Below are 57,671 nucleotides of genomic sequence, written 5' to 3'. Positions count from 1 at the left end.
ACGGCAACTACGGCGTGTTCCCGGCCAGCGGTACCCTGTTCGACAACGCCAACGGCAAGATCTCGACCAAGTTCTACGGCGGCGAGCCGGACGACTTCTTCAAGCGCGAGCAGGCCGCGGGTACCTTCATCTTCCGCCACGATTTCGGCAATGGCTGGGCCTTCCGCTCGTCTGGGCGCTACCAGTACGTGAAGACCCGTCTGGGTATCGTCTATACCTCGGGAACGCCGGTCGAAACGGACAGCACGGTCTACAACCGCGCGTCCTATGCGACGAACGAGCAGCTCAACAACTGGACTTACGACAACCAGCTTTCCGGAGAGTTCACCACGGGTTCGGTGCACCACTCGGTTCTGTTCGGTGTGGACCGCCAGGTTGCCCATTCGACCGAGCTGGCCAAGTTCGGCACCGCCACGACGATCGACGCCTACAATCCCGTTTACGGCACGATGGCGACGCCCGCGAACCCCTATGAGGTCCCCGGCGTCGACACCAACGGCGATTTCATCGACCCGACCACCACCGCCACCCGCCAGCGCCAGCAAGGCATCTACGCGCAGGACCGCATCTCGGTGGGTAATCTGGACGTGACGCTCGGCGGCCGGCAGGACTGGGCGCGTCTGGAGCAGAACGGCTCGGTGCAAACCAACCGCAAGTTCACCTGGCGTGCGGCGGCGCTCTACAAGACCGAACTCGGCCTGTCGCCTTACGTGACCTACTCCACCTCGTTCGAACCGCAGTCCTCGGTGCTGGAAAGCGGCGAACTGGCCAAGCCTTCGGTCGGCAAGCAGATCGAGGCGGGCGCCAAGTACCAGGTTCCCGGCACCGATATCCTGCTGACCGGCGCCTGGTTCCAGATCAACCAGACCAATGTGGTGGTTTCCGATCCCGTGACGTTCACCGCGTTCCAGTCGGGCGAAGTCCGCTCGCGCGGCGTCGAGGTGGAGGCCAGCGGCTCACTGCCCTACGACTTCAACTTCCGGGTTGCCTTCAGCACCCAGAACGTGAAGGTCCTTGAGGACGTCAATACGGACAACGTCGGCAAGGGCCTGGCGACTGTCGGCAAGGGCGGCATCTCGGCCAACCTGGCCTGGGCGCCGAAGTCCGGTTCGCTGGAAGGCTTCTCGATCGGCGGCGGGGTTCGCCATGTCGACAAGGTCTATGCCGGCAGCCTCGATGGCACGACCACGATCTACACCCCGTCCTACACCGTGTTCGACGGCCTGCTCCGCTACAATCTGGGCAAGCTGAATCCGGATCTCGGCGGCGTGACCATCGGCCTGAACGCCACCAATATCTTCGACAAGAAGTACCTGACGAGCTGCTTCGCGGCTTACAGCTGGTGCTGGTACGGCAACCGTCGCACCGTGCAGGGGACCATCGGCTTCACCTGGTAAGCCGGGCCGACGCGGTCACGAAAGGCCCCGCAGCGTACCGGACGCTGCGGGGCTTTCCTTTATCGGATCGGCGCGCCGAGCGGTTTGCCGTGACGGAAGACCCGGCGTTCCGAGGGCGGGGCGGCCACGGCCGCCGCCGCACTCACGGCCGGAAGCGCCACGAAGCTGGCCTCTGCGCCCACTTGCAGGCCCCGGCCTTCGAGGCCGAGCGAGACGGCGGCCTCGGTCGTCGCCATGGCCAGCGCCACGCCAAGATCCTCGTCCCGGTAGAAGCCCGAGCGATAGCCGATGAGCATCGCCCGCTGGAGCATGTCGCCATTGCCGTAGGGCCACCAGGCGTCGCGGATATTGTCGTTCCCGGCGAAGACCCGCACGCCATGTTCGCGCAGGCGCAGAATGGGCGGAAAGGCGCGATCTCCCGGCGCGTTGGTCATGATCGCCACCCCGGCGTCGGCCAGGGCACGGGCAATCGTGTCGAGCACGGGAAGTTCCACGTCGCCCAGGGCATAGGCATGGCTCACCGTCACCCGGCCGCCGAGGCCCAGCGCGCGGGTGCGCGCGGCAATGCGGTGCAATTGCTCAACGCCCGGCAGTCCGGCCTCGTGCAGGTGGATGTCGATCTTGGCACCGCGCCGCTCGGCAAGGCCGAAGACGATGCCGAGATGAGCTTCGGAATCGCCGTCCATTCCTTCGGGATCGATCCCGCCCACCACTTCCGCGCCTTCGCGGATGGCGGCGTCGAGAATGTCGGCCGTGCCGGGGCAAGTGACGATGCCTGCCTGCGGGAAGGCCACCAGTTCGATGTCCATCCGGCCGCGCCATTTCTCACGGGCGGCCATGACCGCGTGAAGATGCGAGAGCCCGGTCGTGGCATCGACATCCACATGGCTGCGCATCGCCACGGTGCCCAGGCTGGCGGCCTGACCGATCAGCACGTCGGCGCGGACCGCGGCAGGGCGCACGTCGGCGAGCATGGCTTTCTCCACCGCGAGCCGTTCGCGCAGGCTGGCGGCGGGGCGATGGGGTTGCCACGGTTCGCCGAAGAAGCTCTTGTCGAGGTGGATATGGCCGTCGACGAAGCCCGGCAGCACCAGATGTCCGCCCAGGTCCACGCGCCCGGCCGTATCGTCGGCGGCAAGGTCGGGGCCGATTGCCACGAAGCGGCCGCCCGAAACCGCCAGGTCGGCCAGGCTGCCGTCCGGGAGCAGGGCGCCGGTGAAGAGCTGCTCTATCATTGCGTGGCTCCGGCCTTGTCGGCGATGTTCCAGGCCGCGACCTTGTTCTTCGTATCCGTCAGCATCCCGTCCAGCGCCGTGCGGTCGTAGAGCTTGCCGTTCATGATGACGGCGCGGATCGCGCGGGTGGCGGCGATGTCCTTCAGCGGATCGCGGTCCAGCAGGACGAGATCGGCCGTCTTGCCCGGGGCGACGGCGCCATAGCGGTCTAGCAGGCCGAACCAGGCGGGACCGGCGCGGGTCGCGGCGGACAGGGCCTGCGCCGGGGTGAGGCCTTCCTTCACGAAGAGGCTCAGTTCGTCGTGCAGGCCGATGCCGGGATAGTTGAAGGAATTGAGGAAGCCCGCATCGGTGCCCGCGATCACGGTGACGCCCGCCTTTTCCAGCAGCGGCAGCACCGCCGCCATGCGCTGGAAGTGCGCATGGCGCGCCTCGACCGCGGCAGCATCGGCCTTTGCGGCGCGTTCGATGCGCCATTCGTAGGTCTTGCGCAGCTTCGGACCGATATAGGCAAGATAGGAATCGTGCGCGTGATCGTCGGCATCGAGCCAGGCGAGGATGCGGCTGCCGTTCAGCGTGGGTGTGACGAAGACGCCTTTCTGCGCGAAGTTGCGATAGGAGGCCATGGCCGTCGCCGTGTCGAACCCGCTGTCGAGCCGGCGATTGGCCTCGGCGCGGTCGATGCGGCCCGCGGCGAAATCGGCGGCGATCGCCGCTTCGTCCTTCACACCGGCCTTGTAGGCATAGTCGATGTGTTCGATCGAACTGATCCCGGCATCTACCGCCTGGCCGACGGTCAGCGCCATCGGGATATGGCCGGAGCTTCGCAGCCCGCGCGCCTTGGCCTGCGAGACGGCATAAAGGAACAGTTGCGGATCCAGCGTGCTGTCAGTGATCTTCACGAAGTCGACTTTGTCCCGGTCCTGCAGCCGGGCCAGCGCAGCATCGACATCGGCCTTGCTGCCGACTTCGATCGTGCCTTTCCAGACCGGCTTGATCCCCTCGATCTTGGCGCCGGACGTCAGCAGGCGGGGGCCGAACAGGGTGCCGCCGGCGATCTCGCCGCGCCAGGACAGGACCTGGTCGGGAAGGTCGCCCGAACAGTCGCGGATGGTGGTGATGCCGTGAGCGACGTAGAGCGGCAGCAGCGCCTTGTTCTCCTCGACGAGGTCCGGGCCGCCGCCGAAATGAACGTGCATGTCCCAGAGGCCGGGGATCAGGAAGCGCCCCTTGCCCTCGACCACCTTCTGCGCATGCCAGGCCCGGGCGATCTCGCCGTCCTTGCCGACCGCCACGACATCCTTGCCGCGCAGCACGACCGCCTGTTCGCCGATGGCGCGCGCGTGTTCGACGTCTATGACCGTGACGTGGCGGATCATCATGTCAGCGCCGTCGGTGACCGGTGCGCCGGCGGCGAGGGCGGAGGTCGTGGAGGCGAGGAGGGCGACGATCAGCGGGGCGACGAACTTCATGGCGGAAGGCTCCTTTTCCGCAAATCTACGCCGTCGCGTTATCATTCACAAATTAGATATTGGCATGTGCATCATTCGTTCTATGAATGAACTTATGCTCGATCCCCGTCTCCTGCGCAGTTTCGTCGCCATTGCCGATACCGGCCATTTCACGCGCGCGGCAGAGCGACTGGGCATGACGCAGTCGACGATAAGCCAGCAACTCGGGCGATTGGAAGACATGGCGGGCCATGCCCTGATCGATCGCGCCGCGCGGCCGGTGCGTCCGACGCCGATGGGCGAACGCCTGCTGGGCCACGCCCGCCGCATCCTGCAGCTCGATGAGGAAGCACAGAGCCTGCTGCGCGATCCGGCGGGCACGGCGGCGATCTCCATCGGCATGCCGGAAGATCTGGCGACGCTGGCCATGGCGCAGGGTCTGGCGCGTTTCGCGGCCCGCAACAGCCGGATCAGGCTGGACGTGGTCACCGGGCTGAGCCGCGATCTGGCCGTGCGGTACCGGCAGGGGGAATTCGACATCGTCGTCGTCAAGGAAGACCAGCCCGCCGCGGATTGCCGCGCCAGCTTCCCGGAGCCGCTGGGCTGGTTTGCCGGTCCCGGCCACGCGGTGGAGGCGCGCGATCCTCTGCCCTTGGTAACGTTTCCCAATGGCGGCCTCTACCGCGACACGATGTTCCGCGAACTGGAGGCCATCGGCCGCCGCTGGTACGTCGCCTTTTCCGGCAGCAGCCTGCAGAGCGTGCTTGCGGCGGTCTCTGCGGGCATGGGGATTTCGCTGCTGCCGATTTCGGTGACGCAGGGGCAGGGGCTTCGCCGGGTCGACGGCCTGGGCGAGGCTACGCCGATGGTCGTCTCGCTCTATGCGCGCGAGGACCAGGAGCCGATCGGCGATCTGGTGGCGCTGACCTCGAAAGTGTTGGAGAACCGGTGACCCTCCGCCCCGGCAATGGGGCAGAGGGTGGCTGCGCTTTCGGGCAAGCAAACGGCGTCCTCGCGCCGGGCGGCCGAGGTGAAGCGCAAGTTGGGCCGCGCGCGATCGGAACGCTCTAGTCTTCGAGGATGAGCCCGTGATGCCGCGTCTCGCGCATTCGCACATAGACCACCAGCGAGATGGCGATCATGACCGAGACGTAGATGTAGAAGGCCTGCTCCATGCCTGCCTGCTTGAACCACAGGGCTACGAATTCGGCCGTGCCGCCGAACATGGTGTTGGCCAGGGCATAGGGCAGGGCAACGCCCAGCGCGCGGATATGGGCGGGGAACAGCTCGGCCTTCACCACGGCATTGATCGAGGTATAGCCGGTGACGATCACCAGCCCGGCCATCACCAGCAGCCCGGCGACCAGGGGATTGCGGGTTTCCGCAAGCGTGGCGAAGATCGGGTATGTGCAGAGCACGCCGAATACTCCGAAGCCGATCATCAGCGGCTTGCGGCCCACCCGGTCGGACAGGGCGCCGGCCAGCGGCTGGAGCAGCATGAACACGAAGAGCGTCACGCCGTTGATCTCGGAAGCGGTCTCGCGGCTGAGGCCGCTGGTGTTGACCAGGAACTTCTGCATGTAGATCGAATAGGCGTAGAACGCGATCGTGCCGCCCGCCGTCAGCAACATGACCGTCAGGGTTTCTCGCGGGTGATGGCGGATCAGTTCGAGGAAGCCGGACTGCGGTGCCCCCTCGGCACGGGCTTTCTCGAAGCTGTGCGTCTCGGCCATGCCCCGGCGCAGGCGGAACACCAGAACCGCCAGGGCGCCGCCGATCACGAAGGGAATGCGCCAGCCCCAGGCATCGAGCTGGGCCTCGGTCAGCAGCGCCTGGAGCACCAGCAGGACGCAGATCGCAACGAGCTGCCCGGCAATCAGCGTGACGTACTGGAAGCTGGAAAAGAACCCGCGCCGGTCGCGTCCGGCCATCTCGGAGAGGTAGGTGGCGCTGGCGCCATATTCGCCCCCAACGGAAAGGCCCTGCATCAGCCGCGCCAGCACCAGCAGCAGCGGCGCGCCGATGCCGATGGACTGGTAGGACGGCGTCACCGCGATCAGCAGCGACCCCGCGCACATCAGCGCCACCGACAGCGTGAGCCCGCTCTTGCGGCCCTTGCGGTCGGCATAGACGCCCATCAACCAGGCGCCGACCGGGCGCATCAGAAACCCGACCGCGAAGATCGCCGCCGCGCTCAGAAGCTGGGCGGTCCGGTCCTCGTCCGGGAAGAAGTGCGGCGCGAAGTAGAGCGTGAAGGCCGAATAGGCGTACCAATCGTACCACTCGACCAGATTGCCGGTGGAGCCCGCGACAATGGCCTTCAGCCGCTGGCGGCGGTCGGGGGCGACGGGTGGCGGGGTTGTCGACATCGGGATGCGCCCTCTTGCTGGTCGTCCTGCCGCAGCACCGGGCGGAACGAGCGGACGGTTATGGGAATTGGCTGGCAAGGTCCTGAAAGCAGGTCGAAGGCTCCGGGAGGAAAACCCCGGCTCAGCCCCGGGCCTGCTCCAGCGCTTTCAGGGCTTCCGTCAGCTGCGCGAAAGTATAGGGCTTGTTCAGCATGAAGGCCGGCGGATGGGGCAGATCCCAATTGCCGCCGCCACTGGCGATGGCGAAGGGCACCGCGCGGGCACCCAGCTCGGCGATGATGGGATCGGCGCGCTCGCCGGCCAGGTTCATGTCGATGACGGCCACGTCGAACTCTTCGTCGCGCCCCGCTTCCAGTGCCGAGGCGAGGGTGGCGTAAGGACCGACCACGCGGCAGCCCAGGTCGTCGAGCATTTCCTCCAGCAGCATCGCCACCAGAATTTCGTCTTCGGCCACCAGAACGCGCAGCCCTTCCACTTCGGGGTTCCCCTCGATCATTTGCGTCAATCCTCGATGCTTTCGCGTATCCGCTTCGCCAGTGCATCCATGGCGAAGGGCTTTGTTATCATGGCCATGCCCGGTTCCAGAAATCCGGCGGCAAGCGCGGCGTTCTCGGCATAGCCGGTCATGAACAGCACTTTCAGGCCGGGCCGCGCGGAGCGGCCGCCATCGGCAACCTGGCGGCCATTCAGGCCGGGCAGGCCGATGTCGGTGATGAGCAGGTCGATGCGCTGGTCGGATTGCAGTATTTCCAGGCCGGAGGGCCCGTCCGCCGCCTCGATGGCCTTGTAGCCGAGTTCGTCCAGCACTTCTATGATGAGGCCGCGCACCACGGCCTCGTCCTCGACCACCAGCACGACTTCGCCTTCGACCGCTGCGGGCAGGTGGCCCGCATGTCCGGCATGCTCGTCCGCTTCTTCGACGCCGCGATGGCGTGGCAAGAAGAGCTTGACGCTGGTGCCCATGCCTTCCTCGGAATAGATCCGGGCATAGCCTTCGGACTGCCGTGCAAAGCCGTAGATCATCGAGAGGCCGAGCCCGGTTCCCTGTCCCATCGGCTTGGTGGTGAAGAACGGTTCGAAGGCCCGATCGCTTACTTCGCGCGTCATGCCCACGCCGGTATCGCTGATGGCGATGCAGACATATTGCCCGGGCCGCAGGTCGCGCTGCTGGACGACGGATTGGTCGTCGAAATGGGCGTTGCACGTCTCGATGGTCAGCTTGCCCCCGTCCGGCATGGCATCGCGGGCATTGATGACCAGGTTGAGGATCGCGCTTTCGAGCTGGTTGGGATCGCAGCGGGTCTGCCAGAGCCCTTCGGAAAGCCCGAACTCCAGCTTGATGTGCTCTCCCAGCGTCCGCCGCAGCATGTCCTCCATCGAGGCGATCAGCGGGTTCGCGCGGACCGGGCGCGGGTCCAACGGCTGGCGGCGCGAGAACGCCAGCAGGCGGTGCGTCAGCGAGGCGGCGCGCTCGGCGGAGGCCTTGGCGCCTTGCAGCCAGCGTTCGAGATCGCCGGTACGCCCTTGCGCCAGGCGGTTGTGCATCATGTCCAGGCTGCCGGTGATGCCCTGGAGCAGGTTGTTGAAATCATGGGCAATGCCCCCGGTCAACTGGCCGACCGCCTCCATCTTCTGGCTCTGGCGAAGCGCATCCTCCATGGCGCGCTGTTCGGTGACATCGCGGCCCACGGCGTGAATGCGGCCACCGTCCGGCACGGCGGTCCAGGCAATCAGGCGGTAGTCGCCGCCGCGCGTGCGATGACGGTTTTCGAAAGCGAGCATCCCGGCGGAGCCCCGGTCCGGCGCGCCAGCTTCGCCCGCGCCCGGTCCTCCCTGGTCCGCTTCCCCTTCCTCAGGGTCCGGATTGAACAGGCCCGAACTGCTCGCCAGCCGCGTCAGGGCCGAGGCGGTAACGGCGCGGTCGTCGGGATGGACGAAAGCGGCGATCCGGCGGCCCAGCATTTCGCCCTCATGCCAGCCCAGCAGCCTCTCGGCGGAAGGGTTGACCGCCGTGATCAGGCCGGCATGGTCGCAGACCAGCATGAGGTCGCGGCTGATCGACCAGAGCCGGTCGCGATCCTGCGCAAAGGCGGCCTCGGCCTGTTTCTGGGCCTCGATCTCGGTATTGGTGCCGATCCAGGCCGTGGTCTCGCCCTGGGCATCGACGAGCGGCAGCGCGCGGGAGAGGTGCCAGCGATAGCCTTCCTGCGCGTCGAGCAGCCGGAACTCGGTCTCGAAAACTTCGCCGGTCTTTACCGAGTGGGCCCATTTCGTCCGGGCATCCTCCCGGTCGTCAGGGTGAAGCACCGCGTTCCAGCCATCGTTGCCCAGGCTTTCGCGGGTACGTCCGGTATAGGCGTAGACACGCTCGTTGAACCAGTCGATCTGGCCGTCCGCCCGCGCGGTCCAGACCTGGTTGGGCATGTTCTGCGCCAGCGTGCTGAACTGCGCCTCGCTCTTTTCGAGCGCGCGCTGGATGCGGCGGCGGTCGGTGACGTCCTGCACCACGCCGATCATGCGGGCAGGGCGGCCCTCGCTGTCGAACTCGAACTCGGCCTTGCGGGCGATCACCCGCTCTTCGTCGGTGTCGGCGCGGTGGACCCGGTATTCCACGTCGAGCTGGGTCGCTCCCTGCTGGCGCCGGATCCAGGTGGATACGAGGTACCGGTCTTCCGGGACGACAAGGCCCTCGATCAGCTCGGTCGGCGGCGATCCGCCCGGCTGGGTGCCGGGATCGATACCGAAGATGCGCCAGAATTCCTCGGTGCCGTCGATCTTGTTGGCCGCGATGTCGATGGCGAAGAGACCCACCCCGCCCGCGCGCTGCGCGCGGCGGAGCCGTTCTTCGCTCTCCTCCAGTGCCTGGCGGGCCCGGTGTTCGGGTGTCCGGTCGCGCATGAGCTTGACGAAGCCGATCGCCTCGTCGGCGGGGCCGCGCAGCGGGGTCATTTCGCTGAGACCCCAGAACCGCTCTCCCGACTTACGCAAGTGCCAGCGCGCATCATGGGCGCGGCCGGTCTCCAGCGCTTCCTTGCGCTTCGCCGCGGGACGGCCGAGTGCGCGGTCCTCGGGGGTGAAGAACGTGGCCATCGGTTGGCCCAGCATTTCCTGCTCGCTCCAGCCGAGCATGGCGGCAGCGCCCGCGTTCCACAGAGTGATGCGGCCATCGGGATCGGTGGCGACGATGCCGTAGTCTATCGCGCTGTCCAGGATCTGGCGGTTGAACACTTCCCGTTCGCGCAGCTGCCCCTCCGCGCCCACGCGCTGGACGTGCGCCCACGACCTTTCGGTCACTTCGCGGATGACGCCGAGTTCGTAGTCGCTCCAGTCGTGCGGCTTGCGGTCGTGGATCGCCATCAGCGCGATCAGGTGGCCCTGTTTCACCAGCGGCATGCAGACCGTGGCGGCAATGCCGATATTCTCGAACGTCTCGGCTTCCTCGGGCGCGAGTTCGCGGCGGTTGTCGGCGATGATGAGCGGCCGCCCGGCATTGAGGTCCTGCACCGCGCGCACGCCGAAATCGGCAAGGCTGTAGTGGCCGACGATGGATGGCGAACCGGCTGCGTGCCAGTCGCCGCGAATGGTGAAGCCGTCGCCGTCGCGGTCCATGTCGGCATAGGCGCAGTTTGACAGCCCCAGATGCTGGGCGGTCATGCGTGTCGTGGTCGCCAGGATCTGGTCGGCATCGCGGCTGTCGCGCACGGCCCGGCCCAGATCGTCGAGGAAGCGCAAGCGGGTCTCGCTCTGCTGCAAGGCCTGGCGTGCGGCATGAGCCTCGGTCGTTTCCACCACGACCGCGATCACGCCCGCCGGGACGCCGTCGTCGCCGGGGACGGGGGAATAGTCGAGGTTGAGCCAGACCTCCTCCGGGCGCCCGTGGCGGTGCAGGGTCAGCACATGGTCGCGATAGCTGAGCGTGCCGCCGGAGAGGCCCACTTTCATGACGTTGTCGTTGAAGTCCGCCACTTCCTCCCAGCCGTCACGCACGTTCGAACCGAGCAGGCGGCTGTCCCGCGCGCCGGCGAAGTGGGAATAGGCATCGTTGTAGATCATGACGCCGCTCTCGCCCCAGAGCAGCACCAGCGGCACGGGGGAAGGCAGCATGAAGCCCACGGTCTGCTTCAGGCTGGCTTGCCAGCCGGCGATCGGGCCAAGCGCCGTCGCGCTCCAGTCATGCGCGGCGATACGGCGTGCGAGATCTCCGCCGTGGGACAGGAACCCTTCGGCCTCGTACTCGCCGTGTTTCATCGACCCCACCTCCTGTGCGCCCACCCGCCCGTGCCCCACCCATAGGCGCGCGACCCCGAGTGCGCCCGGCCCCGCCAAGGCTTTAGCCTATCCGCAGTCGGGACACGGCGAAATGCAGAACTCCCGGAAATGTTGCCGGTTCCCGCAAGGGGCGCAAGAGGCGACGTTTTTCGCCTTTTTAGCGTCTTACTCCGAAGCCTGATCGCCGGTGCGGCGTTGCAGGAACAGGATCGAGAGGTCGCGTTCCGGTCGCCAGTCCGTCTTCGTCATCTCGAAACGGGTCGCACCGATCTTGCGCACGCCTGCTCCGCAGAAGCTGACGAGATCCTCGGGGCGCTCCTTGTCGACCACCAGGCGAAAGCGGCCGATCGGTTTCTTCCAGTTCCCGGCCGTCACCAGGATGTAGTCCAGCCAGGCCTCCGAGTAGATGATTTTCGCCGCTTCCGCCCGGCGCAAGGTGGCGAGCAGCGCTGGCTCTATGCAATAGTTCCGCACGGCCTGCGGCTCGGGATCGCTGCCGAGCAAGGTGCCGACCGTACCGCCCACCGAGGGCTGGTAGCGATGCTCGACGACGACGGGCACGCCGGCGGGAAAGCGCTGCATCCAGTGGTAGGTCGTTTCCAGCGTCCAGCCGGGATAGCCGTCGGCATCGACAAGGCCAAGCCGCTCGGCTTCCGCGCGCGCGGAGGGGGCAAGGCGGTCCACTGCCCCCTGCGCGGGGCCAAGATGAGGCGCCAGCGGCACCGCATGGGCGCGCAGCCAGGCGGCGCGGTCGACCTTGCCGGCCATGGCCTTCTGTTCGATCTCCATGGTCACCGGCTTGCCGTCCACCTTTGTCCGGAAACCCAGGAAGTTGTCGGGCGAGTCCACCGGGATCGCGATGTCCACCTCGAAGAAGGCGCGGCCGCCCACGGCCGGCAGGGGGAAAGCCACGCGGCTGACCACGTCCTTGCCGCTGGTATTGACGAACGTGTAGCGCACCTTGACGGCCGACCGCGAGATTTCCAGGTCCTCGGTACGCATCTCGATGGCATCGCTTTTGGTCAGGACCAGCCCGCCGGCAGCAAGCTGCGCAGAGGAATCGTTGGCCAGCGCCGCGCCCGGAAGGACGGAAAAGAGGGCCGCGACGGCGGCATAGGAGGTTCTCCACATGAACCGGTCCTAGCCCGCCCAGCGCCCTGGTTTCAATCGCTTGCGATGCCGCTGCCATGCCAGGACCGTTCCGTGGGCGCGGCGGGCAGAGTTAACGCTTCATTCGCCAAGCCACGCTACACGCCGTTGCAGCGACCTTGTCGGGACGCGACTTTGCGGAGCTTGTTTCTTGGCGCGTTGGTCTGACCGGATAGTGGTGTTCGCCGCGGTGCTGCTGCTGGGCCTTGCGCTCGTCTGGACCTGCCTTGAACGCGGGCCGTGGTACGACGAGTTCTACACCCAGTTCGTGACCCGCCCCGGCCTGTCCTGGATCACCGCGCTGCGCGAGAGCTGGATGGCCGACAATCATCCGCCGCTTTACTACATCCTGGCCCGGGCGACATCGTGGCTGGGGTCGATTGCGCAGCACCGCCTGCTCAACGTCGCGCTCGGCGCGCTGGCTCTGGCAGGGGCAGCCGTCATCGTGCGCGATGTTCCTCGGCTCGCACCGGCCGCCACGGTGACCACGCTGGCGCTTGCCGCCAATCCCTGGGCATTGATCGCGGGCAGCGAGCTGCGCTCCTACTTCCTCTCGCTCTGCGCCGGGACCGTGTTCGCCCTGGGCCTCTGCGCGATCCGGTTGACCGGCGCGGCGGGGGGGAAGGGTCGCCAGACGGCATTCTGGGCCGCCGCGCTGCTGGCGTTCAACACCCATATCATCACCTCGCTGGCCTGCGCCGCGATCGCCGTGCCGTTCCTTTTCGCGGCCGCGCTGCGGCGCAAGGGGGCTGAAGTGCGCGCGGTCGGCGCGCCGGTCGTGGCGGGAGGGCTGGTCTTTGCGGCCGTGACAGCGCTCCAGCTGCCGGTCTGGCTTGCCAATACGGCGGTGTTCTGGATCGAGCCGGGGTTCGATTCCGCCCGCTGGTCGGTCGAATGGGCGTTGCTGCGGACATTGGAAGCGAACCCGTTGGTGCTGGTCGGCGCGCTTGCCGGGGCCGGATTGCTCGCCCGGGACGTGCTGGTCCTGAAGAGACCGCGCGGCGAGGCGGGTGCCCTGGCGCTTCTCGGGGCAGGCGTGGTTCTGGCCGCTGGCGGGCTGGTGGTCCTCCACCTCCTGCGGCCGATCCTGGTCGAGAAATATCTCATGGCGCTGGTTGCCGCCCTTTGCGTGGGCATGGGGCTGGCGGGCGGGAGGTTGCTGGAAGGGCTTGCGCCGCACTGGCGTTCGCTGGCGCTCGTCTCGGGACTGGCGGCGACGGTCTGGGCCCTGTTCCAGAACGTGCCGCTGGCGGTGGAGCGGATCAGCTGGCTGAATACCGGGCGGGCGATTGCGCGCGAGGTCGCGCTCTGCCCCGGCACCGTCGTGCATACCGACCCGTTCTGGAATGCCGAAGTCATGGCGATGAAGCCGCTCGACAATGCGCAAGTCGTGCCGTTCGCCTATCGCTATATAGCGCAGTCCTTCGGTTTCGCGCTGGCGCCCGCTGGATCGCGAACGATGGGGCAGGAATGCCCGACCGTGTTCTGGGGCGAGCATGACAGCAAGCGTCAGTTCGATGCGGGCGCGGTGGCGGCGCATTTGCGCCAGTCCGGCTTCGCGGTGGAAGGCATGGACTTCCGGCGGCTTGGCGATGGCTGGATCGCCGTCATCTCGCCGCGTAACCCGCGGTGACCGCATGACGGGTTCTCCTGCCTGCCAGGCGCCCCGCAAGCTCTGGAGCATCCAAGCGCTGCGCGGGTTGGCGGCCCTTGCGGTCGTGGCCTACCATGCCGCGCGCCATCTCGGTAAGGCCGTGGACGCGTCCGCGATCACGCGCCTGACCCAGCCGGGCCATGCCGGGGTGGACCTGTTCTTCGTGCTCTCGGGATTCATCATCCTCCAAGTCCACCGGGCGGACATCGGGCGTCCGCAGGCCCTGCGGCGCTATGTCTGGCAGCGCTTTGCCCGGCTCATGCCGATCTATTGGGTGGCGCTGGCGGCGACCATCGCGCTCATGCTTCCCCGTCATGCGGACGAAGTGACCGCGGCAGGCGTGGCGCTTTCGGCCAGTCTCCTGCCGACGGTTCAAGACCCCTTGCTGGGCGTCGCCTGGACGCTTCAGCACGAGATGCTGTTCTACGGCGCCTTCGCGTTGCTGATCCTCAATCGGCGGCTCGGCCTGTGCTTTCTGGCGCTCTGGCTGGGCTGGGGGATAAGTCAGTTCTGCGGGCTCGTTCCGAGCGGACTGGACGTTCCGCGCCTGACCAGCGTGTTCAATCTGCAGTTCCTGTTCGGCATGATGGCCGCTGCTGCTGTCGCCTCCGGCCGCCTCAACCATGGCCGCCGCCTCGCGGCGTTTTCGGCCCTGCTCCTGGTGGTGGTCGGGATGCTGGAAGCAACCGGGCGGATGGACGGCTATGGCAGTTTGGCCCGCCTAGCCTACGGCGTTCCCTCGGCCCTGCTGATTGCGGGTCTGGCGGGCTGGGAAGGGCAGGCAGCCAAGCCTGTACGCGTTCCGGGGGTGCTCACGGCGCTGGGCGACGCCTCCTACAGCCTTTACCTCTTCCACCTTCTGGGGATCGGGGTGGCCTGGCAGCTATGGCTTCGCGCCGGACTGGATCCCGCCGAGAATCTCGCGGCCTGCTACCTGTTCCTGCTGGCTGGAGCCACGGCGTGCGGTCTTGCATGCCATTACGGCATAGAGAAGCCCTTGCTGCAATATGTGCGGTCGCGGCGCTCAGCCGGGCTTGCGCGTCGCCAGCCGGGCGATACGCTTGATCCGGCGGTATCCGCTCCGCCGCCCGCGCGCTGAAGGCTCGGCTTCCGACCGGACCCTTTGCAGCAGCGCACGCAGCTCTGCAGGCGTGGGATCCCGTTCCTCGCTGATGCGGGCGACCAGCGCGGGATAGTGCCATTTCGCCTGACCGACGGGCCGCGTCTTCGCGCTTTCGGCGCGGGCAGTTCCGCTCGTGGCCCAGAACAGCAGACCCGCCACGGCGACACATCCGAAGGTCAGTGTGGTGGCCCAGAGGCTCCCTCTGCCCACGCCCAGTACCAGCACGGCGACCAGTAGCGCCGACAGGCCCAGTCCGGCCGCCATCGGGTGATGCATGCGCAGCGCGGCCTTGACGCAAAGGACCGTTGCCGCCGTCACGAGCAGGGCGCTGACGGTGATTTCCAGGATCGCTTGCCCAAGAATGGTCAGGATCGTCATGAAAGGCTCCTCTCCCAAGAATGCCTGATGCAACTATATCGTATCGCGACGGAAAAGCCAAGTCGCCGACCCGGACGATCAGAAGGCCACATCGATGCGGATCGTGTCGCTATAGGCTCCGGCAGGCGGCGTGACCTGGCCCGGCAGGAGGGCCGCGCGGTAGGTATAGCCTTGCGAGGTCAGCGAATCGTAAGTCCCGGCATTGCTGTCTGCCGAGGCGCTGCTGCGGCGAGCGGAGCCGGTCGCGCCCCAGCGGTCGGTGGAACTGGCGGTTTTGTAGATTTCGTACTGGAGGTAGTTGGCGGTGGTGCCCGCACGCATGCGGCGTAGGCCGCTGGCCGCGTTGCTGCCATCGTCCAGGCCGACCGTGTAGGCCGTGCCGGCACTGCAGCGGATCAGGATCGTCCGCGTGATGGGATTGAAGCTGCCCACCAGCGGCGCCGAGCCGAAAGCGGCAGTGGGCGCGGTGATGATGCAGTCGTTCTGCACGACCAGGGTGATGGAAATCCGCACGGCCGTGCCTGTCCCCCAATTCGTGGGCGTACCGAGAAGCGGCCGCACGAAACCGGGGCTGGAATCGTAGGCCAAGCAGACCGCCACCCCCAGAGTGCAGACCGAATAGAACCAGCGCACATCGAGGAACCCCGTGTAGGTTCCGGCCCTGAGCGCGGATGTCGCGGTGGTGCGGAAGTAGATCGGGATCGAATTGTTGGTCCCGCTGAAGAGGCTGAGCAGCGTTGTCGAAGACAGGTTCTGCAAGGTGCCGATGGTCAGCGGCGTGCCGTTCTGCGCCAATGAGGCGACGAAGGGGATCGTCTGGCCGCTCGGCCCGGTCAACAGGAATGTCGAGGCGTCGACGCGCAGGGCGACGTAGTGGGTCGCCAGCAGGGCTAGCGCGACATCGCATTGCAGTCCGGACGAACCGCTCCCCTGCTGGGCAGTGCTGGCCACGCTGTAGGAACTGACGCTGCCGAGGTTGGTGCTGGCGGCGGATACGGTGCAGGCGGCGGCCCGCTGCGGTGAGAGAGCGAGCGCGAGGAACAGCGCGAGCGCGGAAAGGAACCGGCTCGCAGGTCGGCGGCCAAGAGGGGCAGGGAGCAGGCGTGCTATCAGGGCCGACATGTCAGGGTTCCCAGGTCGAGGATGTCATCGCGGGGCGGACCGGCGCTGAACTGGACGCGGCAGCTCGCGTCTTCGGGAAGGGCAACTTCCAGCGCGTTTTCCGGGGCGACGTTCTCGAGATAGAGCATGCCGTCCCACCCGACGTAGGTTCTGGCCGCACGGTTCAGCGTGACCGGCGTTCCTGCGGGAAGCGGCTGCCCCGCTGCATCGACGATCACCGCGCGCGCGGCGGCGACGCGCGCCACCGGGAAGCGCACCACGTAGCCGCTGCCCGCCGCCACCGCCACGCGCTGGCTCACCCGGTCGGCCTGCACGCTGGGGGGCAGGGCGAGCGTGTCGATGTCGTAATGCGCCGGATACCAGGCGCTTGCGGCGGGAACGAGGAGTTGCCCGTTGCGGTCGGTCTCGCCGATGACCTGGTTTTCGTAGCGGACGGGGATGCCGGCCTCGCCATTGGTGGAAACGAGGGCGAAAGCGTCGGTCACGCGGTTCGCGGCGAACAGGCCGCCGTCCATGAAGACGAGCGCGCCACTGGCGCCGAACCACCCGGTCATGTCCCCCGCGCCGCCGTGCGGCTGTCCATAAGCGCCCGCGCGAAGCTGGATGGGCTGCGTGCGCCAGGCCACGTCGCCGCGCAGATAAGGGCTGTCGCCGGAGTCGCGGTAGGCGCTGGCGTTCCAGCCGAACCCACCGTCCGTGGGCACCGGCCGCGTGTAGTCCGCCCGCAGCCCGGTCCTGCCGCGATCGTCCCGCGTCAGGCCGCCGCTGACGGAGCCGGTGCCGAGCGGCACTGTCAGGGTCAATGCGCCCGACCAGCTCCGCCGCTCGCCGTTTCCGCCCGAGAATTCTCGCGAGAGCGCGGCGTAGATGCGGCTCTGGCCCCAGAGCGGAAGCGTCCAGGAGAGGTTGGCGAAGCGGGCATTGCGGGCATTCTCCTGCCGCAAGTCGAAGACGCCCACGCCCAGGGTGCCGGTGCTGCCCAGGGCGAGGCTGGCCGTGGCCGCCGTCTGGCGTTCCCAGCCTTCGTCCTCGCGTTCCAGGCGGCCCAGATCGGTGTAGCCGCGGTCATGCCGGGTATGGCGCAGCCCGAGCGAGAACGTCCGCGCCTGATATTCGTAGCCGACTGCCAGTTCCCCGCCCGCGCGTGTGCCGAAGCTGCGGCTGTAGGAGGCGCTGACGATGCCGAGATTGCCGATCCGCGCCACGCCCCCGGCACCGAGCACATGCATGTCCCGCGTCGTCTCGGCGCGCATTTCCAGCGTCAGTCCGCTCGTCAGGCCGTGGCGGGCATAGGCGCTGCCGGCCACTGCGCCATAGTCGAAGCTGCGCAGGCCGTAATTGCGCCGAAAGGCTCCGGCGGCGATGGAATAGTCGGTGAAGCCGGCGCGCAGCAGGGTACTGCTGACGTAGAACGGAACGGAGGTCACCACGCTGCGGCCATGGACGTCGGTGACGATCAGGTTGGCCAGCCCGCTGCCGGAGATCGGCGGCAGGGTGTCGAGCGCGAAAGGTCCGGGATTGACGCGGCTGCCGGCGATCCGCTGGCCGTTGACCACCAGGTCCACGGTCGAGGGCAAGGCGGCATTGCCCGCGAACTCGGGCAGCGGATAGGTGATGACGTCGGGCCGGACCGAGAAATCGCGGGACACTTGCGCGCCGCCGAGCCGAACCGCGGGCGCCCAGGACAGCGATCGGGTGATGACGTCGCCCGCTTCCACGGTGGTCATGCTGCGCTCGTCCGACCAGCGCCAATATGTGTCGTAGCGCATGTAGGGGCTTTGCGCGGCTGGCCCGCCGCCGACGCGCAGGGCGCCCGTGGTGGAGAAGATGCCGGCGGGTCCGAATATCCGCGCCTCGTGCCACAGCGAGGCCTGGAAACCGATGCCGCCGCCGCCGGTGGCATAAGCGTCGTAGTTGAGCAGGGCGCCCATGTCGCGCATGGCCGGGCGAAAGCCGCCTTGCTCCGTGCCGATCCGCTGGGCCGGCAGGTATTTCGGCAGGACGGTGAGATGAAGCTGCTGGCGCCCCGCGTCATAATCCGCAACAACGCCGTCGAGACTGTCGAGGTAGATCCGTTCCTCGGTGACGGGCAGCACCATTCCGGCCCGGCGCAGGTCTTCCGCCCGCACCAGGAAACGCGGCCCTGCCTTGATGAGCGAGGCCACCACGCCGCTGTCCATGCCGTTGACCAGCAGTTCCAGTTCCAGCCTTTGCTCGGCGTCGAAGTCGACCCGCTCGGGCGGCGGGGGAAGCTCGGTGAAGACGTCAAGACCGGGCGCCGCGCTGGCGATCGCCGGGGCGGGGGCAGCCAGGCACTCCGGCGCCAGGGCGAGCCCCGCCAGCGCCGTGATCGCGGGAATGCCGCCGGTCCGCGACATCCAGGCCGGGCGCGATCGATCCGGTAAGGCTCCCGGCATTCCGGCTCATTCCGGCCCTGTCGTCATGTGCCGGTCATTCCGGCAGCCGTTCGATCCGGGCCATCGCCTTGCCGTTGAGGGTCGCCTCCAGGTCTCCGGCTGCGTCGACGCCTTCGGGCAGCGGCCAGCGCATCGTCGCGCCGGGCAGGACGTAGCCGAACAGTCCCTCGTTGAGGCTCGAGCGCTTGCCGTTGCCCGAAAAGGCCACGCCGCTCAGGCGGGCATGGCCGCCGCCGCTGTTGCGGATCTCCAGGAACCGGCCGCCCGCCTCGGATACCGGGCGCCAGGCCAGTCGTGGCGGCGGAGCCGGCGCCTTCTTGCGGGCATCCTCGGGCCTGGCATAGGAAAACAGCGGCAACGAATAGCGCATGCGGAATGTGACCGCCGCGCCCGGCGTGGTCTGCGCATCGGACGTGGGGATCTGGTCCACCACGACGCGGTAAGGCTTTTCGGGCACGCTCGGCGGCGGGACGAGGCGGGTAAGGCGCACCAGTTGCCGCTCGCCCGGCGCTATGGTGAGGATCGGCGGAGTGCCCAGGATATCGTTCTGGGCGGCATAGACGTTCTCGCCGTTCTGCTGGGCCCAGGCATAGACGCGGACTTGCAGCGTAATGGGCGCCTTCCCCGGATTTTCGAGCCAGAGTGCGGCCGCAGGCTGGTCGCCCTCGATCACCGGGCTGACCGGCCAGAGCAGCAGCGAGCCGGCCGACTGGGCCAGCGCCGGTCCGGCAGCCGGCGCCAGGACGCTGGAGGCAATCGCGGCACCGAGGGCGAGTTTAAGCGACAGAACGGCGGCCTTCATCGGTGGCTCCTCGGAGGTAGGGGGCGAAAAGGGGGCGCTGGTCACCATGTCAACGTGACGGTCAGGGTGTCGGTATAGGTTCCGGGCGGCATGGTTCCGGAGGGTGTCAGCGCGGCAAAGATCGGAAGGCGCACGTCCTCGCTGTTGGTGGAGCCGATGCTGTTGCCGTAGGCCGTGCCGGCCACGATCGGCAGGGTGCAGGCCGCATCGCGGCAGAGCGCATAGGGAATGCGCGCGGTGGTCGTGCCGGTGCGCTGAAGGTTGCGCTGGCCCGAGGCGGCATGGGTGCCGCCGTCGATGGTCATGATGAGGTTCACGCCCGGCGTGCAGCGCAGCCGGATGGCCTGGCCGGTGGTGGTGGTGGCCCTCCTTTGCTGGGTGGAAAAGGTGGAGACCGTGCCGAAGTCCAGCGTGCCGACCCGTCCCGCATTGCCGCTGGAGCCAAGCCCGTCGACCAGGCAACCCGGCGTGACCGTGGCGGTGACGTCGAATGTCGCCGTCGTGGCCGCCCATGCGCCAGCGGCGCCAAACGTGGCCCCGGCCGCAAGGACGCCGGCAGCAAGAGCGACGCTGGAGGCGGGAAAGGCAGGCGCAGAACGCCTTCCCGCCGCGGCAGGGCGGTCGGAGGGCATGACGATTTCGGGACGCTTCCCTAGAGTTCCAGGACGACCGTGACGATGTCCGCATAAGAGCCCGGCGTCAGGCCCGGCTCCCCGAAGGCGCGGCCGTAGACATTCACTGTCTGCACGGAGCCGTCGCTGGGCAGGACGATGTCTCCGCCCACGGGTATCACGGCATTGCGCGCCGCGTCGCTATAGAGGTTGTAGGTAACGAACTGGCCGGGCGCGGCCTGGTTGACCATGGCGTGAACGCCCACCCCGGCGCCCGATCCGTCGTTCTGTCCGGCATTGAAGGAGAGCGTGGGGGTCACGCCGTTGCTGCACTGAACGGTGAAGCCGGCAGCGCCGCTCAGCACCTGGGCGTCGACTTGCGTGAACAGGGTATTCTGCGATCCGAAGGCGAGTGTTCCGAAATTCACATTGGCCGAACCGTCGTCGTAGTTCTGGCCGTTGATGATGCACCCTGCGGTCAGCGTGATCGTGGCGTTGATCGTCCCGTTGATGTCGGCGTGCGCCGGCACGGCGGCCAGCATGCCCAGCGAAAGACCGCTTGCGGCAATGACAGTCCTCAACACGATGGCACCTCTCTTTCCTCTCTCGCTCCCGGTGGGAAGCAATGCGTTGGCAAAAGCCCGGCCGCGATCCCGCTTCAACCTGACCAGAGCCGCTGGCCGGGTGTCCTGCTCCAGCAATCGAATGAAATGGCTGGATGCGGCGGCGCAGTGCGTGAAATCGTAATCAACCCACAATCGGTGAAGTTCCGACCATTTTGGAATGAAAAACCGCCGCATCGGTTATTTCTTGGGGAGGGGTACTTAATTCGGTTTATCGATAACTGTCGAAGAATCCGGCAAGGCTGCGGTTTTTAGCAATGCTAATTGTAAATTAACCAAACGCGAATTTACCGCCGGATCGAACAGTGTTCGCCGCTCCAGGAACTCTTTGAGCAAATTTTTTGCCATGGATTTAGAGCATTAGCGGATACACAGCCGTTAATCGGGCCATGGTCATGCGTCTCGCCATTTCTCCATGGCGGTATCGTAGGTCTGGCGGGCCTTCGCGGCACGCGCATCCAGCGCGTCCTGTCGCTGGGCGTGGGAACGTCGCAATTCCGTGATCTCCGCCGCGATCCGGGCGCGTTCCGTTTCCAGATCCTGCAGCGCCGCCTCGAACGCCCGCTCCTGCCGATCTCTTTCGTCCTCGGCGGCATCAAGCTGGGCGCGACTGGGCTTCGGCGGCGGAGCCTTGCGCTTTTTCGGAGCAGGTTTGCCGGAAGAACCGAGGGCCTCCACGGCCTTTCGCGGCGACTTGCGAGGCTGCGTCCTGGCGGCTTCGGCAAGATGCTGATCCGTGCTGCCGCGCGGCACGCGGACGACTTTTCCCGGATCTGCCAGGGCCGCCCTGGCCAGTTCGGGGTCCGTCACTTTCTCCGCCTGCCCCCGCGCAAAGAGGTCGGCTTCCGCGCCCCACGCCGCCAGAGCCGCCTTCTGGCTCGGCGCGGCCACATAGGCATCGTGGAAACCGATAGGGGTGCGGAATACCTTGAGCTTGGCGGCCATCACGACATCTCCGACGAGATCAGCGCATTTTTTGCGGCATGGTTCCCGCGGCGTCGTTCAGCAGCTTTGTTGCAAATCATGAAAATTCGCCCGGTTTCCGCGCGGGGCCGCATCATCGTCCTATAACGATTGCAGCCGCGTCCGGTCCGGGAGATCATCTCCCGGCTCGTGCTGCGCGGTGCCTTTCTCTCGTCTCCCCCCAACAGAGAACCGCCATGACCGCCATCCGTGCCTTTCTGAAACGCCAGCATCTCTCGACCAAAGTCACCCTCATGACAGTGGGTGCGCTCATCCTGCTATCCGCCGTGTTCTTCATCGGCACCCGCGTCCTTCTCGTCGACGACGCGCGGACCCAGGGAGAGGAGCGACTGGACACGAACATGCGCGTGGCCTGGTCGGTGATCGAATGGAGCGGTCTCAACTATTCTCTGCGCGGCGACGCGCTCTATGCCGGCGAGACGCCGCTCAACGCGAACAATGCGGCGGTAGACCGAATGAAGGAACTCGTTGGCGGCACCGCCACGATCTTCATGGGCGACCAGCGGGTGGCGACCAATGTGCAGAACCCGGACGGAACACGGGCCCTGGGCACGCGGCTCGCGGCCGGGCCGGTGAAGGACGCCGTACTCGGCAAGGGCGAATCCTATCGCGGCGAGACCGAGATCCTGGGAACCCGCTATTTCGCGGCCTACGATCCCATCAAGGATGCCAACGGCAAAGTGATCGGTATCCTTTTCGTCGGCGTCTCGGCCGAGGACTTCTACCGCAATGTCGACAGTCTCGGCTGGCACATCCTGCTGCTGGCCGTCGTCGTCACGGCCATTGCGGCGGCGCTCTGCATGCGCGGCGCCCGGAAGCTGTTCGCACCGCTGGAAACCGCGAGTGCCACGATGATGCGCCTTGCCAAGGGCGACAACGAGACCGAGATCGTCGATACCGAGCGACCCGACGAAATCGGCGGGATCGCGCGCGCCCTGCTGGTGTTCCGCGAGGCGGCGGTGGCCAAGGAAGCCGCGGACCGCGAGCAACGGCAGGTGGTGGAGCGTCTGGCCGAAAGCCTGGCGCACTTGTCTTCCGGCGACCTCACGGCGCAGATCGATCAGGTCTTCCCGGAAACTTACGAGGCGCTGCGGACGAATTACAATTCGGCGCTCTCGGGGCTGCGCGGCATGATCGGCGCCACCGGGGACAGCACTTCGGCCATCCGCGGCAGCTCTTTCGAGATCGCCCAGGCCTCCGAAGACCTGGCCCGCCGCACCGAAGCGAGCGCGGCCAGCCTCGAACAGAGTTCGGCGGCGCTGCTGGAGATCGACAATGGCCTGCGATCGGGTGCCACGGCCGCAACCGAAACGGTGACCCGCGCCGACGAGGCGATTGCCACGGTCAGCGGTGGGCGCGCGGTGGCGGCCGAGGCAGTGGGCGCCATGCGCCGCGTGTCCGACAGCGCCACCAATATCGACGGTGTGATCGAGGGGCTGGACAAGATCGCGTTCCAGACCCGCGTGCTAGCCATGAATGCGGCCGTCGAGGCCGGGCGCGCCGGTGAGGCAGGACGTGGCTTCGCGGTCGTGGCCGATCTCGTCTCGGCATTGGCCAAGCGATCGGAAGAGGAAGCCCGCAGCGCCCGCGCGCAGCTGACCGTCACGCAGTCCGAAATCGTCGCGGCCCTGGGCGCGGTGGAGCGGGTGGACGGGGCTTTCGAAGGAATCGCCGGAGACGTGGCGCAAGTCCATGTCCTGCTGGGCGGCATGGCGCGCAGCAATCGCGCCTCCGCCACGTCGGTCAGCGAGATTACCGCGGCCATCGGCGCGATGAACATTGCGACGCAGCAGAATGCCGCCATGGTGGAGCAGGCGTCCGCTGCCGCGCGGGGACTGACCGAGGAAGTGAACCGCCTTGCAGCGCAGGCATCGGCGTTCAGGGTTGCCTGAGCCGAGGGCGAATCAGGCCCTGGTCCTCAAGCGGCGAACCGCTGGGCAGAAGCCTTCTAGGCCGTGACGAGGACGGTCATTTCGGTGCGGGAACGGCGGATCGTGCAGAGCTTCAGGGCGCCGTCCCACAGTTCGGCGCTGCGCTTGGCCGCTTCGCGGTGGGCGATGATCAGGGCTCCGGCAATGTCCGGGGCCTTGAACTCCAGCCGCTTGGCCAGACCGTGCTCATCCTCGAAAAACCTCAGGGTGTAGATATTCATATGAGTCCTCCAGCGGTGCGCCGCCGTGTTCGGTATTCGCACTTGCGGAAGAACGGCTAACCCATTTCGCACCGTTCCGGAGTGATTTGCGTCAAATCGTTGCTCCGAAAAGCCGTGCGGTTGGCGGCGGGTGAAAGGCATTTCGGCGCTTCAGGCGGCTTCGGCCAGGCTTTCGACGGCGCTGCGGATATCGGCGACATAGCGGGCAAACTCCGCTTCCGCATCCGCGTCCGGTGGCAGGCGCAGCAGGTAGCTGGGGTGTACCGTGATCCAGCAGGGCGTTCCGTCCGGCAAAGCCACCGGGCGTCCGCGTTCCTGCCCGACCGTCACCGCGCGGCCGGTCAGCGAGCGCGCCGCCGTGGCGCCCATGGCGATGACGAGGCGCGGGCGGACGATGGCGCGTTCCTGGTCGATCCACCAGCGGCAGGCTTCGATCTCTCCGGTGTTCGGACGGGCATGGATGCGCCGCTTGCCGCGCGGCTCGAACTTGAAGTGCTTGACGGCATTGGTGATGTAGGCCCGGGTCCGGTCGATACCGACTTGCGCCATGGCGCGGTCGAACACGGCGCCGGCAGGACCGACGAACGGCCGGCCGGCCAGATCTTCCTGGTCGCCGGGCTGTTCGCCCACGATCATGATCTCGGCATCGTGCGGCCCTTCGCCGAAGACCGTCTGCGTGGCCGGTTTCCACAGGGGGCAGCGCTGACAGCCTTCCGCTTCCCCGGCCAGCAGCACCAGCGCTTCCGGCCCCCCTGCCTGACCGCGTATCTGACCGCGCCCGGAGCCTTTACCGCGTTCGGGCGCGCTGCGGGCCTGTTCGATCATTTCCAGCTCGCGCTTGCGCGCACCGGCGATGAGCTGCGGCACCAGGGCCGTTTCCGGCATGTTCTTCCAGTATTTGCGCGGCATCTCCTTCAGCATCGCCTGCGGCATGACCCGTGCGGGGTTGAAGATGGCGCTGTAATAGGCCTTCCACACGCTCTCCACCGGGTCGTCTCCGGGGGCGTCGGCGCGCGTGGCGGGCGGACCTTCGGCCAAGGCCATGCCGTCCCAGTGCAGCGAGCCGCGCGGGGTCAGGATCGACCAGCGCATATTGGTGAAGCGATCGACGAAGAAGCCGGCATTGGCACGCAGGATATGATGTTCGGGCTCGAACCAGGCAATGAAGCGTGGCCCATCCTGGTCCGCCAGTTCGCGGAACCGCACGAAGGCGTGCATCTTGTGGCTATCGCGGCGGACGTTGCGCGCCAGACCCTCGATCCGGCGCACCAGCGGGTCGGCGCGGTCCTGAAGCGCCTGGGGTTGGGCCAGCAAGCGGAGCAGGAGAGTGTAGAGCAGCGAAAACCGTTCCGGCTCGCTATGCAGCGCGGCATCGCGCGCGAGATCGAGGAACTTTCGCGTAACCCGCAAGGGCGCGATGCGGGCATGGCCGCCCGCTACGCCTGCAGCCTCACCGGCGAAAAGGTCCACGGCGCCGTCTCCGACCTGCCAGACGATGTCCGACGGCGCCACGCCCTCGCTGGCGAAGGCACGGGCGGCAAGGCGCCAGCCCTCGAAATCGTCTTCGCTTTCCAGGCGGGCGACGCGCATGGTCAGGCCGCGAACAGTTCCAGCTGGGTCGCCTGGGGCGTGACCAGCGGGCGCAAGTCGGCGCGGTCCAGCAGGCCGGTCGGGCGCCAGTCGGCGGTGACGATGAAGGGGCGCAGCTTCTTTACCGAAACGGTCATGCGCGCCACGTCGTCCAGCCGCAGCGTGCGCCAGCGCCTTGCGGCCAGGATGGCCTCAACCGCCTTGATGCCCAGGCCGGGAATGCGCAGCAGCATCTCGCGCGGCGCGCGGTTCACGTCGATCGGGAACCGATCGCGAAATTGCAGCGCCCAGGCGAGCTTGGGGTCGATGTCGAGCGGCAGCATGCCGGTGGCGGGATCGGCGGCCGCGCTCACTTCCTGCGGGGAATATTGATAGAACCGGATCAGCCAGTCCGACTGGTAGAGCCGGTGCTCGCGCATGAGCGGCGGGCGGCGCAGCGGCAGGACGGTGCTGGCATCCGGGATCGGGCTGAAGGCCGAATAATAGACGCGTTTCAGGTCGAACTTGTCGTAGAGCGAGGCCGCGCGCGTCACGATGTCGCGGTCGGTGGCGGCATCGGCGCCGACGATCATCTGGGTCGATTGCCCGGCGGGCGCGAAAGCGGGTGCGGAGCGGAAGCGCTTGCGGGCATCGGCGCCGTCTTCGATGGCCGAGCGCATCGTGCCCATGGCACCTTCGATGCGGGCCTGCGATTTTTCGGGCGCCAGCCGCAGCAACCCGCTGGCCGTGGGCAATTCGACATTGATGGATACCCTGTCGGCATGGCGCCCCGCCGCTTCGACCAGCATCGGATCGGCGTCCGGGATCGTCTTCAAGTGGATATAGCCGCGAAAATCGTGATCTTCGCGCAGGGATCGCGCCACTTCGACGATCTGCTCCATCGTATAGTCAGGCGTGCGGATGATGCCCGAGGACAGGAACAGCCCTTCGATGTAATTGCGGCGATAGAAGTCGAGCGTGAGGTCGACCACTTCCTTGGCCGTGAACCGCGCCCGCCGCACGTTGGAGGACTTGCGGTTGATGCAATAGTGGCAATCGAAAATGCAGCTGTTGGTCAGCAGCACCTTGAGCAGGCTGATGCAGCGCCCGTCCGGCGCATAGGCGTGGCATATGCCGCCGCCGCCCAGCGTCGAGCCAATCCCCTTCCCATCGCGCGAATCCCGCTTCTTGACGCCGGAGGAGGAGCACGAGGCATCGTACTTGGCGGCATCCGCCAGGATCGTGAGCTTTTCGGCGATTTCGAGCGCGGGCATTTCGCGGGACCTTGCTTTCCGCGCCATCGGCAGCGCGGCGGTGAAGGTGCAAACTGGCGCATCGCTCCCGCGGATGCAATGAAAATGTTCCCTATACGTTCTGATTGCGCGATCGTGGCAGGAAGAGGGCATAGCAAGGATCTGCGCGCCTGCGGCGCGTGCCGCCCCGCTCAGTTCAGCAGGCGGGCGTAACGATCGAGCGCCGCTTGCGGCCCTTCCGGCCACCGGGAGAGCACCAGCAGCCGCTTGTGTCCTGCCCCGATCGCCAGTTCGTCGGTCACGCCCATGCCGCCATGGAACTGCACCATCTCATGCGCCAGAGTAAGCGCCGCCTCGCAGATGAACGCGCGCGCGCCGCTTACCGCCTCGGCGAAGCGATCGCCCTCCCAGGTCACGAGCGCGAGGTTCAGCAGGGCGCGGCTTTGCTCGATGGCAGCATATTGGGCCACCATGCGGTGCTGGATCGCCTGGAAAGAACCCAGTGCGGCCCCGAACTGGTCGCGGGTCCGGACATAGTCGAGGGTATCGTGGAAAATGCGCTCCATGATGCCGAGAGCCTCGGCGCAGCGAGCGAGATCCGCGAGTTGCTGGACCTCTTCGATCTGCGCGGTGCCGCCCTGGAGGCGGTGGCTTTCCGGTATGTGCACGCTCTCAAGTGCCAGCGAGGAGGCGATGGAGCCGTCCGCCAATGGCCAATCGCGGCGGCGGAGGCCGGGCGTGTCGACGGGGACGAGGAACATGGCTTCGGCCTCTTCGCCGGCCTGGCCGGAAGGGCGTGCCGAGACGATGTAGCCGTCCGCGCCGCCGCCGGCGATGGAATAGGGCTTGGCACCGTCCAGCCGGTATCCGCCCTGTTCCGGGGTGGCCGTGGTCGCGATCGCGCCGTTTCCGCCCCGCATGCCGGTTTCGGCATGGGCGAGGGCGAGGCGCCTGCTGCCGGTGAGCAAGTCGCCGAGCCATTCGTCCCGCAGGTCCTCGCGCGCGGTCAGGGCGAAGAGGCGTCCCGCCAGCACCGAAGCCTCGGCCAGCGGCTCCACCACCATGCCGCGTCCCAGCGCCTCGAAAATCGTGGCTATGCCGGTGGCGTCCAGGCTGAGCCCGCCCAGTTCCTCGGGGAAAGGCGCGGCGATCAGGCCCAGTTCGCCCAGCAATGCCCAGTTCTTGCCGGAAAAGCCGCCCGGCTCGGCCAGGAAGGTGCGACGGCTAGTATGGTCGTACGTATTGGTGACGAAGCGCTCGGTGAGCGCCTTGAGCATTTCCTCGTCTTCGCTGAGATCGAAATTCACGTGGCTCTCCCGTCTGTCACACGGATGTAGCACCAGCCGTGGGAGCATCTCCGCTAGGCAAAAGACTAGTGTGCAAAAGACTAGGCCCGAACGGGCCGGATTTGGGCTTTCGAGCAATTGTGCACCCTGCCGGGGCGCGTTAAGCTCCACGGCAAGAGAGGAAAAACATGTCGCTGTTGTCACAGGAAAACATAGACGCCGTGCGCGTCTCGTCGCCGGCGGAGATCCGCCCGGCGGCGGAGGCCTTCCATCGCATCGCCATGGACCTGGGTTTCAGGGCCGCCCCCGCGCACGACATTGCCGACAAGCGCACGCCGGTCGATGCCGAGGGCAAGGTTCTGGCCATCGAGGTGTTCGGCTGGGCGGACGATGAAAGGGTCTGGTGGCGCAATTCGCGCATCGCGCTCGATTCCCCGCTCACCACCGCCTGCCGCTTCGAAAGCCAGCCGTTCTGGGCCAATGCCGAAGGTTTCCGCACGCGCGAGCCCAACGCCTACCTCCAGTCCATCGACATCGCCAATTTCGAGCAGCGCGCCATGACGCGGGCCTGCATCGCGGTGCCGGTGCACTTGCCGTTCGGGCAGATCGGCGCAGTGAGCTTCAACCCGCTGGACCGCGACCGGACCGATCTTTCCGAAGACTTCCTGCGGCTGTCCGACGCGCTCGGCCTTTATGCGCGCACGTTCATCGCCACTTACGTCCAGGTGATGGGTTCGACCCAGGCACTGCCGCCCGGTTCGCGCCTTTCCAAGCGCGAGGTGGAATGTCTGCGCTGGGCGGCGATCGGCAAGACCGATCTGGAGATCAGCATGATCATGTCGCGCAGCCGCGCGACGGTACGGTTCCACATCCATAATGCGGCGACCAAGCTGAACGCGGTGAACCGCAGCCAGACGGTCTTCAAGGCAGCGCAGCTCGGGTATATTTCGCTGCACAATTGAGGTTGCAAGGCGCGTCGTCCCGCATGGCGACGGGCTTTACCGCAGCCTGTCTTCCAGCATCAGCTTCGCGCCGCGCAGGCCCAGCGCCATGGCGGGAGCATTGGTGTTGCCCGTGACATGGCCGGGCATCACCGAGCAGTCCGCCACCCGCACGCCGCGCACGCCTTTCACCCGCAGGCGGGCATCGACCACGGCGTCAGGGTCGTCGCCCATGCGGCAGGAGCGGATCGCATGGAGCCCGCAGCTGGACAGGCGGCGGAAGGCAGCCAGGATCTCTCCGTCGCTCTCCACTTCCGCGCCGGGCACCAGTTCGGGTCCGACCATCTGCCCCAGCGGCGCTTCGGCGATGAAGGCGCGCATCTTGCGTACCAGCGCGACGGCGGAGCGGCGATCGTGCTCGGTCGTCAGAAAGTTGTGGCGGATATCGGCCGGATCAGCCGAGTTCGGCCCCGAAGCCCGCACCGCGCTCTCGCTGGTGAGGCGCAGCAGCTGGCCGTAGATGGTGACGCCGGGGAGCGGGTCGATCTTGTCGAGCGGGACCGGATCCTTGTCGTCGCCGACCTTGAAAGTGTAGCCGCCAAGGTAGAACTGCGCGTCGGTGCGGCCGTCGGGATGAGCGACATTGCAGAAGGCGCCGACTTCGAAGGGGCCGGTCGCCAGCACGCCGTCATGGCGCAGCAGATAGCGCAGCATGGCCAGCCCCGCGCCCAGGCCGAAGAAGCTGCGGTTGGTGCCGCGTCCGTGCTCGAGCCGGAACGGGATCGAGATCGACAAATGCTCGATCATCCGCTCGCCCACGTCGGGGGAATGGACGAGCGGGGCGATGCCCGCCGCCCGCAGCCGCTCGGTGTCGCCGATGCCCGATCGCTGCAGCAGCAGCGGGCTTTCCATGGCCCCCGCGCTCACCACGATCTCCCCGGCGCAATCGAAACGCTGGGGGCGGCGGTTTACGAGCGCATCCAGCCCTACGGCGCGGGTGCCGTCGAACACGATCCGCTCGGCCAGCGCGCCTGTCACCACGGTCAGGTTCGGCCGTCCGCGCGCCGCTGCCAGATACGTGCGGGCAGAGGATTCGCGGCGTCCGTTTCGGATGTTATGGCTGTAATAGCCGACGCGCGGCCCGGTTTCCGCGTTGAGGTCGTCCACCCGCGTGAGTCCCAGCGCCTCGCCGGATTCGATCATGCGCTCTGCCAGCGGATATGTGTAGCAAGCCGGGTCGACATGGACCAAACCCCCGCTGCCGCGCATTGCGGAGGCGCCTGCGGCATGGTCTTCCAGTTCCAGGAAAGCCTTGGTCATGCTTGTGCCGTTCCAGCCCACGGCACCGGCCTCGCTTTCCCAGGCGTCGTAATCCGCCGGTTCGCCCCGGCTCCAGATCATGCCGTTGATCGAGGAAGAGCCGCCAAGGCCCTTGCCCCGGATCCACACCTCGCCGCCGCTGTCCTCGTTCGCGCCTTCCTCGCGCGGCTGGGTGACGGGATAGGCCCACATGTGCTCGGGCTTCTTGACCAGCTTGGCCACGCCCTTGGGCAATGTGACCCAGAAACTGTCATTGCTACCGCCCGCTTCCAGCAGCAGCACTTGCGACCGGCCGTCGGCGCTCAGCCGTTCCGCCATGACGCATCCGGCCGAACCGGCGCCGACGATGATGTAGTCCCAGGCCTTTGCCATCTGTTCGTTCTCCCGCCTCAATGCGTCGCACGAACTGGCACATTGGCTACCCTAGCGTTTTGATGAGTCACAAAGGGGGAGCGGGCGCGCTTAAACCATTCACATCAACGGACTCGAAAGCCGAGAGATGGGGAGAACGATGCGCGCCATTGCCGAAGGCCTGTTTACCGACGAGACGCCGCCCCGGCTTCTGGGCGGCCGCGAACGGGCAACGGGGCGGGTGGTGTTTCCCTGTCCCGCCGGAGATAGCTGCGATCCGGTGCCGCTGGCGCGGGAGGGCAGGCTCTGGTCCTATACGGTGCAGCGCTATCGCCCCAAGACTCCGCCTTATGCCGGGCCGGAAGCCTTTGCGCCGTGGATCGTCGCCTATGTCGAACTGCCGGGCGAAGTGATCGTGGAGGCACGGCTGGTGGGCGTGGATTTCGGCGCGGTGCGGATCGGCATGCCGGTGCGGCTCGTGCCGCTGGCGCTCGATCCCGAGGCGGCCGAGCCGCTGGCCATTCCTGCCTTTGCGCCGATGGAAGGAACCCGCGCATGAGCGACGTCTGCATCGTCGGCATCGGCATCCATCCGTTCGGGCGCACCGATGGCCTGTCCGGGCTGGACCAGGGCGTCTTCGCCGTGCGGCAGGCGCTGGCCGACGCCGGGGTGGACTGGCCGCAGATCCAGTTCGCTTATGGCAGTTCGGATGCCGCCGGAAACCCGGATACCATGGTCGATCGGCTGGGCCTCACCGGCGTTCAGTTCATCAATGTGCGCAACGGCTGCGCGGCTGGCGGATCGGCGCTGTTCTCGGCGCAAATGGCGATCAAGTCGGGCGAGTTCGAGCTTGGCCTTGCGGTCGGGTTCGACAAGCATCCGCGCGGCGCCTTCAATGCGCTGCCCAGCGAATACAACCTGCCCGAATGGTACGGGGAGGCGGGCTACATGGTCACCACTCAGTTCTTCGCGGCGAAGATCATGCGCTACATGCACATGTTCGGCATCTCGAACGAAACGCTGGCGCGGGTGTCCGAAAAAGCCTTCCGCAACGGTGCCCATGCGCCGCATGCCTGGCGCCGCCAGCCGGTGCCGATCGAGGAAATCCTGGCCGCGCCGCTCGTTTCGGACCCCTATACCAAGTACATGTTCTGCTCGCCCGCCGAGGGCGGCGTCGCGCTCGTGCTCGCCAGCGAGAAGAAGGCGCGCGAACTGGGCAAGCCGCTGGTCCGCCTGAAGGCCGCGACCATGCGCACCCGCCCGCCGCACAGCTTCGAGGTTTTCGCGCCCAGTGTGGACGTGGTGGCGGACGATAGCGCGCCGCGCGGCACGGCCACGCGCATCGCCTCCGCCGATGCCTTCCGGCTTGCCGGGATCGGACCGGGCGACATCGACGTCGCCCAGCTTCAGGATACCGAGGCGGGGGCGGAGATCATGCACATGGCCGAAAACGGCTTCTGCGCTGACGGCGATCAGGAGCGCTGGCTCTCCGAGGGCCGCACCGAGATCGGCGGCGCGCTGCCGGTCAACACCGATGGCGGCTGTCTGGCCTGCGGAGAACCGATCGGCGCTTCGGGGCTGCGGCAGGTTTATGAAAATGTCGTGCAACTGCGCGGAGACGGTGGCGGCCGTCAGGTGCCGGGCCACAAGCGAGGAAGCGGCCCGAAGACGGCCTACAGCCACGTCTACGGGGCACCGGGCGTATCGGCAGTGACGATTCTGGAACGATAGAACGCATGGACATCGAACTCTCCCCCGCCGACGAAGCCTTCCGCCAGGACGTACGGGCATTCCTGCGCGACAACCTGCCCGATGCGGTGAAGGCCGGTGCCGCCGCCACGCCATCGGTCTTCGTGGAGCCGGAGATCGGGCAGGCCTGGAATGCAGTGCTCGATGCCAAGGGCTGGCTGGGCTACCAGTGGCCGGTCGAGCATGGCGGCACCGGCTGGACGCCGCTTCAGCGCTACCTCTTCGAAAAGGAATGCGCCGCCGCCGGCGCGCCGAACCTGACTGTGCTGGGCCTCAAACTGCTGGCCCCGGTGCTCTGGACGTTCGGAAATGCGGCGCAGAAGGCGCGCTACCTGCCGCGCATCCTCTCGGGCGAGGATTACTGGTGTCAGGGCTTTTCCGAGCCCGGTGCAGGGTCCGACCTTGCCAGCCTGAAGACCCGCGCGGTTCGGGATGGTGAGCACTACGTGGTCAACGGATCGAAGATCTGGACCACCCATGCCCACCACGCCAACGGCATGTTCACGCTGGTGCGCACCGATCCCGATGTGAAAAAGCAGGCGGGCATCTCGTTCCTGCTGATCGACCTGGCCAGCCCCGGCGTCTCGGTGCGGCCGATCCTGACGACGGCGGGCGATCACGAGGTGAACCAGGTCTTCCTCGAAGACGTGCGGGTGCCGGTGGAGAATCTTGTCGGCGCCGAGGGCGAGGGCTGGACCATCGCCAAGTTCCTGCTCGAAAACGAGCGCGGCGGATCGTGCCATGCGCCCAAACTGGGCTATGATCTCGCCCAGATCGAGGGGGCCGCGAAAGATGAAAGCGACGGGCGCGGCGGGGCTCTGGCAGACAGCACCGACTGGCGGCGCCGGATGGCGAAAGCGCGGCTCGGCGTGGAGGCGCTGGAGATGATCGAACTGAAGATCATCTCGGAGATCGCCAAGGGCCGCAAGCCGGGGCCGCAGACATCGCTGACCAAGCTGCTGGCCTCCAACTTGCGGCAGGAGATCGACCTCCTGGCCGTGGACCTGTTCGGCATCGCCGGGCTTCAGCTGGAAACCTCGCGCCCGCTCTATGGCGACAATGCGCCGGAGCCGGTCCATTCTCGCGCCGCGCAAGTTGCCGCCGCGCGCTATCTCAACAGCCGGGCCTGGACGATTTTCGGCGGGACAAACGAGGTGCAGAGCACCATCATCGCCAAGTCCGTGCTTGGTCTTTGAAAAGGAACCGTGAAGCGATGCGGACGACAACGGGAGAGGAAGCTGGCATGCAACTGAACCGCGAGGCGCTCACGCGCGCCTATCGGCAGATGAAGCTGATCCGCGAATTCGAGGAACGCCTTCACGAGGAAATCCAGACCGGCGAGATCGCCGGCTTCACCCACCTTTACTGCGGGCAGGAAGCCGTGGCGGTGGGCGTCTGCGAACATCTTTCGGAGCGGGACAAGATCGTCTCCACCCATCGCGGTCACGGCCACTGCCTGGCCAAGGGTTGCGATGTGACCGGCATGATGAAAGAGATCTGGGGCAGCCAGGAGGGCCTTTGCAACGGCAAGGGCGGCTCCATGCACATCGCCGATATCGACAAGGGCATGCTGGGCGCCAATGGCATCGTCGGCGCGGGCGCGCCGATCGCGGTGGGCGCGGCGCTTTCGAACAAGATCGACGGCCCGGACGAGAACGGCAAGCTGGCCGTCTCGATCGCCTTCTCGGGCGACGGGGCCTGCAACCAGGGCACCACGTTCGAAGCGATGAACCTGGCCGTCGTCACCAAGGCGCCGGCGATCTTCGTCTTCGAGAACAACCACTATTCCGAGCATACCGGCGATGCCTATGCCGTGGGCACCGCGCAGGACATCGCCAGCCGCGCCGAGGCCTTCGGGATGAAAGTCTGGCGCGCGGACGGGACGGACTTCTTCTCGGTCTACGACACCTTCGGCGAAGTGCTGGAATTCGTCCGTACCCCCGGCAACGGCCCGGCGGCGGTGGAGTTCGATACCGAGCGCTTCTTCGGCCACTTCGAAGGCGATCCCCAGCGCTATCGCGGCGAGGGCGAACTGGACCGCCTGCGCGCCACGCGCGACTGTCTTCGTCACTTCCGCGAGCGGGTGACCGGCGCGAAGCTGCTGACCGACGAGGACCTCGACGCGGTGGACGCGGACGCCCTGCAGACCATCGAGGATGCCGTCGCGGCATCGCGCGCGGCGGCGCGGCCGCAGCCCGAGAACGTCCTCGAAAACGTCTACATCAGCTACTGACGGCGGAGCGAAGCACATGGCAAAGATGATGTACCGCGACGCCATACGCGGCACGATATTCCAGGAAATGCAGCGCGATCCGCGCGTCGTCGTATTGGGCGAGGACGTGGTGGGCGGCATGGGCACGGCGGGCGGGCCGGAGGCGATCGGCGGGATCTGGTCCACCTCCACCGGCTTCTACGAGGCGTTCGGGCCGGACCGGGTGATCGATACCCCGATCAGCGAAAGCGCGATCATGGGCGCGGCGGGCGGGCTGGCGCTGGCGGGCAAGCGCCCGGTGGCGGAGATCATGTTCGCGGACTTCATCGGCGTCTGCATGGACCAGCTGTGGAACCAGATCGCCAAGTTCCGCTACATGTTCGGCGGCAAGTCGGTCTGCCCGGCAGTGATCCGCATGCCCTGCGGCGCGGGTTACAACGCCGCCGCGCAGCACAGCCAGATGATCAGCCAGTTCGTCACCTCCATGCCGGGCCTCAAGGTCGTCATGCCCGCGACGCCGGCCGATGCCTGCGGCTTGCTGCGGCAGGCGATCCGCGACGACGATCCGGTGGTCTTCCTGGAGCACAAGTTCCTCTATGCCATGACCGGCGACGTGCCGGACGATCCGGACTTCGTGATCCCCTTCGGCCACGCGCGGCTGGCGCGGGCGGGCGAGGACGTGACCGTGGTCGCCTCCGGCATGATGGTGGGCTACGCCGAGACGGCCGCCGACGATCTGGCGCAGGACGGTATCGGTTGCGACGTGCTCGACCTCCGCACCACGTCTCCGCTCGATGAGGAAGCGATCCTCGATTCCGTGGAAGCAACCGGGCGACTGGTGATCGTGGACGAGGCGCCGCCGCGGTGCAGTCTGGCCACCGACATTGCCGCGCTGGTGGCCAGCAAGGCATTCGCCAGCCTGAAGGCGCCGATCGAGATGGTCACCGCGCCGCACACCCCGGTGCCCTTCGCCCGCGAGTTGGAAGGCGCCTACCTGCCCAGCCCCGCGAAAGTCGCCGCCGCCGTCCGCAAGACGCTGGCATACCGGTGAGGGGGGCGCTGTCATGAGCAGAATCCGCGCTTTCACGATGCCCAAGTGGGGCATCGAGATGACCGAGGGCACCGTGGCCGAATGGATGGTCAAGGAAGGCGAGAGCTTCACGCGCGGCCAGACGCTGTGCCTGATCGAAACCGCCAAGATCACCAACGAGGTCGAGGCCGAATACGATGCCACCGTGCGCCGCGTGCTGGTCACGGGTGGCAGCGAGGCCGAGCCGGTCGGCGCGCTGCTGGCGGTGTTCGACGAGGGGGCCCATTCCGAGGACGAGATCGAGGCGTTCATCGCCGCCTTCACCCCGGCCGAAGGCGGCCTGGCGCAAGGCGCATCTAAGGCCAAGGCGGCCGTGCCAGAGCCGGTGGGTGCCGCTGTCGGCGCGGCGGAACGGATGCGCGTGCCGATCGATACCAACCGCCCGATCAGCCCCGAGGCGCTGCGTCTGGCCGAGGAGGAGGGCGTCGATATCTCGGATATCGAGGGTTCCGGCCGTCAGGGCAGGATCACCCATCAGGACGTGGTCAAGGCGATGCGCGGCCCGGCTAGTCCGGCGCTGAAAGGTGCGTTGGTGCTGCCGGACGACGATGGGAAAGTCTTCGTCTCCCCGCTCGCTCGCCGCATCGCCGCGCTGCATGGATTGGCGCTGGCGGGCATGAAGGGCACCGGCCCGCGCGGACGCATTTCCAAGGCGGATGTGCTGGCGCTGGTCCCGGCGCCGGCAAGTTCAGCCTCGCTCGCCGCGCCGCAGTTCGTGGCCGGCGCGAACCGGCCCGAGATCGTCCCCTTCGACCGCATTCGCAAGGTCGTTGCCCAGCGACTGACGCAAGCGAAGCAGGAACTTCCGCACTTCTACTTGCGCTTGTCCGCCCGCGCCGATGCCCTGCTGGAACTGCGCAAGAGCGCCAATCTCGTGCTCGGCTGCAAGGCCTCGGTGAACGACTGGGTGGTCAAGGCCTGCGCCATGGCGCTGGTCCGCCATCCGGAGGTCAATGTGCAAGTCCACGGCACCGACATCTACCGCTTCCCCCATGCCGACGTCTCGATCGCGGTTGCAGGGCCGAAGGGCCTCGTGACCCCGGTCGTGCGGCAGGCGGACCGCATGCGGATCGACCAACTCGCCGCCGAAACCCGCCGCCTGATCGACAAGGCGCAAGGTCGCGGGTTGGGCATGGAGGACATGGAGGGCGGCACGTTCTCCGTCTCCAACCTCGGCATGTTCGGGGTGGAGAACTTCGATGCGATCATCAACCCGCCGCAGGGCGCGATCCTGGCCGTGGGCGCGGCGCAGCGCCAGCCGGTGGAGACGGCGGGCGGCGGCGTGGCGTTCGAGACGCGGATCGCTCTCACCCTCTCCGTAGACCACCGCGCCATCGACGGAGCTGCCGGCGCGCAGTTCCTCCAGACGCTCAAGACCCTGATCGAAGAACCCCAAGGCCTCTTCGCCTGATTGAAGGACACGCCATGACCAGTTCCGCCAGACCGGGACCTCTCAAAGCCTTGGGCGAGGTGATCCAGCTTGCCTATTTCCCCACCGATTTCGACGCTGCGCTGACGTACTGGATCGAAACCGTGGGCGTCGGGCCGTTCTTCGTGCTCAATGACGTCAGGCTCGGCGAGATGAAGTACAAGGGCCAGCCCACCGACGCGACGTTCTCCATGGCCATCGGCTATTGGGGCGATATCCAGATCGAGCTGATCCGCACCGAGAGCGAGGCGCCCTCGCTCTACACCGGCGAATATGCTGTGCGCGATAGGCTGCACCACGTCTGTGTCTTCGTGAAGGACATTGCCGAGGCGCGCCGTGCCTGCGCGGAAGTGGGTGCGGACGTGATCGTGGAGGGCAAAGTGGGGGACGACGGTGAGGTCATCTACGTCGATCCCGGCCAGGGTCCGGGCTTCGTGATCGAATATCTCCAGCCCATGGCCGGATCGGAAGGTCTGTTCGAAATGATGAAAGAGGCCGCGCGTGACTGGGATGGCAGCGATCCCGTGCGGGTGCTGCAATGACCGTGCCGATTTCAGCCCAGGCCATGGCCATGGCCGACCGCGTGGAGAGCTTCGTCCGCGAAATCGTGGTGCCTTACGAGCAGGATCCGCGTCGCGACCATCACGGCGCGCCGACCGACGACCTCGTCATGGAACTGCGCGGCAAGGCGCGCGCGGCGGGCGTGCTCACGCCGCATATCCGCGATGACGGCAGCCACCTGACCCAGCGCGAGACCGCCGAAGTGCTGATCCGCTCCGGCCTTTCGCCGCTCGGCCCGCTGGCCTGCAACACCATGGCGCCCGATGAGGGCAACATGTACCTGATCGGCCATGTCGGCTCGCCCGCGCTGAAGGACAGGTTCCTGACGCCGCTGGTGGAGGGCAGGGGCCGCTCCGCCTTCTTCATGACCGAGCCTGCCGACTGGGGCGGCGCCGGATCCGACCCCTCGATGATGAAGACCACCTGCCGCCGCGATGGCGACCACTGGGTGATCGACGGGCGCAAGACCTTCATCACCGGCGCCAGGGGGGCGATGGTCGGCATCGTCATGGCCGCTTCGGTGGACGAGGCGAGCAAGGGCGGAGCCTGCATGTTCCTGGTCGACCTGCCCGATCCCGCCATCGTGATCGACGAAGTGCCGAATACCATCGACACTTCGATGCCGGGCGGCCATTCCACCGTGACGATCCGGGAGCTTCGGGTTCCCGCCGCGCATATGCTCGGCGAGCCGGGAGAGGGCTTCAAGTATGCGCAAGTGCGCCTGAGCCCGGCGCGCCTGTCGCATTGCATGCGCTGGCTGGGATCCTGCATGCGCGCGCACGAAATCGCGGTGGACTATGCCTGCCGCCGCGAGGCCTTCGGCAAGACGCTGATCGACCACGAAGGCGTGGGCTTCATGCTGGCCGAGAACCGCATCCTCCTCCAGCAGTGCCGGTTGATGATCGACTGGTGCGCGGGTGTGCTGGACGGCGGATCGCTGGGCACGGTCGAAAGCTCGATGGCCAAAGTCTCGGTCAGCGAGGCACTGATGAAGATTGCCGACAACTGCGTGCAGGTGATGGGCGGCATCGGCGTTACCGACCGCACGATCGTGGAGCAGGTGTTCCGCGAAATCCGCGCCTTCCGCATCTATGACGGGCCGACCGAAGTGCACAAATGGTCGCTCGCCAAGAAGATCAAGCGCGAGTGGAAGCAGGCGCAGGAAGCGGCCCGCGCAGAGCAGGCGGCGTAGCCATGGCCATCGACCTTGCCGCCGACAACGCGGGGACCGTGCCCGTCCGCGAAGGCTATCGCTTCGACGAAGCGGCGCTGGCGCGCTGGATGGCGGCGCATGTCGAAGATTTCGCCGGGCCGCTCAGGGTGGAGCAGTTCAAGGGCGGACAGTCCAACCCGACTTACCGGCTCTCCACCCCCGCGCGCAGCTATGTCCTGCGCCGCAAGCCGCCGGGCGATCTGCTGCCCGGCGCGCACGCGGTGGACCGCGAGGCACGGGTGCAGATGGCGCTGGGCGCGGCCGGCTTCCCGGTGGCGCGCATCCATGGGCTCTGCACTGACGATGCCGTGATCGGCACCTGGTTCTACGTGATGGACATGGTGGAGGGGCGCATCTTCTGGGATGCGACCTTCCCGCAAGTCTCGCGCGAGGAACGGCCGGCCTACTTCGACGCGATGAATGCGACGATGGCCGCGCTTCATGCCATAGACCCGCTAGGGGCGGGGCTGGGCGACTATGGCAAGCCCGGCAATTACTTCGCACGCCAGATCGGCCGTTGGACGAAACAGTACCAGGCGGACGAACTCGCGGGTCGCAATGCCGATATGGACGCGCTGGTGGAAGCGCTGCCCGGCCTGATCCCGCCGGGTGACGAGACATCGGTGATCCACGGCGACTGCCGCTGCGACAACATGATCTTCCACCCCACCGAGCCGCAGGTACTGGCGGTGCTGGACTGGGAGCTTTCCACGCTGGGCCATCCGCTGGCGGATTTCGCCTATCACACGCTGATGTACCGGATGCCGCCCGAAATCGTGCCCGGCCTGATCGGCGCGGACCTCGGGGCGCTCAACATCCCTCCCGAAAAGGACTATGTCGCCGCCTATTGCGCGCGGACGGGGCGGGACGGCATCGCGAACTACGAGTTCTACGTCGCCTTCAACCTCTTCCGCCTCGCGGCGATCTTCCACGGCATCAAGGGCCGCGTCCTGCGCGGCAATGCCGCCAATGCCCAGGCGGCGAACCGGGCCGAGAGCTTTCCCGTCCTGGCCCGCATGGCGCGTGAAAGCCTGGAAGCCGTGGGCTGAAGCTCGCGACGGTGGCCGAAACGAGCGGCCTGATCGTCGTTTCCGTCATCAGAAAGCGAAACTTCCCGTTCGCCGGCGCGCTGTGATCCTGTCAGCATAATCCCGAAGCCTCGCGCCCGGCGCGCGAAACCAGGAAACCAGCATGTCGAGCCAGCACCGCCCTTTACGCAATGTTTCGGCCAAGTGGGACGAAGTTCTGCTGGTGTGCCGCAAGTGCAGCAGGAAGGTCCACGGCGGTTTCGGCAAGGACGGCGACAAGCGCCTGGAGAAAGCGCTCAAGTCGGCGCTGAAGTCTCAGGGGCGCTACAAGGTGGTTCCGGTCTCCTGCCTCGATATCTGTCCGAAGAACGCGGTCTGTCTCGTCCAGGCGAGCGCGCCCTCTACGGTTCATCTGGTGCCGCCGGGGACGCCGATGGAGGAAGTCGTGGGCCGTCTCGCCCCTCTGCCCGAAAAAGCGCGCGTGCGCCGTGGCAAGGCGCCGCGCCAGCAGGCGCCCGATAGTGCTGCTCTGCCTTCGGGCTGAAACAGGCGCTGCTCCGTCTGGTCCTTGCATCCCGTTTCTGCTAAGGACTGCCGGACCAGCAGGGCATGGGCGCCTGCCGTGACGAGGGAGGGCGAAGATGAACTATCCGTACAGTCCCTTCCGCGCGCCGAACTGACGGCAAGAGTCCCGAACCCGGCGTCCCGATGCTCAGGCTCGGGCGGCCGCCTCCCGACTTAGACCCGGTACCGCCGGGTCGCTCCTGACAATTGCCGAACCGGGACCGCGCAAGGCCGCGCGGAAAAACCTCATGACCGATACCGACGAAGACCTGTTCCCGCGCGCCGCGGTCCTGCGCAAGGTCCTGTCTTTCACGTTCCGCCATTGGCGGCGCGCGCCGGTGCTGGCCGCGGCCTGCGGCAGCGCGATGATGGTGGCGACCGTCACCGAGGTGTTCGTCCCGGTCTATGCCGGGCGGATGATCGACGCGGTCGGCGGGGGCGCCTCGGCCGAGGCATGGCGCGCTTTTGCCGCGATTACCGTGCTGGGGCTGGGCCTTGTGGTCTTTCGTTTCCTCGGCTGGTGGGCGATCACGCCGCTGACGCTGAACATGATGCGCGATGTGACGCAGGAGGCCTTCGCCCGCGTGCAGCGCCTTTCCACCGATTGGCACGCCAATGCCTTTTCCGGCTCCACCGTGCGGCGCATTACCCGCGGAATGTGGGCGCTCGACACGCTGAACGACGTGCTGCTGCTCTCCCTCCTGCCTTCTCTGACGGTCCTGGCGGCTACCGTGATCCTGCTGGCCCTGCACTGGCCGGTGCTCGGGCTGGTCATGGCGATCGGCGCTTTCGCCTATATCGCGCTGACCGTGGGGCTGGCGATGCGGGTGCTGGCGCCGATCGCGCGGCTTTCCAACCAGTGGGACACGCGGATAGGCGGCATCCTGGCCGACGCAATCGGCACCAACGCCGTGGTCAAGGCGTTCGGCGGCGAGGAACGCGAGGAGGAATTGCTCGGCCGCACGGTTGCCAAGTGGCGGCAGCGGACGCGGCGGACCTGGATGGCCTTCACCTGGGCGGGCAGCGGGCAGACCAGCCTGCTCTGGCTGGTGCGCGCGGCCGTGACGGCTGCCGCGCTGTGGCTGTGGATGCGGGGCGAGGCCAGCCCGGGCGACGTCGCTTACGTCATCACGAGCTACCTCGTGCTCAACGGCTATCTGCGCGACATCGGGCAGCACGTTCACATGCTGCAGCGCTCGGTGAACGAGATGGAGGAACTGGTCCAGCTTCACGACGAACCGCTGGGTGTGGCCGACCGCGCGGATGCCGGTCCGATCCGCATCGCCGATGGCGCGATCCGCTTCGACACCGTGACTTTCCACTATGCCGGGCAGGACAAGCCGCTGTTCCGGGACCTGGACGTGACGATCCCCGCTGGGCAACGCGTGGGGCTGGTGGGACCCTCCGGTTCGGGCAAGACCAGCTTCGTCAAGCTGATCCAGCGGCTCTACGACGTCGCGCAGGGCCGCGTGACGATCGACGGGCAGGACGTCGCCCATGCCACCCAGAACTCGCTGCGACGGCAAGTGGCCATCGTTCCGCAGGAGCCGGTCCTGTTCCACCGCACCCTGGCCGAGAACATCGGTTATGGCCGCCCGGACGCGACGATCGCGGATATCGAACAGGCTGCGCGCCTCGCCAATGCGCATGAATTCATCATGCGGCTTCCCAAAGGCTACCGCACGCTAGTGGGCGAGCGCGGCGTGAAGCTTTCGGGCGGTGAGCGCCAGCGTATCGCGATAGCCCGCGCCTTCCTGGCCGATGCGCCGATCCTGATCCTGGACGAGGCGACCTCCAGCCTCGATTCCGAATCCGAGGCGGCCATTCAGGATGCCATGGAGCGGCTGATGGTCGGCCGCACGGCCATCGTCATCGCGCACCGCCTGTCCACGGTACGCGCGCTGGACCGCATCCTGGTCTTCCATCGCGGAGAAATCGTCGAGGACGGCACGCACGATGCGCTGCTCAAGTCGCAGCAAGGGCAATATCGCCGGTTGTTCGAAAGGCAGGCCGGAACGGCGGAGGCGGAAATTCACTGATCCGCAGGCGGATGTCCGTCCGCTTCGCCCGGCCGGATCCGGCCGCTTCGGCGCGCCATGAAGGCTCATCGGCGAGCGAAGATCGCGGCCCGTCGCAAAACTGAAATGCCAGGCGACTAGAGGCCGCGCAGGGCGTGCGGTCGTGCGCCGTTTCAGCGACGTGACATGCAGGTGCCATCCATCAGGTCCGCCCCGCGCCGGGCAGCGACACATTCGGTTACGGCGAACCCGGGCTTCGGGCGTGAGGCGCGGTTGCTGGGCTATGCCAGCGGCAATTTCGGCAAGAATCTGGTCTTCGCCGGGGCCGACGTCACATTCCTTTACCTGCTGACCGACCTTTTCGGGCTGCCGGGCTCGGTCGCGGGCCTGCTCATGCTGGTTGCGCTGGCGGGCGACCTTGTTTTCGACCTGCTGGCAGCGCTGCTGGTCATTCGCCTGCGCCGCGCGGGCAAGGGCTACCGCTGGCTCATTCTGGCAGGCGCGATACCGGGAGGCACGGGTTTCGCGCTGCTCTATGCGCTGCCGGCGCTGGGTGCGGAGCGGGTATGGATGGTCGCGGCGGCGCTCCTGCTGTTTCGCGGTGCCTATGCCGTGATCGATGTGCCGCACAATGCGCTGATGGCGCGCATGACGGTGGACAGCCGCGCGCGCGGCAGGGTGTCGGGATATCGCCTGTTCTTCAGCACGACCTCCTCCCTGACGGTCGCCTCGCTGCTGATGCCGACCGTCCAGCAGGCGGTGGCGACGCGCACGCTGGATCTTCTGGCCCTGACCGGCTGCCTGGCGGGCCTGCTGTTCGCCATGACCATCGCCTTTTCGGCCTGCGCCTCGGGGAACGACACAAGCGCCGAAGGCGGCCGCGACGCGGGGGAGCATGACCAGGGGCGCCAGAGCGACGGCGACGGGATCGCCGTGCCTCTGCGGGAAGGGATGGTCGCCGGCATGGGCGTGCTCGCGCTCATCACCGGCTTTGCCGTGCCGACGTTCGAGCGGATGCTGCTTTACATGGGCACATACGTCTTTCACCGGCCGGAGATGGTCAGCACGCTCCTGATCTCCGTGACGCTGGGACAGTTCCTGGGCGTACTGCTCTGGACCCCGCTGACCGGCCGCTACGACAAGAGCCGGTTGCTGGGGACGGGGCATCTGCTTTGCGCCGCGAGCCTGGCTTGCTTCGGTCTCTGCATGGCCTGGCCGCCCGCACTACTGGCTTGCGGCGTGCTGATCGGCATCGCCTTCACATGCGTCTTCATGCTGCCCTGGGGGCTGCTGGCCGATACGGTGGACTTCGTGGCCTGGAAGCGGGGGCGCCGCTACGAGACCGGGCTCTTCGCCTTCTATCTGGTGATCGTGAAGGCAGGCGGCGCGGCCGCGAACGGGGCCATCGGATGGTGTCTCGGCAGCCTTGGCTACACGCCGGGGGCGGAGCAATCGGCACTGGTGCGCGCCGGTATCCTGACGCTGGGCCTGGGCGTGCCCATTGCCGGAAGCCTGGCCGCGGTTCTGCTGCTCCGCCGCTTCGATATCGGTCATGCCCGCCACGCCCGCCTGCTGTCCGCCCTGTCGGCCGGGCGGACCGGCGCGAGAGAGCCTGGACAGCAGAGGGGATGCCCGGTCGTTCCGGTCAGGCGCCCACTTGCGCCGGTGCCGAGCCGGTTTCCGGGTCGTAGGCCGGGTTGGCCGGATCGAGCGGCGAAGGCTTGAGCGGGGCGGGCTTCATCGCGCTTTCGGCCCAGGCACGGCAGATCATGTCGCGCAGCATCGCCGCGCCCTTGGCCGTGCGTGCGTAGACGAGTTCGCGCACGTCCTTGTCCTTGAAGTTCGCGAAGCGGTCGCGCTTTTCCAGGACATAGACCTGTTCCATGTGACTGGCCGCCTCGTCGAGATAGGCGAGGACGGCGTCGAACATGTCGCCCTCCCGGTGGCCGGCGGTGCCGATGCGCGGGGCGATGTCCCCGGTGGTCAGGGCCATGCCGTCCACGAACTCGCTTTCGAACCGACCGTGGATCGTGCGGTCGCGCGTATAGCCCTTGGGATTGTCACCCCGCCAGCCGTCGCTGTTGACCGAATCGTGGAGCGGTTGCGCGCCGTCGCCGATATAGTGGCCGAGGCGGATCACCTGGAAGGCGCAGTGCTGTTCGGCAAAGGCGGTCGCCTTGCCCTCGGCGCGCAAGGCACGGATCTGGCGCATGCAGGCGATCAGGCGTTCATAGGATTCCATCGCGGCATAGGGAAGCGTCCCGGTCCAGCGGACATTGGTGCGCTGGGCGGTCAGCGGATCCTTGTCCTTGATCGCCTCGTAATGCTTGTAGAGGGCGATCACGAAAGCATAGCGCGACCGCGGGATCGGCTTGAGGAAAGCGAACTGTTCCTTGAACCAGCCGTGGTTCGGATCCTCCTCGATCTTGGAGAACGGCTCGCTATCCCCGCGCCAGCCGTCCGGAAGGGAGGCGGAGCCGGCGATATAGTCCACCTGCTTGCGCAGGAAGACGGGGCCATCGTCCGGGATCGCCTCGATGGCCGCGCGGTCGATCACGGCATGGGCGGTCCCACCCCAGGCGAGTGCCACATTCGGGTGAAGCGCAGCGGGGAAAACGGCGGCGGCTAGCGCGGCGAGAACGAAGGGGCGCATGTCGGGCTCCGGTCGAGAAAGCGGGGGTCGAGAAGGCGGGGATCGAGAAGGCGGAGAATCAGGGATCGAGCGGGTCGCGGGGATCGATCCGGGCGGACTGCGGCGAAGGGCGGAATTCCAGCTCGGTCGGCGAGACGCGTCGTCCGACCTGGCCGGGCTGGTAGCCCAGTTCGGCAAGATTGCGCTGGACGAAAGCGGGGCTTTCGATCGAGGCGCTCTGGCCGGGGTTGCAGACGATCACCGTATCCTTGTCGAGCGGCGCGCCCATGGCCATCAGCAGGCGCGTGGCATTGCGCAAGTTGGTGGTGGTGTGGCGGGCGTAAGGCTCGATGACGATGGCCTCGGCCGGCACGCCGTAGCGCTCGATCAGCGCCTTGCGCATCTGCTCCGCCTCCACGAAGCGCGTGGCGCGGGGATGGGCGCGGCCGCCGGTGACGATGATGAACGGCACGTCGCCGGCCGCGAAACGGCTGGCGGCAAGGCGCAAGTGGTACTTCCCGAAGGGGCTGACCGCCATGTCGTCCACTTCCGGACCCACCCCGGTGACGATCATTGCGCTGTAGCGGTAGCGTTTCCAGTCGAGACTTTTGGCACGCTTCATGGCCGGGGCGTTGAGGCCGCTCATGAGCGGTTCGAAGCCGATGGCGTCCGTCCGGTCGCTGCCGTCGAGCAGGGCGAGCGCGAACTCGATGCTGGGGTCCAGCGCCTGAACCGAAGATGCGCGCGGGGTCTGGGCCAGCCATGCAGCGGCCTGGAGCCGGGCGCGGGCTTCCTGCGGGTCGATCGTGCCCGCACCGTCGATCTGCGGATAGGCGGGCACCTGGCCGAGACCGAACGTTCGCACGATGGCGTTGACGCCGGCGATCTCGCGCGCGGCCTGGGCCGCGGTGCCGTCATCCGCTCTGCCGAGGTTGGCCGGCTGGACCGCCGCGCCGGAGAGCGCGGCGCTTTCGGCCGGTGTCCAGATCATGGCCTGGGCCAGGCAGCCGAGGTCTGCCGCGCAGGCTTCGCGGCGTTCCTGGCGGGCGCGCAGCATTGCGGCGACCTCGGGCCTGGCCATGAGCGCGGCCATGGCCGAAGTGTCCTGGCCGAGAGCGCCGAGCAGGGGGAACAGCCGGTTGGACAGGGCTTCTGCCTGGACGTCGCGAACCGCCCCGGCCGAAGCCGGGACGGAAGCGAGCGAGAGCATGGCGGCAGCGACGAGCGGCGCCGCCATCCGGTACGCTTTTACGCGCATTACCAGGACTTGCTCACGACCAGGCGGAAGTTGCGGCCGAAGATCGGGCGGCCGTAGATCGCTTCCGCGCTGCCCTGGCCGGCCAGCGAGTCGGTGCGGGTATTGCCTTCGGTCAGGCCATGGGCGTTGAACAGGTTGTCGCCCACCACCTGAAGCTGCCAGGTACCGTGCGAGACCGTGAAGCCCGCGCCGATCGTGCCATAGGCCGGCAGCGCGGTGTTGTTGTAGAGGTCCACGAAGCGCTTGCCCATGTAGGTGTAGCGTCCATAGACCGAGATGTCGGTGTCGTCGGTAGAGAAGTTGAAGCTCGGACGGATGTTGCCGTAGACCTTCGGCTGGCGGACGATCTGGTTGCCTTCGGCCTGCTCCGGATCGGCGCCGGTGGCGCTTTGGAAGTTCTTGTACTTCGGATCGCTGACCGTGAGAGCGCCGTTCAGCGTGAACCACGGGGTGACCGACCAGGCGCCGTCGAATTCGATACCCTTGACTTGCGCTTCGCCGATGAAGGGTACGTTCACGTCATTGCGGCCCGTGGTCGGATCGAACGCGAGGAACGAGGCGTTGAGCGGGTCGAAGTTGGTGTAGAACCCGGTCACGTAAAGGTACGAACGGCCCGAGGCGAACTTTAGGCCGGCTTCGAACTGGTCGGCCACGGTGGTGATGATCGTCGGGTTGATGCTCATCACGGTCTGGACGTTCGGCGGCGTCTCCAGGTGCGAGGCGCGGCCGTAGACGCCGATGTGGCTGGTGAAGTCGTAGTTGGCGCCGACCGTCCAGTTGGTGACGTTGGGCTTCAGCTTCTGGTTCAGGATCACGCCGGTGAAGGCGCGGGTCGTGTCGTCGGCCAGGGTGGTCGCATCGCCCAGGTTGACCTGGGTGGTGAGTGCGGCCCAGCCCTTGTAGCTGTAGCGTTCGTGGCGGATGCCGGCATCGATGCGCAGGCCCGGCACGATTTCCCAGGTGTCGTTGGCATAGACCGCGAACATCTTGGCGTCGGAATCGCCCTGGTTGAGCGTGGCGGCGTAGTTGAGCACGCCGTTGTCGGTAACGCGGCCCACCACGGCGCCGGCAGCGTTGTAGCCGACGAGGTCCAGGGTGCGCGGTTCGCCCGCCACTTCGATCAGGTAGTTCTGATAAAGCGTGCGGCTGTCTTCGCCATAGAGGCTGCCGTAAAGGCCCAGCTTGATGTCATGGCTGCCGATGCCCGTCTCGAACTGCTTGGCGACCGAGAGATTGGCCTGGCCCGAGTAGAACTTCGAGTGGATGTCGCGGTACTGGCCCTGCATGACCAGGCCCGAGGCCGCATAGGGATCGTAGACGGTGCTGGTTCCGGCCAGCACATAGCCGAAGCGCGTGGCGCCGAAGGCAGCGCCGCCGGAGCGGTTGAGATAAGTGTTGGCGAAAGCATTGGCGTCGACCGGGTTGGTGGTCGAGTAGAACGCGGTGAAGTCGTTCTTGCCCTGGGTATAGCCCGCCGCGGCCGTGACCAGCCAGCCGTCGAAATCGCCTTCGTAGTGAACGCCGAAGTTCAGCATCTGCATGTGGCGACCATCCGACAGGTCGCTGTTGCGGCTCTGCACGACACCGTTGCCGTCGCGGTACTTCAGGTTGACGTGGCGGAACGCCGGCGAGTTCATCGTGCCGTCGAAATAGTCGATGTACTGGTTCAGCGATTCGCCGGTCAGCGGGTTGTTGGTCGGGATCGGCAGGTAGAAGACGTTGTGATCGTTGACGTAGTTGACGTTCAGCTTGATGAAGCCGTTGTCCATTTCATGCTTGATGTTGGCGCGGATCTGGCCGCCCTTGTCGTTGGGGAAGCCGTTGTCGCGGTAGCCGTCGTGATAGCGCATGAAGCCGCCGATCGCGTAGTAGGTCTTCTCGCCCAGCGGGCCGGCCTGATAGGCGTCGAGGCGGTAGAGGCCGGTATCGCCCAGCGTCACTTGCGCCTTGCCGCGCGCCACGTCGCTGCCGGTCACGGTGATGGCGTTGATGATCGCGCCCGAGTAGCTGGCGTAGACGGGGGCCGGGCCGCCGCGGACCACTTCGACGCGGTCGGTCATGAGGTCCTGCTTCAGGATCGCGTCGCCGCGGAAGAACACGCCGTCGTTCTCGTGGAACAGCGGCAGGCCGTCCTGCTGGAAGCTGACGAAGCCGCCGTCGTTGGGCAAGCCGCGGATGCGATAGATGTTCTGCACTTCGCCGCCGGTGATCTCGGTCTGGAAGCCGGGCAGCTGGCCGATCAGGTCCGCGAAGTTCACGGGCGCGATCTTCTGGATGTCTTCCTGCGACACGGTGTTGATCGCGTAGGACACGTCGAAGCGGCGCTGGGCGCGGGTCGAGCCGGTGACGATGATGTCGTCGGACGAGGAGGACTGGTCGTCGGCCTGAGCCGGAGCGGTGGACGCGGCAGCCGTCTGAGCGGCGGCCGGAGCAATGAATACGGTGCAGACGGCGGCCAGCGCCGTGCCGGAAGCGAGAATGCTCTTGAGCATTGGAAGGACCCTCATTTCGTTGATGCCGCCTTTCGAGAGGCGACGCGCAAAGCCCCTTGACGGCTGAAGATGACGCTTTTAATTATTATTCGTGAAATAATTAATTATGACAGTTTCGCGGCAGCGCCCGGAACCTGGAGCCGATCGCCATGCATTTGCCTGCCCTGGAAAAGGATCAGCGAAGGATCGTCCAGGAATTGCGCAAGGCCGGGGCCTTGTCTCGCTCCGCCCTGGCCAGCCGGCTGGAGATAAGCCCGGCGGCGCTTACCAAACTGTCGCGGACGCTCCTGTCTATGGGCGTGGTCGAGGAACTGGACGACCCCGCCCATGCCGCGCGCGGACGTCCTGCCGTGCCGCTGAAACTCGCCTCGGGGGGCGGCTATGCCGTGGGCGCCACGGCGCACAAGGGCATGCTGGACATCGCGCTGGTCGATTTTGCGGGCGGCACCATCGCTACGCATCACGAAACGATCGAGCCGATCGATCCCCGCCAGTTCGCCCGCAAGGTGCGCGAAGTGACGCATGATCTCGTCAGCCGTCACAATCTGCTGGGCCGCCGCATGCTGGGCATGGGCGTGGCCGTTCCCGGCCCGGCGCTCTCGACTACCGGAGACAAGTGGAGCGTCGTCGATGCCTTGCCCGGCTGGCGCGGTTCACCGCTGCGCCAGATCCTGTCGAGCGAGCTGGGCTGGCCGCTCTGGCTGGAGAACGATGCCAATGCCGCGGCGCTGGCGGAATTCTACCTTGGCGGGCTGCTCCGGGACTTTTCGACAGTCGTCGTCCTGCTGCTCGGTTATGGCATAGGCGCCGGGGTCATCGTGGACGGGCGGCTGGTGCGGGGGCAATACGGCGTGGCGGGCGAAGTGGGATGCCTCTTCCCGATGGATCGCCCCCGGCCGAGCCCTCTCGATCTGCTTGCCTGCCTGCGGGCGGATGGCTGCGCGATCACGTCGGTGTCCGAGATCGACCCCGCCGCGCCGGAACAGCGCAGCACCATCGAGAGCTGGATGGACCGGGCTGCGGCCCAGCTCGAAGTGGTGTGCAATACCGCCTTCGCCTGGATCGATCCGGGAGCGATCGTGCTCGCCGGACCTTTACCCTCCGTCATCCTGAATGGCCTGCAGGACCGTCTCAGGCAGGCGCCGCTGGTGCAGACCGTGGAAAGTCGCCGGCCGCCGGTGCGCGTCTCCGGCGTGGGCGGATCGCCGATCACGCTGGGAGCGGCGTTGTTGCCGATCCATGCCTTCGCGGCGCAGGAATGAAGGCAGGCTTCGGGCCGGCAGAGCAACTCCCGGAAATCTCGTGAATTTGCCTGTGCTCTTTGTGCCTTCGCGCAAGGCCAAGGAGCCGCGCATGGCTTCGGTCTGGTCGCTTGCGGCAATGTGTCCTGTCTCTCGGCGAAGTAACGCAAGGAATTGCGGGGCGATCGATTGACCCCCGCCGCGCTCCTCCTCACGGCTTGGAGACGGGACCGAAAGCTCGGCCCAAAATCGAAAAGCGTATCGGGGAAGGCTCTGGCCTGACCGGCGACGGTGGCGGGGCTCACCCCCGGATCGGCGGCGTCCCTGCGCGATGGAGGAGGGTGTGCCATGCCTGTTATGCGATCATCGACGAAGCGACCGGCCTTGCGACGAAGCGCGGGCGCGCTGGCCATGGCAGCGGCCTGTGCCGCGCCCGCCGCCCTGGCCCAGGCTGCGGCACCGACGGGAACGCAAGCCTCCCCCGATCCCGTGACCGCCCCGCAAGATTCATCGCACGGCCTGCAGGAAATCATCGTCACGGCCCAGCGCCGCGCTGAAAATCTTCAGGACGTGCCAATCGCGATCACCGCCGTGACATCGGCGGCGCTCGGCTCCGCGGGAATCGCGGAAACGAATGCCCTGACCCAGGCGATACCGGCGGTGCAATTCTCGCGCTCGGGCGCGAGCGGCCTGTTCTTCGTGCGCGGCGTGGGCACGACCAATGCCTCCATCGGCGACGAGGGCTCGAACGCCTTCTACGTCGACGGCGTCTACATGCCGGACCTTTCCAGCACGGTCATGCAGTTCAACAACATAGACCGGGTGGAAGTGCTGAAGGGGCCGCAAGGTACGCTCTTCGGGCGCAATGCCTTCGGCGGGCTGATCCACGTCATCACCAAGGAGCCCGGCGATCGCTTGGAAGCGACGGCGCAGGCCGGTTATGCGAACTACGACACCATCCAGGGCCAGGCCTACGTCGGCGGCCCGGTTTCGGAAAACATCAGCGCGGACCTGGCGCTTACCGGCTACGACCAGCGGGACGGCTGGGGGCGCAACGTCACGCTGGACCGGGACATCAAGAAGATGTGGTACTGGGGCGCCCGCTCCAAGATCGTGATGCGGGCGAGCGATGCCGTCAAATTCGTGCTGGGCGGCGATTACTACCGGACGAACGACAATACGGCGATCGGCTGGAGCGTGGATGAGGACTACCTCGTCGTCGGCGGCATCCGGTCAATCGGCAGCATGGATACCGCGTCGAACAGCTATTCGCTGACCAAGCTGGAGAATTGGGGACTGAGCCTGACGGCCGACGCCGATCTCGGCTTTGCCAGGCTGACGAGCATCAGTTCCCTGCGGGACAGCACCAATCGTTCGGACTTCGATGTCGATGCCACCCAGGTCCCCTACCTGCATATCGGCTTCACATCGGGCTCGCGCGCATACCAGCAGGAGCTGCGCCTGGCATCGAACGAGACCGATCCGCTCAGCTGGCAGATCGGCGTGTTCTATCTCCATTCCAAAGTCTACAACCGCTCCCAGCTTGCGGGACTGGCGCTGGGCGGGATCAACACCGGCCAATATATCGACGCGACCCTCGACACCGATTCCTACGCTGCATTCGGCGAAGTGACATATGCGCTGACGCCGACCACCAAGCTGACGGGCGGTGTCCGCTATACCAAGGACGAGCGCCAACTGGGCGGCGGCTATGCCGCGCTGGTGAACGGTGTGGCGGGCACGCTCATCCCGGTCGACGACGAGATCAGCTACGGCAAGTTCACCTGGCGCGCTGCCCTGCGGCAGGAACTGACGGAGGACGTCAGCGTCTATCTCTCCTACAACCGCGGGTTCAAGGCCGGGACGTACTCGCTGCAGAACCCGCAGCTTCCGCCAGTGCTTCCGCAATATATCAACGCTTACGAGGCCGGCGTGAAGTCGGAGCTGTTCGGCCGCGCGCTGCGGCTCAACGCGGCGATCTTCCACTACGACATCTCGGACTATCAGGTCCGCTCCGCCGCGGTGGGCACGCTGGGCACGGCAGCGCTGCTCAATGCCGCGTCGGTGAAAGTCGATGGGCTGGATGTCGATTTCGAGGCGGCGCCTGTCCAGGGCATCCGCATTTTCGGCGGCTTCACCTGGCTCAATTCCCGCTTCCACTACTTCGGCCCTACCGAGACACTGGCGGGCGCGCCGTTCATCTATCCCAATCCCGCGATCTGCAATGCGCCGGGCACCAGCGTTCCGGGGACGGTCACCGGGCCCCAGGTGGGTGGTTTCCGCACCTGTTTCGGAGACGCGTCCGGCTTCCAGACGCCCACCGCGCCGGACTTTTCGGCCAGCCTGGGCATGAGCGCGACATTGCCGATCGACGAAATCCAGGAACTGCGGGTCTCGGTCATGGGCAGCTACAACAGCGGCTTCCCCTTCGAGACGGACGGCGTGCTGCGGCAGGATGAATACATGCTGCTCAACGGTTCGGTGGAGTACCGGCCAAGCGAGCATTGGGGGCTGGAGTTCTGGATGAAGAACCTGTCCGACACGAAGTATTTCCAGCAGAAGATTTCCACCGGGCTGGGCGCCACCACCGCGCGGGCGGCACCGCGCACATATGGCGCCACGCTGCGTTTCACTTACTGACGGGCTTTCGCAGGGGGAGGGCCGCGCCGGCTACGCTGCCGCGCGGCCCTTTCGCTCTTGCCCCTTCCGAAGCGAGGCTCCGCATGTCCAGCCTCCGGGAAGGGCGAGGAGGATGCCTGGCCGGCCTGGCCGGTTGACAGCGGAGCCGCCGGGCCGCAGTGCTCTGCCATACGCGCTTCGGGCGCCGTACCGGCATGGAGCTAGGCTTGCCCATCGATCTAGAGGCGCTATTCTCACTTTCACCCAATCCCTACATCGTCCTCGACCGCGATCTCAAGATCGCGTGGATGAACGAGGCTTACCTGAAGGCCACGATGCGCCGCCGGGAAGAACTGATGGGGCAGGGCGTGTTCCAGGCTTTCCCCAGCGAACCGGGCAGCGATAGCTACGAGATGATGCAGGCCTCCTTCGCGCGCGTCCTGGCGACCGGCGAGAAGGACGAGCTGGCCCTCATCCGCTACGACATTCGCGGCGATGACGGCACGATGGAGCGCCGCTACTGGAGCGCGACCCACACCCCTCTGGCAGGGCCGGACGGCGAAGTGGCCTTCATCCTGCAGCACACCGTGGACGTGACCGAACTGCACGGCCTGCGCAAGCTGCGGGACGAGATGCACGTCATGGACCAGGCGCGCGCGGTGCAGGCGCGGAACCGCGATCTCGCCGCCGAAAGCCAGCGGATCAGGACGATGTTCGACCAGGCGCCGGGCTTCGTGGCGATCGTCGAAGGGCCCAGCCACGTCTTCACCATCGCCAACAATGCCTACCGCCGCCTAATCGCCCAGCGCGACATCGTGGGCAAGACGGTGGCCGAGTCCCTGCCCGAAGTGGTGGACCAGGGCTTCGTCGATCTGCTGGACGAGGTCTATCGCACCGGGGAGCCCTATATCGGCCGCGATGTGCGTGTTGCGCTGGCCAGCGAGGAAACCGGCCAGCTTGAGGATCGCTACCTGGACTTCATCTACCAGCCGATCTTCGACGAGGAAGGCAAGGTCGGCCAGATCTTCGTGCAGGGCCAGGATGTCAGCGAGGAAGTGGCCGCGCTGGAGCGGCAGCAATTGCTGATCGACGAACTGAACCACCGCGTGAAGAACACCCTGGCGATCGTCCAGAGCCTGGCCACCCAGTCGTTCCGAGACATCGAAACGGCCGGCGACGCGCGCCAGATCTTCGATGCGCGCCTGCGGGCCCTGGCCCTGGCGCATGACCTCCTGACCGAGCGAAGCTGGCAGCCTGCCGAACTGGCCGCGACCGCGCGCGCAACGGTGACGGCGGCAGTCGGAGGCGCGATCGAGCGCGTCACGATCTCCGGGCCAAAAGTGCTGCTGGCACCGCACACTTCGGTGTCCATGGCCCTGACCCTGCACGAACTGGCGACCAATGCCGTGAAATATGGCGCGCTCTCGGACGGGGAGGGGCGCATCGCCCTGGCCTGGCATCTCGAAGCGGAGGGGGACCTGGAGCGGCTCGTCATCGAATGGACCGAGCGGGACGGGCCGCCGGTCGGTCCGCCGCTGCGCCGGGGATTCGGCACGCGGCTGGTCGAACGCAGCTTCGTGGCGGACAAGGGGCTTTCGGTGCTCGATTTCGCCCCCGGCGGGCTCCATTGCCGGATATCGCTGGTCCTGCCGAAGACCGACGAGGCCGAGGAAAGCTGAGCCGCGTCGGCGGCGCCGCTTGAGGCAACGCCGTCGACTGCGCTCAAGCGGCCGGGATCAGACCATCGTTTCCGGCCGCACCAGGCGGTCGAATGTGGCGCCGTCTACCAGGCCGAGTTCCAGCGCGGCTTCGCGCAGGGTCTGCCCTTCGGCATGGGCATGCTTGGCGATCTTGGCGGCATTGTCATAGCCTATTTCGGGCGCCAGCGCGGTCACCAGCATCAGCGAGCGCTCCAGCAATTCGGAGATCCGCGTGCGGTTCGGCTCGATACCGTCCACGCAGCGTTCCGCGAAGCTGGTCATGCCCGTGGCGAGCAGTTCGATGGAGCGGATCACCGCCGCGCCGATCATCGGCTTGAACACGTTCAGCTCGAAAGCGCCCTGAAGGCCGCCCACGGTGACGGCCTGGTGGTTGCCGATCACCTGGGCGGAGACCATCGTCAACATCTCGCACTGGGTGGGATTGACCTTGCCCGGCATGATCGAACTGCCGGGCTCGTTCGCCGGGAGATCGAGTTCGCCCAGGCCGGATCGCGGGCCGGAACCGAGCAGGCGGATGTCGTTGGCGATCTTCGTCAGCGCGACGGCCAGGGTCGACAAGGTGCCGGAAAGCTGGACCAGGGCGTCGTTGCTGGCGAGCGCCTCGAACGTGTTCGGTGCCTTGACGAAGGCCTTGCCGGTCTGCTCGGCCAGATTGGCGGCGATATCCTCGCCGAAGTTTTCCGGCGCGTTGAGTCCGGTGCCGACGGCGGTGCCGCCCTGCGCCAGACGCAGCACGCCCTTTTCGGCGTCGCGGATCCGCTGGTAGGCATCGCGCAGCTGTTGGACATAGCCGGAGAACTCCTGGCCCAGTGTCAGCGGCGTGGCATCCTGCAAATGGGTGCGGCCGATCTTGACGATGTCCGCCCAGGCCTTGGCCTTGGCGTCGAGCGACGCGGTCAGCCGGTCCAGTGCCGGCACCAGCTCCTCCTCGATCGACACGACCGCCGCGACATGCAGCGCGGTGGGAAAGCTGTCGTTGGAGGACTGGCCGCGGTTGACGTGATCGTTCGGATGGACCGGGCTCTTGCCGCCGCGCTGGCCGGAAAGGATTTCGTTGGCGCGCCCGGCAATCACTTCGTTGACGTTCATGTTGCTCTGGGTGCCGCTGCCGGTCTGCCAGATCACGAGGGGGAATTGCGCGTCCAGCTTGCCCGCAACGATTTCACCGGCGGCCGTCTCGATGGCGTCTGCCAGCTTGGCGTCGAGGCCGTGCGCACGGTTGGCACGGGCGGCGGCCAGTTTCACCCGGGCGAGGGCGCGCATGATCGGCAAAGGCATGCGTTCGGAGGCGGCGAAGGGAAAGTTCTCGATGCTGCGCTGGGTCTGGGCGCCCCAATAAGCCTCTGCAGGAACTTCGATTTCACCGATGCTGTCGGACTCGCGACGAATATCCATGGCCGTAACCGTCTCCTCGTTGCCGGACCGCGCTATCTGGCCCGTGTTGAACCTAGGATCTCCCCCCGAGGGGTTCAATGGCGGCGAATCAATGCACCGCTGGGAGACCATGGCCTTTGTTTGAGGAAAAGCATATGCGAAGCATTAGCAATTACCGTTTCGGGTTCGGCGGTTTCCGCATGAGCCGGTCCTTGTCCTGACGGGCAGGGCGAGGTGTGCATATTGCGCCGGCGGTGTAATACCGTATACGATCTTGGTTTCCATCCCTTACCGAGGTCCTATCCCATGTCGCTTGCTGCTCGTCGTGCCCGTATCTGCGGATTGATGTTGGCGGGCTGCGCGGCGCTTGTTTCCGGGACGGTGATTGCGGCGCCGACGCGGGCAGACCTGGAACGGTCGCTGGCGTTGCGGGAAAGCTGGCAGTATCTCACCCGCGACGTGTCCTGGCCTGCGCACTGGACGCCGGACGGAACGGCCTTTTCCTATCGCAAGACCGTGGAAGGCGGCTTCGCCTTCGAGACTGTCGAAGCCGTTTCGCAGAAGCGCAGCGCCGCGTTCGACCAGCAGCGCCTGGCCGCGAGCCTGACCGAAGCGCTGGGCCATGCGGTCGCGCCGCTGCGGCTCCCTTTCGCCGAGTTCGATTATGCAGGCGATCGGCAGACCATACAGTTCTGGCTCGACGAAGAGGGCTGGCGCTGCAAGCTGACTGACTACACCTGCCAGAAGCAGGAAGACCCGCGCCGTCCGCGGGGTTTCGGCGTGGTGCGCGATCTCTCGGTACCGGCGGACAATCATCCGCGCCTTTCGCCGGACGGCAAGTGGGAAGCCTTTGTCCAGGATGACAATCTGGTGGTTCGCGCTGCGGGGACATTGGAGGTCGTTCGCCTCAGCAGCGATGGTTCGTCCGGTAACTTCTATGATCCTGAGACGATTGCCTGGTCGCCCGACAGTCGGCACCTGATCGCTTATCGCGTGCGTCCCGGTTTCGCGCGCCATGTCCTGCGCGTGGAGGCGGCACCGAAGGACAAGGCGCAGCCGGGCCTCCAGACGCAGCTCTATCCCAAGCCCGGCGATGCCATCGACCAGGAGCAGCCGGTGCTTTTCGACATTGCTGAAAAGCGGCAGACCGTGGTCGACCTGGCATTGTTCCCCAATGCCTACGAGCTTTCCGGGGTGCGCTGGCGCGCCGACGGCAAGAGCGCCGAATTCGACTATGTCCGCCGCGGCTTCGGGCAGGCACGGATCATCGCGGTCGACGCTGCCAGCGGCGCGGCCCATGCCGCCGTCACCGAGGATGCGAAGACGTTCGTCTATGCCGACCGCCGTTTCTCGCACGACGTGAAGGGGCTGGGCGCCGAGATCGTCTGGGCTTCGGAGCGCGATGGCTGGAACCACCTCTACCTGATCGACGGCCGCACCGGCAAAGTGAAGAACCGCATCACCACCGGCCAGTGGGTGGTGCGCGACGTGGTGAAGGTGGACGACGAAAAGCGGCAGATCTGGTTCGCCGCCAGCGGCATGACCGCCGGTGAGGACCCCTATTTCCGCCACTATTATCGCATCGATTTCGACGGCCGGAACCTCACCCCGCTCACGCCCGAGCGCGCCGACCACACCGTCAGCTTCTCTCCCGACATGCAGTTCTACGTCGATACCTATTCGCGGGTGGACCTGCCCAATGTCAGCGTGCTTCACCGCACGAGCGACGGCGCGCCGATCATGGAAGTGGCCAAGGGCGATATCAGCCGCCTCGCCGCCGCCGGCTTCCACGCGCCCGAAGTGTTCACCGCCAAGGGCCGTGACGGCAAGACCGACATCTGGGGGCTCGTCGTCCGGCCGCGCGATTACGATCCGGCGAAGAAATATCCGGTGATCGAGAACATCTACGCCGGTCCGCACGACAGCTTCGTGCCCAAGAGCTTCTGGCCCTTCGGCTACCATTCCGGCGGCGACAAGGTGATCGGCATGCAGGCGCTGGCCGACCTGGGCTTCA

The 57,671-nt window shown here is 66.7% G+C and carries 44 protein-coding genes (2 of these 44 running past the window's edge); 22 read left to right on the top strand and 22 right to left on the bottom strand.

What is annotated here, in order from left to right; all coding sequences use genetic code 11:
• Nucleotides 1–1,397 carry the 3' portion of a TonB-dependent siderophore receptor gene (locus tag EDF57_RS20825; protein WP_243841182.1) on the top strand. The gene continues 712 nt to the left of window position 1, outside the view, so the window shows 1,397 of its 2,109 coding nt (coding positions 713–2,109); its start codon lies beyond the left edge, outside the window; it ends in the stop codon at nucleotides 1,395–1,397.
• A 59-nt stretch (nucleotides 1,398–1,456) separates the two neighbouring features.
• On the opposite strand, the gene EDF57_RS20820 is transcribed toward EDF57_RS20825, so the two are convergent.
• Together EDF57_RS20820 and EDF57_RS20815 are read right to left on the bottom strand one after the other, a co-directional pair.
• Complete coding sequence (locus EDF57_RS20820; RefSeq protein ID WP_134095635.1) at nucleotides 1,457–2,632, bottom strand: amidohydrolase family protein; 1,176 nt, start codon at nucleotides 2,630–2,632, stop codon at nucleotides 1,457–1,459.
• On the bottom strand, nucleotides 2,629–4,104 hold the full coding sequence (locus EDF57_RS20815; RefSeq protein ID WP_134095634.1) for an amidohydrolase family protein: 1,476 nt from the start codon (nucleotides 4,102–4,104) through the stop codon (nucleotides 2,629–2,631). The genes EDF57_RS20820 and EDF57_RS20815 overlap by 4 nt, the downstream gene beginning before the upstream one ends.
• Nucleotides 4,105–4,186: 82 nt before the next feature.
• On the opposite strand from EDF57_RS20815, the gene EDF57_RS20810 reads away from it, so the two are divergent.
• Complete coding sequence (locus EDF57_RS20810; protein WP_243841181.1) at nucleotides 4,187–5,035, top strand: LysR family transcriptional regulator; 849 nt, start codon at nucleotides 4,187–4,189, stop codon at nucleotides 5,033–5,035.
• Between the two features lie 115 nt (nucleotides 5,036–5,150).
• Here the strand turns inward: EDF57_RS20810 and EDF57_RS20805 are convergent, their stop codons facing one another.
• The 4 genes from EDF57_RS20805 to EDF57_RS20790 all read right to left on the bottom strand — a co-directional run bounded on the left by EDF57_RS20805 (nucleotide 5,151) and on the right by EDF57_RS20790 (nucleotide 11,852).
• Nucleotides 5,151–6,452 carry an MFS transporter gene (locus EDF57_RS20805; RefSeq protein WP_134095633.1) on the bottom strand — a complete coding sequence of 434 codons (1,302 nt, stop codon included), beginning with the start codon at nucleotides 6,450–6,452 and terminating at the stop codon, nucleotides 5,151–5,153.
• A gap of 121 nt (nucleotides 6,453–6,573) precedes the next feature.
• On the bottom strand, nucleotides 6,574–6,948 hold the full coding sequence (locus tag EDF57_RS20800) for a response regulator (RefSeq protein WP_132265926.1): 375 nt from the start codon (nucleotides 6,946–6,948) through the stop codon (nucleotides 6,574–6,576).
• 5 nt (nucleotides 6,949–6,953) lie between these two features.
• Entirely contained in the window at nucleotides 6,954–10,700 is a 3,747-nt protein-coding gene (locus EDF57_RS20795; protein ID WP_134095632.1) for a PAS domain S-box protein, read from the bottom strand.
• A gap of 186 nt (nucleotides 10,701–10,886) precedes the next feature.
• Nucleotides 10,887–11,852 (bottom strand): DUF4424 domain-containing protein, encoded by a 966-nt coding sequence (locus tag EDF57_RS20790; RefSeq protein WP_134095631.1) that lies wholly within the window; start codon nucleotides 11,850–11,852, stop codon nucleotides 10,887–10,889.
• A gap of 169 nt (nucleotides 11,853–12,021) precedes the next feature.
• Here EDF57_RS20790 and EDF57_RS25605 point away from each other — a divergent pair, with 169 nt between their 5' ends.
• Together EDF57_RS25605 and EDF57_RS20785 are read left to right on the top strand one after the other, a co-directional pair.
• Entirely contained in the window at nucleotides 12,022–13,503 is a 1,482-nt protein-coding gene (locus tag EDF57_RS25605; RefSeq protein ID WP_166675338.1) for a hypothetical protein, read from the top strand.
• A 4-nt stretch (nucleotides 13,504–13,507) separates the two neighbouring features.
• Entirely contained in the window at nucleotides 13,508–14,623 is a 1,116-nt protein-coding gene (locus EDF57_RS20785) for an acyltransferase (protein ID WP_166675337.1), read from the top strand.
• On the opposite strand, the gene EDF57_RS20780 is transcribed toward EDF57_RS20785, so the two are convergent.
• From EDF57_RS20780 to EDF57_RS25855, 7 genes are all read right to left on the bottom strand, one after another.
• A complete protein-coding gene (locus EDF57_RS20780) occupies nucleotides 14,549–15,025 on the bottom strand; it encodes a hypothetical protein (protein WP_134095629.1) in 477 nt (158 codons plus the stop codon). The two genes, EDF57_RS20785 and EDF57_RS20780, sit on opposite strands and share 75 nt — an antisense overlap.
• A gap of 78 nt (nucleotides 15,026–15,103) precedes the next feature.
• Nucleotides 15,104–16,147 (bottom strand): spore coat U domain-containing protein, encoded by a 1,044-nt coding sequence (locus tag EDF57_RS20775; protein WP_134095628.1) that lies wholly within the window; start codon nucleotides 16,145–16,147, stop codon nucleotides 15,104–15,106.
• Nucleotides 16,135–18,525 carry a fimbria/pilus outer membrane usher protein gene (locus EDF57_RS20770; protein WP_166675336.1) on the bottom strand — a complete coding sequence of 797 codons (2,391 nt, stop codon included), beginning with the start codon at nucleotides 18,523–18,525 and terminating at the stop codon, nucleotides 16,135–16,137. The genes EDF57_RS20775 and EDF57_RS20770 overlap by 13 nt, the downstream gene beginning before the upstream one ends.
• 73 nt (nucleotides 18,526–18,598) lie before the next feature.
• On the bottom strand, nucleotides 18,599–19,366 hold the full coding sequence (locus EDF57_RS20765) for a molecular chaperone (RefSeq protein WP_166675335.1): 768 nt from the start codon (nucleotides 19,364–19,366) through the stop codon (nucleotides 18,599–18,601).
• A 41-nt stretch (nucleotides 19,367–19,407) separates the two neighbouring features.
• Nucleotides 19,408–19,998, bottom strand: a complete 591-nt coding sequence (locus EDF57_RS20760) for a spore coat U domain-containing protein (protein ID WP_134095625.1) — start codon at nucleotides 19,996–19,998, stop codon at nucleotides 19,408–19,410.
• A gap of 20 nt (nucleotides 19,999–20,018) precedes the next feature.
• Nucleotides 20,019–20,561 carry a spore coat U domain-containing protein gene (locus EDF57_RS20755; RefSeq protein WP_165921394.1) on the bottom strand — a complete coding sequence of 181 codons (543 nt, stop codon included), beginning with the start codon at nucleotides 20,559–20,561 and terminating at the stop codon, nucleotides 20,019–20,021.
• A gap of 432 nt (nucleotides 20,562–20,993) precedes the next feature.
• Nucleotides 20,994–21,545, bottom strand: coding sequence for a hypothetical protein (locus tag EDF57_RS25855; protein WP_208324914.1), 552 nt, complete (start codon nucleotides 21,543–21,545; stop codon nucleotides 20,994–20,996).
• A 215-nt stretch (nucleotides 21,546–21,760) separates the two neighbouring features.
• On the opposite strand from EDF57_RS25855, the gene EDF57_RS20745 reads away from it, so the two are divergent.
• On the top strand, nucleotides 21,761–23,476 hold the full coding sequence (locus tag EDF57_RS20745) for a methyl-accepting chemotaxis protein (RefSeq protein ID WP_243841180.1): 1,716 nt from the start codon (nucleotides 21,761–21,763) through the stop codon (nucleotides 23,474–23,476).
• A gap of 56 nt (nucleotides 23,477–23,532) precedes the next feature.
• On the opposite strand, the gene EDF57_RS20740 is transcribed toward EDF57_RS20745, so the two are convergent.
• From EDF57_RS20740 to EDF57_RS20725, 4 genes are all read right to left on the bottom strand, one after another.
• Nucleotides 23,533–23,736, bottom strand: a complete 204-nt coding sequence (locus EDF57_RS20740; RefSeq protein WP_132265906.1) for a hypothetical protein — start codon at nucleotides 23,734–23,736, stop codon at nucleotides 23,533–23,535.
• Between the two features lie 150 nt (nucleotides 23,737–23,886).
• A complete protein-coding gene (locus EDF57_RS20735) occupies nucleotides 23,887–25,326 on the bottom strand; it encodes a UdgX family uracil-DNA binding protein (protein WP_134095623.1) in 1,440 nt (479 codons plus the stop codon).
• A gap of 2 nt (nucleotides 25,327–25,328) precedes the next feature.
• On the bottom strand, nucleotides 25,329–26,579 hold the full coding sequence (locus tag EDF57_RS20730; protein ID WP_134095622.1) for a putative DNA modification/repair radical SAM protein: 1,251 nt from the start codon (nucleotides 26,577–26,579) through the stop codon (nucleotides 25,329–25,331).
• Nucleotides 26,580–26,749: 170 nt separating this feature from the next.
• The gene (locus EDF57_RS20725) at nucleotides 26,750–27,865 is read right to left on the bottom strand and encodes an acyl-CoA dehydrogenase family protein (protein ID WP_134095621.1); all 1,116 of its coding nucleotides are present in this window, start codon (nucleotides 27,863–27,865) and stop codon (nucleotides 26,750–26,752) included.
• A 167-nt stretch (nucleotides 27,866–28,032) separates the two neighbouring features.
• On the opposite strand from EDF57_RS20725, the gene EDF57_RS20720 reads away from it, so the two are divergent.
• Entirely contained in the window at nucleotides 28,033–28,806 is a 774-nt protein-coding gene (locus tag EDF57_RS20720) for a LuxR C-terminal-related transcriptional regulator (protein ID WP_132265900.1), read from the top strand.
• 36 nt (nucleotides 28,807–28,842) lie between these two features.
• On the opposite strand, the gene EDF57_RS20715 is transcribed toward EDF57_RS20720, so the two are convergent.
• Nucleotides 28,843–30,477 carry a GMC family oxidoreductase N-terminal domain-containing protein gene (locus EDF57_RS20715; protein WP_134095620.1) on the bottom strand — a complete coding sequence of 545 codons (1,635 nt, stop codon included), beginning with the start codon at nucleotides 30,475–30,477 and terminating at the stop codon, nucleotides 28,843–28,845.
• Nucleotides 30,478–30,616: 139 nt separating this feature from the next.
• Between EDF57_RS20715 and EDF57_RS20710 the strand changes: the two genes are divergently transcribed.
• From EDF57_RS20710 to EDF57_RS20655, 12 genes are all read left to right on the top strand, one after another.
• Nucleotides 30,617–31,015 carry an OB-fold domain-containing protein gene (locus EDF57_RS20710; protein WP_132266245.1) on the top strand — a complete coding sequence of 133 codons (399 nt, stop codon included), beginning with the start codon at nucleotides 30,617–30,619 and terminating at the stop codon, nucleotides 31,013–31,015.
• Nucleotides 31,012–32,187 carry a thiolase family protein gene (locus EDF57_RS20705; RefSeq protein WP_134095619.1) on the top strand — a complete coding sequence of 392 codons (1,176 nt, stop codon included), beginning with the start codon at nucleotides 31,012–31,014 and terminating at the stop codon, nucleotides 32,185–32,187. The genes EDF57_RS20710 and EDF57_RS20705 overlap by 4 nt, the downstream gene beginning before the upstream one ends.
• 5 nt (nucleotides 32,188–32,192) lie before the next feature.
• Nucleotides 32,193–33,401 (top strand): acyl-CoA dehydrogenase family protein, encoded by a 1,209-nt coding sequence (locus EDF57_RS20700; protein ID WP_134095618.1) that lies wholly within the window; start codon nucleotides 32,193–32,195, stop codon nucleotides 33,399–33,401.
• A gap of 47 nt (nucleotides 33,402–33,448) precedes the next feature.
• On the top strand, nucleotides 33,449–34,438 hold the full coding sequence (locus tag EDF57_RS20695) for a thiamine pyrophosphate-dependent dehydrogenase E1 component subunit alpha (RefSeq protein ID WP_134095617.1): 990 nt from the start codon (nucleotides 33,449–33,451) through the stop codon (nucleotides 34,436–34,438).
• 16 nt (nucleotides 34,439–34,454) lie between these two features.
• On the top strand, nucleotides 34,455–35,468 hold the full coding sequence (locus tag EDF57_RS20690; protein WP_134095616.1) for an alpha-ketoacid dehydrogenase subunit beta: 1,014 nt from the start codon (nucleotides 34,455–34,457) through the stop codon (nucleotides 35,466–35,468).
• A gap of 13 nt (nucleotides 35,469–35,481) precedes the next feature.
• The gene (locus EDF57_RS20685; RefSeq protein WP_134095615.1) at nucleotides 35,482–36,918 is read left to right on the top strand and encodes a 2-oxo acid dehydrogenase subunit E2; all 1,437 of its coding nucleotides are present in this window, start codon (nucleotides 35,482–35,484) and stop codon (nucleotides 36,916–36,918) included.
• Between the two features lie 14 nt (nucleotides 36,919–36,932).
• Complete coding sequence (locus tag EDF57_RS20680) at nucleotides 36,933–37,478, top strand: VOC family protein (protein WP_134095614.1); 546 nt, start codon at nucleotides 36,933–36,935, stop codon at nucleotides 37,476–37,478.
• Entirely contained in the window at nucleotides 37,475–38,689 is a 1,215-nt protein-coding gene (locus tag EDF57_RS20675) for an acyl-CoA dehydrogenase (protein ID WP_243841179.1), read from the top strand. Before EDF57_RS20680 ends, EDF57_RS20675 begins: the two co-directional genes overlap by 4 nt.
• A gap of 2 nt (nucleotides 38,690–38,691) precedes the next feature.
• Nucleotides 38,692–39,759: a phosphotransferase gene (locus tag EDF57_RS20670; protein ID WP_134095613.1), complete on the top strand. Its 1,068-nt coding sequence runs from the start codon at nucleotides 38,692–38,694 to the stop codon at nucleotides 39,757–39,759.
• Between the two features lie 142 nt (nucleotides 39,760–39,901).
• Nucleotides 39,902–40,282, top strand: a complete 381-nt coding sequence (locus EDF57_RS20665; RefSeq protein ID WP_134095612.1) for a (2Fe-2S) ferredoxin domain-containing protein — start codon at nucleotides 39,902–39,904, stop codon at nucleotides 40,280–40,282.
• Nucleotides 40,283–40,550: 268 nt separating this feature from the next.
• The gene (locus EDF57_RS20660) at nucleotides 40,551–42,341 is read left to right on the top strand and encodes an ABC transporter ATP-binding protein (protein ID WP_134095611.1); all 1,791 of its coding nucleotides are present in this window, start codon (nucleotides 40,551–40,553) and stop codon (nucleotides 42,339–42,341) included.
• A gap of 171 nt (nucleotides 42,342–42,512) precedes the next feature.
• The gene (locus tag EDF57_RS20655; RefSeq protein ID WP_243841178.1) at nucleotides 42,513–44,045 is read left to right on the top strand and encodes an MFS transporter; all 1,533 of its coding nucleotides are present in this window, start codon (nucleotides 42,513–42,515) and stop codon (nucleotides 44,043–44,045) included.
• Here the strand turns inward: EDF57_RS20655 and EDF57_RS26060 are convergent.
• From EDF57_RS26060 to EDF57_RS20645, 3 genes are read right to left on the bottom strand one after another with little or no spacing between them, the layout of a single operon-like run.
• Complete coding sequence (locus tag EDF57_RS26060) at nucleotides 43,966–44,973, bottom strand: nuclease (protein ID WP_243841177.1); 1,008 nt, start codon at nucleotides 44,971–44,973, stop codon at nucleotides 43,966–43,968. The genes EDF57_RS20655 and EDF57_RS26060 overlap by 80 nt on opposite strands.
• A gap of 58 nt (nucleotides 44,974–45,031) precedes the next feature.
• A complete protein-coding gene (locus tag EDF57_RS20650) occupies nucleotides 45,032–46,210 on the bottom strand; it encodes a YdcF family protein (RefSeq protein ID WP_134095610.1) in 1,179 nt (392 codons plus the stop codon).
• Nucleotides 46,210–48,702 (bottom strand): TonB-dependent receptor, encoded by a 2,493-nt coding sequence (locus EDF57_RS20645; protein WP_132266239.1) that lies wholly within the window; start codon nucleotides 48,700–48,702, stop codon nucleotides 46,210–46,212. Before EDF57_RS20645 ends, EDF57_RS20650 begins: the two co-directional genes overlap by 1 nt.
• Nucleotides 48,703–48,851: 149 nt before the next feature.
• Here EDF57_RS20645 and EDF57_RS20640 point away from each other — a divergent pair, with 149 nt between their 5' ends.
• The 3 genes from EDF57_RS20640 to EDF57_RS20630 all read left to right on the top strand — a co-directional run bounded on the left by EDF57_RS20640 (nucleotide 48,852) and on the right by EDF57_RS20630 (nucleotide 54,241).
• Nucleotides 48,852–49,964, top strand: a complete 1,113-nt coding sequence (locus EDF57_RS20640) for an ROK family transcriptional regulator (protein ID WP_134095609.1) — start codon at nucleotides 48,852–48,854, stop codon at nucleotides 49,962–49,964.
• Nucleotides 49,965–50,291: 327 nt separating this feature from the next.
• The gene (locus EDF57_RS20635; RefSeq protein ID WP_134095608.1) at nucleotides 50,292–52,583 is read left to right on the top strand and encodes a TonB-dependent receptor; all 2,292 of its coding nucleotides are present in this window, start codon (nucleotides 50,292–50,294) and stop codon (nucleotides 52,581–52,583) included.
• 206 nt (nucleotides 52,584–52,789) lie between these two features.
• Nucleotides 52,790–54,241 carry a PAS domain-containing protein gene (locus EDF57_RS20630; protein WP_243841176.1) on the top strand — a complete coding sequence of 484 codons (1,452 nt, stop codon included), beginning with the start codon at nucleotides 52,790–52,792 and terminating at the stop codon, nucleotides 54,239–54,241.
• Between the two features lie 57 nt (nucleotides 54,242–54,298).
• Here EDF57_RS20630 and fumC read toward each other — a convergent pair whose 3' ends face one another.
• A complete protein-coding gene (gene fumC / locus EDF57_RS20625; RefSeq protein WP_134095606.1) occupies nucleotides 54,299–55,678 on the bottom strand; it encodes a class II fumarate hydratase in 1,380 nt (459 codons plus the stop codon).
• Nucleotides 55,679–56,038: 360 nt separating this feature from the next.
• Between fumC and EDF57_RS20620 the strand changes: the two genes are divergently transcribed.
• On the top strand, nucleotides 56,039–57,671 hold the 5' portion of the coding sequence (locus EDF57_RS20620) for a DPP IV N-terminal domain-containing protein (protein ID WP_243841175.1). The gene runs 566 nt beyond the window's last position; 1,633 of the gene's 2,199 nt are visible here — the first part of the coding sequence; its start codon is at nucleotides 56,039–56,041; its stop codon lies off the right edge, out of view.

Origin of the sequence: Novosphingobium sp. PhB55 (assembly GCF_004368805.1) — a bacterium.
Classification (GTDB): domain Bacteria; phylum Pseudomonadota; class Alphaproteobacteria; order Sphingomonadales; family Sphingomonadaceae; genus Novosphingobium.
Note: the sequence above shows the minus strand (reverse complement) of the source record. Positions and strands in the feature narration are given on the sequence as shown.

Excerpts from the sequence above, each read along its gene's own strand:
- EDF57_RS20820 (WP_134095635.1), bottom strand. The coding sequence starts at position 2,632 with ATGATAGAGCAGCTCTTCACCGGCGCCCTGCTCCCGGACGGCAGCCTG.
- EDF57_RS20815 (WP_134095634.1), bottom strand. The coding sequence starts at position 4,104 with ATGAAGTTCGTCGCCCCGCTGATCGTCGCCCTCCTCGCCTCCACGACC.
- EDF57_RS20810 (WP_243841181.1), top strand. The coding sequence starts at position 4,187 with ATGAATGAACTTATGCTCGATCCCCGTCTCCTGCGCAGTTTCGTCGCC.
- EDF57_RS20805 (WP_134095633.1), bottom strand. The coding sequence starts at position 6,452 with ATGTCGACAACCCCGCCACCCGTCGCCCCCGACCGCCGCCAGCGGCTG.
- EDF57_RS20800 (WP_132265926.1), bottom strand. The coding sequence starts at position 6,948 with ATGATCGAGGGGAACCCCGAAGTGGAAGGGCTGCGCGTTCTGGTGGCC.
- EDF57_RS20795 (WP_134095632.1), bottom strand. The coding sequence starts at position 10,700 with ATGAAACACGGCGAGTACGAGGCCGAAGGGTTCCTGTCCCACGGCGGA.
- EDF57_RS20790 (WP_134095631.1), bottom strand. The coding sequence starts at position 11,852 with ATGTGGAGAACCTCCTATGCCGCCGTCGCGGCCCTCTTTTCCGTCCTT.
- EDF57_RS20785 (WP_166675337.1), top strand. The coding sequence starts at position 13,508 with ATGACGGGTTCTCCTGCCTGCCAGGCGCCCCGCAAGCTCTGGAGCATC.
- EDF57_RS20780 (WP_134095629.1), bottom strand. The coding sequence starts at position 15,025 with ATGACGATCCTGACCATTCTTGGGCAAGCGATCCTGGAAATCACCGTC.
- EDF57_RS20775 (WP_134095628.1), bottom strand. The coding sequence starts at position 16,147 with ATGTCGGCCCTGATAGCACGCCTGCTCCCTGCCCCTCTTGGCCGCCGA.
- EDF57_RS20770 (WP_166675336.1), bottom strand. The coding sequence starts at position 18,525 with ATGTCGCGGACCGGCGGCATTCCCGCGATCACGGCGCTGGCGGGGCTC.
- EDF57_RS20765 (WP_166675335.1), bottom strand. The coding sequence starts at position 19,366 with ATGAAGGCCGCCGTTCTGTCGCTTAAACTCGCCCTCGGTGCCGCGATT.
- EDF57_RS20760 (WP_134095625.1), bottom strand. The coding sequence starts at position 19,998 with ATGCCCTCCGACCGCCCTGCCGCGGCGGGAAGGCGTTCTGCGCCTGCC.
- EDF57_RS25855 (WP_208324914.1), bottom strand. The coding sequence starts at position 21,545 with ATGGCCGCCAAGCTCAAGGTATTCCGCACCCCTATCGGTTTCCACGAT.
- EDF57_RS20745 (WP_243841180.1), top strand. The coding sequence starts at position 21,761 with ATGACCGCCATCCGTGCCTTTCTGAAACGCCAGCATCTCTCGACCAAA.
- EDF57_RS20740 (WP_132265906.1), bottom strand. The coding sequence starts at position 23,736 with ATGAATATCTACACCCTGAGGTTTTTCGAGGATGAGCACGGTCTGGCC.
- EDF57_RS20735 (WP_134095623.1), bottom strand. The coding sequence starts at position 25,326 with ATGCGCGTCGCCCGCCTGGAAAGCGAAGACGATTTCGAGGGCTGGCGC.
- EDF57_RS20730 (WP_134095622.1), bottom strand. The coding sequence starts at position 26,579 with ATGCCCGCGCTCGAAATCGCCGAAAAGCTCACGATCCTGGCGGATGCC.
- EDF57_RS20720 (WP_132265900.1), top strand. The coding sequence starts at position 28,033 with ATGTCGCTGTTGTCACAGGAAAACATAGACGCCGTGCGCGTCTCGTCG.
- EDF57_RS20715 (WP_134095620.1), bottom strand. The coding sequence starts at position 30,477 with ATGGCAAAGGCCTGGGACTACATCATCGTCGGCGCCGGTTCGGCCGGA.
- EDF57_RS20710 (WP_132266245.1), top strand. The coding sequence starts at position 30,617 with ATGCGCGCCATTGCCGAAGGCCTGTTTACCGACGAGACGCCGCCCCGG.
- EDF57_RS20705 (WP_134095619.1), top strand. The coding sequence starts at position 31,012 with ATGAGCGACGTCTGCATCGTCGGCATCGGCATCCATCCGTTCGGGCGC.
- EDF57_RS20700 (WP_134095618.1), top strand. The coding sequence starts at position 32,193 with ATGGACATCGAACTCTCCCCCGCCGACGAAGCCTTCCGCCAGGACGTA.
- EDF57_RS20695 (WP_134095617.1), top strand. The coding sequence starts at position 33,449 with ATGCAACTGAACCGCGAGGCGCTCACGCGCGCCTATCGGCAGATGAAG.
- EDF57_RS20690 (WP_134095616.1), top strand. The coding sequence starts at position 34,455 with ATGGCAAAGATGATGTACCGCGACGCCATACGCGGCACGATATTCCAG.
- EDF57_RS20685 (WP_134095615.1), top strand. The coding sequence starts at position 35,482 with ATGAGCAGAATCCGCGCTTTCACGATGCCCAAGTGGGGCATCGAGATG.
- EDF57_RS20680 (WP_134095614.1), top strand. The coding sequence starts at position 36,933 with ATGACCAGTTCCGCCAGACCGGGACCTCTCAAAGCCTTGGGCGAGGTG.
- EDF57_RS20675 (WP_243841179.1), top strand. The coding sequence starts at position 37,475 with ATGACCGTGCCGATTTCAGCCCAGGCCATGGCCATGGCCGACCGCGTG.
- EDF57_RS20670 (WP_134095613.1), top strand. The coding sequence starts at position 38,692 with ATGGCCATCGACCTTGCCGCCGACAACGCGGGGACCGTGCCCGTCCGC.
- EDF57_RS20665 (WP_134095612.1), top strand. The coding sequence starts at position 39,902 with ATGTCGAGCCAGCACCGCCCTTTACGCAATGTTTCGGCCAAGTGGGAC.
- EDF57_RS20660 (WP_134095611.1), top strand. The coding sequence starts at position 40,551 with ATGACCGATACCGACGAAGACCTGTTCCCGCGCGCCGCGGTCCTGCGC.
- EDF57_RS26060 (WP_243841177.1), bottom strand. The coding sequence starts at position 44,973 with ATGCGCCCCTTCGTTCTCGCCGCGCTAGCCGCCGCCGTTTTCCCCGCT.
- EDF57_RS20650 (WP_134095610.1), bottom strand. The coding sequence starts at position 46,210 with ATGCGCGTAAAAGCGTACCGGATGGCGGCGCCGCTCGTCGCTGCCGCC.
- EDF57_RS20645 (WP_132266239.1), bottom strand. The coding sequence starts at position 48,702 with ATGCTCAAGAGCATTCTCGCTTCCGGCACGGCGCTGGCCGCCGTCTGC.
- EDF57_RS20640 (WP_134095609.1), top strand. The coding sequence starts at position 48,852 with ATGCATTTGCCTGCCCTGGAAAAGGATCAGCGAAGGATCGTCCAGGAA.
- EDF57_RS20635 (WP_134095608.1), top strand. The coding sequence starts at position 50,292 with ATGCCTGTTATGCGATCATCGACGAAGCGACCGGCCTTGCGACGAAGC.
- fumC (WP_134095606.1), bottom strand. The coding sequence starts at position 55,678 with ATGGATATTCGTCGCGAGTCCGACAGCATCGGTGAAATCGAAGTTCCT.